Annotated in this window: 48 protein-coding genes (1 of these 48 running past the window's edge); 13 read left to right on the top strand and 35 right to left on the bottom strand. The window is 66.9% G+C overall.

The features are described 5' to 3' along the window. The 3 genes from X946_RS11820 to X946_RS11810 form a co-directional block, all read left to right on the top strand. Positions 1 to 804, top strand: partial view of a LysR family transcriptional regulator gene (locus tag X946_RS11820; RefSeq protein ID WP_038747514.1) — the 3' portion only. Its footprint begins 120 nt before the window's first position; the window shows 804 of its 924 coding nt (coding positions 121-924); its start codon lies off the left edge, out of view; the stop codon is at positions 802 to 804. Between the two features lie 143 nt (positions 805 to 947). After that, the gene (gene folE, locus X946_RS11815; RefSeq protein WP_081989521.1) at positions 948 to 1,679 is read left to right on the top strand and encodes a GTP cyclohydrolase I FolE; all 732 of its coding nucleotides are present in this window, start codon (positions 948 to 950) and stop codon (positions 1,677 to 1,679) included. Continuing rightward, on the top strand, positions 1,679 to 2,482 hold the full coding sequence (locus X946_RS11810; RefSeq protein ID WP_038747509.1) for an SDR family oxidoreductase: 804 nt from the start codon (positions 1,679 to 1,681) through the stop codon (positions 2,480 to 2,482). Before folE ends, X946_RS11810 begins: the two co-directional genes overlap by 1 nt. A 137-nt stretch (positions 2,483 to 2,619) precedes the next feature. On the opposite strand, the gene epsC is transcribed toward X946_RS11810, so the two are convergent. Both epsC and X946_RS11800 read right to left on the bottom strand, forming a co-directional pair. Next, complete coding sequence (gene epsC / locus X946_RS11805) at positions 2,620 to 3,543, bottom strand: serine O-acetyltransferase EpsC (RefSeq protein WP_038747507.1); 924 nt, start codon at positions 3,541 to 3,543, stop codon at positions 2,620 to 2,622. A gap of 124 nt (positions 3,544 to 3,667) precedes the next feature. Beyond that, on the bottom strand, positions 3,668 to 3,904 hold the full coding sequence (locus X946_RS11800) for an HlyU family transcriptional regulator (RefSeq protein ID WP_038747504.1): 237 nt from the start codon (positions 3,902 to 3,904) through the stop codon (positions 3,668 to 3,670). Between the two features lie 269 nt (positions 3,905 to 4,173). Here X946_RS11800 and X946_RS11795 point away from each other — a divergent pair, with 269 nt between their 5' ends. Next, positions 4,174 to 4,590 carry a DUF3005 domain-containing protein gene (locus tag X946_RS11795; protein ID WP_038747502.1) on the top strand — a complete coding sequence of 139 codons (417 nt, stop codon included), beginning with the start codon at positions 4,174 to 4,176 and terminating at the stop codon, positions 4,588 to 4,590. 752 nt (positions 4,591 to 5,342) lie between these two features. Here X946_RS11795 and X946_RS11790 read toward each other — a convergent pair. The 3 genes from X946_RS11790 to X946_RS11770 form a co-directional block, all read right to left on the bottom strand. Then, entirely contained in the window at positions 5,343 to 6,284 is a 942-nt protein-coding gene (locus X946_RS11790) for an SMP-30/gluconolactonase/LRE family protein (protein ID WP_038747578.1), read from the bottom strand. Between the two features lie 5 nt (positions 6,285 to 6,289). Beyond that, positions 6,290 to 7,870, bottom strand: a complete 1,581-nt coding sequence (locus X946_RS11785) for an aldehyde dehydrogenase (NADP(+)) (protein ID WP_038747499.1) — start codon at positions 7,868 to 7,870, stop codon at positions 6,290 to 6,292. A 660-nt stretch (positions 7,871 to 8,530) separates the two neighbouring features. Then, on the bottom strand, positions 8,531 to 8,761 hold the full coding sequence (locus tag X946_RS11770; protein WP_038747491.1) for a hypothetical protein: 231 nt from the start codon (positions 8,759 to 8,761) through the stop codon (positions 8,531 to 8,533). 457 nt (positions 8,762 to 9,218) lie between these two features. On the opposite strand from X946_RS11770, the gene X946_RS11765 reads away from it, so the two are divergent. Together X946_RS11765 and fnr are read left to right on the top strand one after the other, a co-directional pair. Further along, the gene (locus tag X946_RS11765; RefSeq protein WP_038747488.1) at positions 9,219 to 9,686 is read left to right on the top strand and encodes a universal stress protein; all 468 of its coding nucleotides are present in this window, start codon (positions 9,219 to 9,221) and stop codon (positions 9,684 to 9,686) included. A gap of 149 nt (positions 9,687 to 9,835) precedes the next feature. After that, entirely contained in the window at positions 9,836 to 10,591 is a 756-nt protein-coding gene (fnr, locus tag X946_RS11760) for a fumarate/nitrate reduction transcriptional regulator Fnr (protein WP_038747485.1), read from the top strand. Between the two features lie 36 nt (positions 10,592 to 10,627). Here fnr and X946_RS11755 read toward each other — a convergent pair whose 3' ends face one another. Then, the gene (locus tag X946_RS11755) at positions 10,628 to 11,521 is read right to left on the bottom strand and encodes a LysR family transcriptional regulator ArgP (RefSeq protein ID WP_038747484.1); all 894 of its coding nucleotides are present in this window, start codon (positions 11,519 to 11,521) and stop codon (positions 10,628 to 10,630) included. Positions 11,522 to 11,628: 107 nt separating this feature from the next. Here X946_RS11755 and X946_RS11750 point away from each other — a divergent pair, with 107 nt between their 5' ends. Next, the gene (locus X946_RS11750; RefSeq protein WP_038747481.1) at positions 11,629 to 12,249 is read left to right on the top strand and encodes a LysE/ArgO family amino acid transporter; all 621 of its coding nucleotides are present in this window, start codon (positions 11,629 to 11,631) and stop codon (positions 12,247 to 12,249) included. Positions 12,250 to 12,429: 180 nt separating this feature from the next. On the opposite strand, the gene X946_RS11745 is transcribed toward X946_RS11750, so the two are convergent. Next, entirely contained in the window at positions 12,430 to 12,996 is a 567-nt protein-coding gene (locus X946_RS11745; RefSeq protein ID WP_038747478.1) for a GNAT family N-acetyltransferase, read from the bottom strand. A gap of 13 nt (positions 12,997 to 13,009) precedes the next feature. On the opposite strand from X946_RS11745, the gene X946_RS11740 reads away from it, so the two are divergent. Then, a complete protein-coding gene (locus X946_RS11740) occupies positions 13,010 to 13,192 on the top strand; it encodes a hypothetical protein (protein ID WP_038747475.1) in 183 nt (60 codons plus the stop codon). A gap of 115 nt (positions 13,193 to 13,307) precedes the next feature. On the opposite strand, the gene X946_RS11735 is transcribed toward X946_RS11740, so the two are convergent. Continuing rightward, positions 13,308 to 14,528, bottom strand: coding sequence for an alpha-hydroxy acid oxidase (locus tag X946_RS11735; protein WP_038747473.1), 1,221 nt, complete (start codon positions 14,526 to 14,528; stop codon positions 13,308 to 13,310). Between the two features lie 100 nt (positions 14,529 to 14,628). Here X946_RS11735 and X946_RS11730 point away from each other — a divergent pair, with 100 nt between their 5' ends. Further along, the gene (locus tag X946_RS11730; RefSeq protein WP_038747470.1) at positions 14,629 to 15,516 is read left to right on the top strand and encodes a LysR family transcriptional regulator; all 888 of its coding nucleotides are present in this window, start codon (positions 14,629 to 14,631) and stop codon (positions 15,514 to 15,516) included. Between the two features lie 21 nt (positions 15,517 to 15,537). Here X946_RS11730 and X946_RS11725 read toward each other — a convergent pair whose 3' ends face one another. The 6 genes from X946_RS11725 to X946_RS11700 form a co-directional block, all read right to left on the bottom strand. Further along, positions 15,538 to 16,803, bottom strand: coding sequence for an MFS transporter (locus X946_RS11725; protein ID WP_052145060.1), 1,266 nt, complete (start codon positions 16,801 to 16,803; stop codon positions 15,538 to 15,540). Between the two features lie 149 nt (positions 16,804 to 16,952). Beyond that, positions 16,953 to 17,843: an amidohydrolase family protein gene (locus X946_RS11720; protein ID WP_038747467.1), complete on the bottom strand. Its 891-nt coding sequence runs from the start codon at positions 17,841 to 17,843 to the stop codon at positions 16,953 to 16,955. A gap of 242 nt (positions 17,844 to 18,085) precedes the next feature. Then, entirely contained in the window at positions 18,086 to 19,405 is a 1,320-nt protein-coding gene (locus X946_RS11715; protein ID WP_038747463.1) for an MFS transporter, read from the bottom strand. Between the two features lie 506 nt (positions 19,406 to 19,911). Next, complete coding sequence (locus X946_RS11710) at positions 19,912 to 20,955, bottom strand: Vgb family protein (protein ID WP_038747460.1); 1,044 nt, start codon at positions 20,953 to 20,955, stop codon at positions 19,912 to 19,914. An 87-nt stretch (positions 20,956 to 21,042) separates the two neighbouring features. Next, a complete protein-coding gene (locus X946_RS11705) occupies positions 21,043 to 21,819 on the bottom strand; it encodes a crotonase/enoyl-CoA hydratase family protein (RefSeq protein WP_038747457.1) in 777 nt (258 codons plus the stop codon). A gap of 41 nt (positions 21,820 to 21,860) precedes the next feature. Continuing rightward, positions 21,861 to 22,181 carry a hypothetical protein gene (locus tag X946_RS11700; RefSeq protein ID WP_152611691.1) on the bottom strand — a complete coding sequence of 107 codons (321 nt, stop codon included), beginning with the start codon at positions 22,179 to 22,181 and terminating at the stop codon, positions 21,861 to 21,863. Between the two features lie 749 nt (positions 22,182 to 22,930). Between X946_RS11700 and ald the strand changes: the two genes are divergently transcribed. From ald to X946_RS11680, 3 genes are all read left to right on the top strand, one after another. Then, the gene (ald, locus tag X946_RS11690; protein WP_038747572.1) at positions 22,931 to 24,046 is read left to right on the top strand and encodes an alanine dehydrogenase; all 1,116 of its coding nucleotides are present in this window, start codon (positions 22,931 to 22,933) and stop codon (positions 24,044 to 24,046) included. A gap of 447 nt (positions 24,047 to 24,493) precedes the next feature. Then, the gene (locus tag X946_RS11685; protein ID WP_038747449.1) at positions 24,494 to 24,841 is read left to right on the top strand and encodes a hypothetical protein; all 348 of its coding nucleotides are present in this window, start codon (positions 24,494 to 24,496) and stop codon (positions 24,839 to 24,841) included. Positions 24,842 to 25,433: 592 nt separating this feature from the next. After that, the gene (locus X946_RS11680) at positions 25,434 to 25,940 is read left to right on the top strand and encodes a lecithin retinol acyltransferase family protein (protein ID WP_038747446.1); all 507 of its coding nucleotides are present in this window, start codon (positions 25,434 to 25,436) and stop codon (positions 25,938 to 25,940) included. Between the two features lie 347 nt (positions 25,941 to 26,287). Here the strand turns inward: X946_RS11680 and X946_RS11675 are convergent, their stop codons facing one another. From X946_RS11675 to X946_RS33650, 16 genes are all read right to left on the bottom strand, one after another. After that, positions 26,288 to 26,599 (bottom strand): H-NS histone family protein, encoded by a 312-nt coding sequence (locus tag X946_RS11675; RefSeq protein WP_038747569.1) that lies wholly within the window; start codon positions 26,597 to 26,599, stop codon positions 26,288 to 26,290. 393 nt (positions 26,600 to 26,992) lie between these two features. Next, complete coding sequence (locus tag X946_RS33655; protein ID WP_152611690.1) at positions 26,993 to 27,310, bottom strand: hypothetical protein; 318 nt, start codon at positions 27,308 to 27,310, stop codon at positions 26,993 to 26,995. Positions 27,311 to 27,373: 63 nt separating this feature from the next. After that, entirely contained in the window at positions 27,374 to 29,068 is a 1,695-nt protein-coding gene (locus X946_RS11670; protein ID WP_235364015.1) for an alpha/beta hydrolase, read from the bottom strand. A gap of 479 nt (positions 29,069 to 29,547) precedes the next feature. Next, positions 29,548 to 30,633, bottom strand: coding sequence for a fimbrial protein (locus X946_RS11665; protein ID WP_081989519.1), 1,086 nt, complete (start codon positions 30,631 to 30,633; stop codon positions 29,548 to 29,550). A gap of 33 nt (positions 30,634 to 30,666) precedes the next feature. Next, positions 30,667 to 33,258 (bottom strand): fimbria/pilus outer membrane usher protein, encoded by a 2,592-nt coding sequence (locus X946_RS11660; RefSeq protein ID WP_235364017.1) that lies wholly within the window; start codon positions 33,256 to 33,258, stop codon positions 30,667 to 30,669. A gap of 179 nt (positions 33,259 to 33,437) precedes the next feature. Beyond that, a complete protein-coding gene (locus X946_RS11655; protein WP_052145059.1) occupies positions 33,438 to 34,211 on the bottom strand; it encodes a fimbrial biogenesis chaperone in 774 nt (257 codons plus the stop codon). 88 nt (positions 34,212 to 34,299) lie between these two features. Further along, positions 34,300 to 34,827, bottom strand: coding sequence for a fimbrial protein (locus X946_RS11650; protein WP_038747437.1), 528 nt, complete (start codon positions 34,825 to 34,827; stop codon positions 34,300 to 34,302). A gap of 215 nt (positions 34,828 to 35,042) precedes the next feature. Then, positions 35,043 to 35,300: a hypothetical protein gene (locus X946_RS11645; RefSeq protein WP_038747434.1), complete on the bottom strand. Its 258-nt coding sequence runs from the start codon at positions 35,298 to 35,300 to the stop codon at positions 35,043 to 35,045. A gap of 119 nt (positions 35,301 to 35,419) precedes the next feature. Then, a complete protein-coding gene (locus X946_RS11640) occupies positions 35,420 to 35,734 on the bottom strand; it encodes a hypothetical protein (RefSeq protein WP_038747431.1) in 315 nt (104 codons plus the stop codon). Positions 35,735 to 35,865: 131 nt separating this feature from the next. Next, complete coding sequence (locus X946_RS11635) at positions 35,866 to 38,001, bottom strand: peptidase domain-containing ABC transporter (RefSeq protein ID WP_038747428.1); 2,136 nt, start codon at positions 37,999 to 38,001, stop codon at positions 35,866 to 35,868. Between the two features lie 66 nt (positions 38,002 to 38,067). After that, a complete protein-coding gene (locus tag X946_RS11630; RefSeq protein ID WP_235364014.1) occupies positions 38,068 to 39,234 on the bottom strand; it encodes an HlyD family secretion protein in 1,167 nt (388 codons plus the stop codon). 128 nt (positions 39,235 to 39,362) lie between these two features. After that, positions 39,363 to 40,715: a TolC family outer membrane protein gene (locus X946_RS11625; RefSeq protein WP_226377262.1), complete on the bottom strand. Its 1,353-nt coding sequence runs from the start codon at positions 40,713 to 40,715 to the stop codon at positions 39,363 to 39,365. Positions 40,716 to 40,840: 125 nt separating this feature from the next. Continuing rightward, positions 40,841 to 41,482, bottom strand: a complete 642-nt coding sequence (locus tag X946_RS11620; RefSeq protein WP_038747424.1) for a response regulator transcription factor — start codon at positions 41,480 to 41,482, stop codon at positions 40,841 to 40,843. A gap of 783 nt (positions 41,483 to 42,265) precedes the next feature. After that, positions 42,266 to 45,967, bottom strand: coding sequence for an ATP-binding protein (locus tag X946_RS11610; protein ID WP_161788658.1), 3,702 nt, complete (start codon positions 45,965 to 45,967; stop codon positions 42,266 to 42,268). A 56-nt stretch (positions 45,968 to 46,023) separates the two neighbouring features. Continuing rightward, positions 46,024 to 46,650 carry a response regulator gene (locus tag X946_RS11605; protein WP_038747415.1) on the bottom strand — a complete coding sequence of 209 codons (627 nt, stop codon included), beginning with the start codon at positions 46,648 to 46,650 and terminating at the stop codon, positions 46,024 to 46,026. Between the two features lie 130 nt (positions 46,651 to 46,780). Next, a complete protein-coding gene (locus X946_RS33650; RefSeq protein WP_152611689.1) occupies positions 46,781 to 47,275 on the bottom strand; it encodes a hypothetical protein in 495 nt (164 codons plus the stop codon). 340 nt (positions 47,276 to 47,615) lie between these two features. Between X946_RS33650 and X946_RS33645 the strand changes: the two genes are divergently transcribed. Beyond that, positions 47,616 to 48,563 (top strand): hypothetical protein, encoded by a 948-nt coding sequence (locus tag X946_RS33645; protein ID WP_152611688.1) that lies wholly within the window; start codon positions 47,616 to 47,618, stop codon positions 48,561 to 48,563. Positions 48,564 to 48,761: 198 nt separating this feature from the next. Here the strand turns inward: X946_RS33645 and X946_RS11590 are convergent, their stop codons facing one another. The 5 genes from X946_RS11590 to X946_RS11565 form a co-directional block, all read right to left on the bottom strand. Further along, complete coding sequence (locus X946_RS11590; RefSeq protein ID WP_052145062.1) at positions 48,762 to 49,508, bottom strand: EAL domain-containing protein; 747 nt, start codon at positions 49,506 to 49,508, stop codon at positions 48,762 to 48,764. A gap of 374 nt (positions 49,509 to 49,882) precedes the next feature. Beyond that, the gene (locus tag X946_RS11585) at positions 49,883 to 53,131 is read right to left on the bottom strand and encodes a hybrid sensor histidine kinase/response regulator (protein ID WP_038747405.1); all 3,249 of its coding nucleotides are present in this window, start codon (positions 53,129 to 53,131) and stop codon (positions 49,883 to 49,885) included. Further along, positions 53,131 to 53,796, bottom strand: a complete 666-nt coding sequence (locus X946_RS11580) for a response regulator transcription factor (RefSeq protein WP_038747402.1) — start codon at positions 53,794 to 53,796, stop codon at positions 53,131 to 53,133. The genes X946_RS11585 and X946_RS11580 overlap by 1 nt, the downstream gene beginning before the upstream one ends. A gap of 198 nt (positions 53,797 to 53,994) precedes the next feature. After that, positions 53,995 to 54,408, bottom strand: a complete 414-nt coding sequence (locus X946_RS11575; protein WP_038747557.1) for a hypothetical protein — start codon at positions 54,406 to 54,408, stop codon at positions 53,995 to 53,997. Between the two features lie 2,099 nt (positions 54,409 to 56,507). Next, on the bottom strand, positions 56,508 to 57,671 hold a 1,164-nt coding region (locus X946_RS11565; protein WP_038747554.1), incomplete at its 5' end, for a YadA family autotransporter adhesin.

Here is a 57,671-nt window from a genome sequence, read left to right as displayed (position 1 = left end):
CGGTTGCGCGAGCACTTCGGCGATCCGCTCTTCGTGCGGACGTCGCGCGGCATGGAGCCTACGCCGCGCGCGCTCGCGCTGATCCCCGCCGCGCGCGACGCGCTCGCGAGCATCGAGCGCGGGCTCGTCGCGCCGCACGACTTCGATCCGGCGAAGAGCGCGCGCACGTTCGCGATCGCGTTGTCCGACGTCGGCGAGATCGTGTTCCTGCCGAGGCTGCTGCAAGCGCTGGCGGAACGCGCGCCGCAGGCGAACCTGCGTTCGGTTTCGCTGCCGCACGCGGAGGTCGGGCACGCGCTCGAGGACGGCCGCGTCGATCTCGCGATCGGCTACTTTCCGGATCTCGGCGGCACCAACTTCTTTCAGCAGCGGCTCTTCACGCACCGCTTCATCTGCCTGCTGCGGCGCGGCCATCCGCTTGCGGAGCGGCCGCTCACGCTCGAGCAGTTTCTCGCGTGCGGCCACGCGGTCGTGCACGCGGAGGGCCGCAGCCAGGAAGTGCTCGAGCGGCATCTGGCGAAGCGGCGGCTCGCGCGCCGGGCAGTGCTCGAAACGCCGCACTTCATGAGCCTGCCGTTCATCCTGAGCCGCACCGACCTGATCGCGACGGTCCCGCACGCGATCGGCTACGCGTACGCGACCGAGCACGCATCGATCACGCTCGTCGAGCCGCCGCTGCCGTTGCCGCGCTTCGACCTGAAGCAGCATTGGCATCGCAAGTTCCACAACGATCCGAGCATCGCGTGGCTGCGCGGCGTCGTCGCCGGGCTATTCAACGACGCGCTCGACGAATGGCCGAAATGACCGAAATGACCGCGCAGAGCCGCGCGTGCGGCAACACACGCCCGTCGTTCGCAAAAGCGAACCACAGCGCACGCACGCAGCGAAAGCATGAAACAATGATCGACCGGCCGCAGCATCGGCGGTCTTCACGGAGTTCAGAGGATATGGCTAAAGGAAAGACCGCGAGCAAGCGCGCGGCCCCGACCGTACGCAAGGCGGCGGCCAACAAGACGAACGAAACGGCGAGCAAGCAGACGGCCCGCAACGCGGCTCGCAAGCCCGCGACGCTTCCCCCGGCCACGCCCCGGCCGAGCCGCGACGAAGCCGAAGCGGCCGTTCGCGTGCTGCTTCGCTGGGCAGGCGACGATCCGGCGCGCGAGGGCCTCGCCGACACGCCGGCGCGCGTCGTGCGCGCGTACGAGGAATTTTTCTCCGGCTACGCGCTCGAACCGCGCGACATCCTCGCGCGCACGTTCAGCGAAGTCGACGGCTACGACGAGATGATCGTGCTGAAGGACATCCGCTTCGAAAGCTATTGCGAGCACCATATGGTGCCGATCATCGGCCGCGCGCATGTCGCGTATCTGCCGAACCATCGCGTCGTCGGCATCTCGAAGCTCGCGCGGCTCGTCGACGCATTCGCGAAACGCCTGCAGATCCAGGAAAAGATGACCGTGCAGATCGCCGACACGCTGTTCGACGTGCTGCAGCCGAAGGGCGTCGGCGTGATCCTCGAGGCCGCGCACCAGTGCATCTCGACGCGCGGCATCCACAAGCCCGGCGTCGAGATGGTGACGTCGCGCATGCTCGGCACGTTCCGCACCGATCCGACTACGCGCCGCGAATTCCTGTCGATCGTCGCGAATCCTTCCTCGGTCAACCTGACGAATACGTAATGCAGTCGAGCTTGAATCCAGCCGCCGCACCCGTCGTGCTCGTGACGGGCGCCGCTCGCCGCGCGGGCCGCGCCTTCGCGCTGCGCTTCGCCGCGCGCGGTTATCGCGTCGCCGTGCACTACGACCGCTCGGCCGATGCCGCGCAGGCCGTCGCGCGCGAAATCGAATCGTCGGGCGGCGAGGCCGTCGCGCTGCAGGCGGACCTCGCGCACGCGGATGCGATCGCGTGTCTCGTCGATGCGGTCTACGCGCGCTTTGGCCGTCTCGACGTGCTCGTGAACAACGCGTCGGTGTTCTGGCAGGACCATCTGCCGAGCTTCGATCTCGCTGCGTTCGACAACGCGTGGGCGATCAACTGCCGCGCGCCGATCCTGCTCACGCGCGCGTACTACGAGCGCGCGAAGGCGGCGGGCGCGCAGGGCGTCGTGATCAACGTCGTCGATCAGAAGATCAAGGAAAACTTCCATCGCGACCATTTCAGCTACACGGTCGCGAAAGCGGCGCTCGGCAATCTCACGCAGATGCTCGCGCTGTCGGCGAGCCCGGTGCTGCGCGTGAACGCCGTGTTCCCGGGATTGATGCTGCCGAGCGACGACCAGACGCAGGCCGACTTCGAGCACGCGAGCCGCGCATCGACGCCGCTCGCGCGGATCGCCGGGCCGGACGACGTCGCGGACGCGATCCTGCTGCTGACCGGGCCGGCCTACAACGGCGCCGATTTCGTCGTCGACGCGGGACAGAACCTGATCCGTGTCGATCAGGACGTGCTGTACAAGCATCGTTCGCCGGCCGGTGAGCATTGATCCGGCAAGGGCGACTGCGGCAACCGGTTGCCGACGAGCCGCAAGCCGCAAGCCGCAAGCCGCAAGCCGCAAGCCGCAAGCCGCAATCAGCGTGAGCGAGCGCGGCGGTGCCGTCAAGCGGCAACCGCGCCATCCGCTCAATCCTTCTCGATCTGCTCCTTGTCGCTCTCGCGGATCTTCCCTTGCGCGACGCTGCTGCCGGGCGGCACGCTGTGCGTGAGCCACACGTTGCCGCCGATCACCGAACCCTTGCCGATCGTCACGCGGCCGAGGATCGTCGCGCCCGCATAGATCACGACGTCGTCCTCGACGACCGGATGCCGCGCGTTGCCCTTGACGAGCACCCCGTCGCCGTCGGCGGGGAAGCTCTTCGCGCCGAGCGTGACCGCCTGATAGAGCCGCACCCGCTCGCCGATGATCGCTGTCTCGCCGATCACGACACCCGTGCCATGGTCGATGAAGAAGCTCGGGCCGATTTGCGCGCCCGGATGGATGTCGATGCCCGTCGCCGAATGCGCGATCTCGTTGATGAACCGCGCGAGCAGCGGCACGCCGAGCTGATACAGCGCGTGCGCGAGCCGGTGGTGCATCATCGCGAGCACGCCCGGATAGCAGAGCAGGATCTCGGTGATGTGCTGCGCGGCCGGATCGCCGGCGTACGCGGCCTGAATGTCGCTGACGAGCAGCGCGCGGATGCCGGGCAGTTGCGTGCCCAGCTCGCGCGCGATTCCGAACGCGCGTTCGGCGAGCGCGGCGGGCGGCGTGTCAGCGTGCTCGGGGAGGAACGGCAGCGCGCGGCGGATCTGCTCGGCGAGCAGGCGCAGCGTGCTTTCGAGCGTGTGGCCGACGTAGTAGTCGACGGTCTCGTCGGTCAGATCGGGCGCGCCGTAATGCGTCGGGAACATCGACGCGCGCAGGCCCGAGACGATCGTGCAGATCGCGTCGCGCGAAGGCAGTTCGCGAATGCCGCGCGGATGGCGCGTCCGGTGCAGCTTCTCGCGCGATTCGCGCAGCTCGGCGACGATGTGTTCGAGGTCCCAGTTTCGGGCGGATTTCGACATGGGCAAAAACGTACGGCCGCGCTTCGGCGCACGGCCGTCCAATAAAAGTGACGGGTTCCGCAAGATTACCGCGTTTTTGCCGCGTCAGCGGCGTGCACGCCGCCGCGCGCTTCGCCGCGCCGTCCTAAATCGTGAGACTGCTCGCGTCGATCCATCGGACGGCCCAATCGCGCGCATGCGCGATCGCCGCGTCTTCGTCGTTGAAATGCAGATCGGAGGGAAAGAAACGATTCGCGACCAGCTCGCCGTCGCTCGATCGGGAGATGACGACGTAAGGCTGAAACGAGCCGTCGCTTGAGCGCGCCGGCGCACAGTTCAGCAGGTACCCGCGATGCGTGAATGCCGTAGTCGTAGAGTGCATAAGTCCGCCCACCTTAAGTCCCCTTTACCTTCTTCTTCGCTACCCGTCCGTTAAGGATGCCGCGGCGCCCGATGCGGGCGAAAGCGGGTGCGCCAAATGTCGCGCACCGCTTTGTCGGAAAAGAATCATACTCTGTAGAAAACGCGTCTTCTAGCTGAAATAATTATTTGGAAAGCGTGACACGCGGCGCGACGGCGGCGCTCGCACGCGCGTCCTTTTCCGTCTTGCCCGGAACGGGTCTTGCAAGATCCGGGCGTCGCGCCGCGAGGATGATCGCGATGAATCCGTTCGAACGCAGGGCGCCCGCCGACGCCGGCCGCGCGCATCCGCGCAGCGTCGAGCTGTACAACGACGCGACGCACGACAGCACCGTCGACACCGACGGCAAGAACCGCGAGGCCGCCCGCATTGCAAGCGGCGGGCCGATTTCTCCTGACCAGATCACGACGAGCAACGCGTCGCTCGTCAATGCGATGCCCGAGACGCCCGACGGCTTCGCCGGCTTCGACAGCCGGCCCGCCGGCAATCATCCGCAGTTTGCGCTGCGCTCGGGCTATACCGTCGTCGACAAGGGGTTCGACGCCGCCGCGTCGCGCGATGCGCGCGCGGCCGACGAGTTTGCGCTGCCTTATCATCCGCCGCGCCGGCCGGGTCGCATCGTCGAGTTCGCGCCGATTCCGCGTTGATGTCGGTGTTGATGTCGGCGTGCATGTCGGCGTGCATGTCGGCGTTGTCGTTGCGTGCGTGCCGGCGCGCGCTGATGCGTGCCGCTGTTGCGTGCCGCCGATGCGGTGTCGGCTCGCAAGCCGGGCGATCGTCACCGCCGCAGGACGGGCGCGCCGTTCGGCCGCGTTCGCATTCGTATGCCGAGAGACTAGCTCGACTGCGCATTCAATCGGGCCGATCGTTTGATTCGGGCGTTTGAATGTGCGCGCAGGCGCGACGCATAGCGTTTTCGCCGGTCGGCGCATGCCGAATCTTTTCGAGATAAGCCGACGCGCACGCAACGGAGTTGCGCTCGCGCGACTTGCAATGCGTAACGAACGGTAAACGTCGCCGATCGCCGCTGCCGCATCGCTTCACCACGCTTCACGAAACGCACGTGCTTCATCGCGAAACGCACATGCGCGCCCTCAGTTGCCGCGCGCGTCGATGCGGCGTCATCGGTTTTCGCGGCATCGGCGAAATCGGTACCGGTACCAGCGTCGATATCGATGTGCGGTTGCCCCGGAAAGCGGTGATAGCGTCGATCCGGATTTCGACAACGGACGCCGCGCCGCCTGCTGCCGCGCTCGAGCCGACCTGCACGCGGTGCGCGTCGGCGCGGCGCAACCTACGGCGTTGCGACGCGACGCGACGCAACGCAACGCATGCGCAACGCCCGAACGCAGGAGGCCGAACCGCGACGCGAGCCACGCGCATCGCGACGCGCCCGCGCTCAACCGCCCGCCACCCCTTGCGCGTTCACGTACAGCGAATACAAGCCATGGCTCGCCGCCATGAACAGCCGGTTCCTGTGCCGTCCGCCGAAGCAGACGTTCGCGCAACGCTCGGGCAACGCGATGTGCCCGATCGCGTCGCCTTCCGGCGTGAACACGCGCACGCCGTCGAGCTCGTCGGCGCCCATCCCCCAGCCGCACCACAGGTTGCCGTGCGCGTCGACGCGAAAACCGTCGGGCGTCCCCTCTCCCGCATCGATCAGCACGCGTTCGTTGCGCACCGATTTGCCGTCGCTCGCAACATCGTAAGCGCGGATCGTGCGCGGCCGGCCCTTCGATTCGACGACGTAGAGTATCGATTCGTCCGGCGAAAATGCGAGGCCGTTCGGCCCCGGCACGCCGTCGACGACGGCTTCGAGCTCTCTCGTGTGCGGATCGATCCGATAAACGCGCTCGGGCAATTCCGGCTCCTGCTTCTCGCCTTCGTAAAAGCTCTGGATGCCGAAGTCCGGATCGCTGAACCAGATCGAGCCGTCGGACTTCACGATCACGTCGTTCGGCGAATTCAGGCGCCTGCCTTCGAAGCGTTCGGCGAGCACCGTGATCGAGCCGTCGTACTCGGTGCGCGTGACGCGGCGCGTCAGGTGCTCGCAGGTGACGAGCCGCCCCGCGCGATCGCGCGTGTTGCCGTTCGCGTTGTTCGACGGCTGGCGGAACACGCCGACCGCGCCGCTCTGCTCGTCCCAGCGCAGGAGCCGATTGTTCGGGATGTCGCTCCACAGCAAGTAACGCCCGTCGCCGAACCACACCGGCCCCTCGGCCCAGCGCGCGCCCTGAAACAGGCATTCGACGGACGCCGACCGGATGCGCAGCGCGTCGAAACGCGGATCGAGCACGCGCACGGCCGGATCGGGATAGCGCCTGGATTCGATTTCGCGCATCGCGTTCACTCCCTGCCGAGCTGGCCGTCGCGCAAGCGCCAGAGGCCGAGCGGATTCGCGTCGGCGAGCGCGGCCGGCAGCAGCGCCGCGGGCAAGTCCTGATAGCAGACGGGCCGCAGGAAGCGCTCGATCGCGAGCGCGCCGACCGACGTGCTGCGCGAATCCGAGGTCGCCGGGAACGGCCCGCCGTGCACCATCGCGTGCGCAACCTCGACGCCCGTCGGATACCCGTTCGCAACGATGCGGCCCGCCCTGCGCTCGAGCGTCGGCAACAGTTTGCGCGCCAGCTCGACATCGTCGTCTTCGAGATGCAGCGTCGCGCTCAACTGCCCTTCGATGTGCTCGGCGAGCGCGATCATCTCGCCGACGTCGCGACACACGACGACAAGCGACGTCGGCCCGAAGATCTCGGCTTCGAGCCGCGGGTCCTGGGCGAACTGCGTTTGCGTCGTCGTGAACAGCGCGGGCAGCGCGGCGTTGCGCGCGTCGCTGCGCACGCCCTGCGCGACTTCGCTCACGCCCGTCGCCGCACGGCGCGCGGCGACCGCGCTCTCGTACGACGACGCGATGCCCGAGGTCAGCATCGTCTGCGCGCCCTTTTGCGCGAGCGCCTGCGCGGCCGCGTCGACGAACGCCTTCAGGTCCGGCCCGTCGAGCGCGACGACGAGCCCGGGATTCGTGCAGAACTGTCCGACGCCGAGCGTCAGCGATTCGACGAAGCCTTGGGCGATCGTCGCGCCGCGCGCGCGCAACGCGCCGGGCAGCACGAAGAACGGATTGACGCTGCTCATTTCCGCGAAGACCGGAATCGGCTCGCGCCGCCGGGCGGCGACGCCCATCAGCGCGATGCCGCCTCCGCGCGAGCCGGTGAAGCCGACCGCCTTGATCGCCGGATGCGCGACGAGCGCCTCGCCGATCGCGTTGCCCGCGCCGACGACGAGCGAGAACACGCCGTCGTGCAGACCGCAATCGGCGACCGCCTGCCGGATCGCGCGCCCGACGAGCTCCGACGTGCCCAGATGCGCGGGATGCGCCTTCGCGACGACCGGGCAGCCGGCCGCGAACGCCGACGCGGTGTCGCCGCCCGCTACCGAGAACGCGAGCGGAAAATTGCTCGCGCCGAACACGGCGACGGGGCCGACCGGAATCTTCTGCAAGCGCAGATCGGCGCGCGGCAGCGGCTTGCGCTCGGGCTGCGCGGAATCGAGCGTCGCGCTCAGCCAGCGGCCTTCGCGCACCACCGACGCGAAGAGCCGCAACTGGCCGACCGTGCGCGCGCGCTCGCCTTCGAGGCGCGCGACGGGCAGCGCCGATTCCGCATGCGCGCGTTCGATCAACTGATCGCCGAGCCCGACGATGCGCTCGGCAACCGTTTCGAGAAAGCGCGCGCGCGTCTCGAGCGGCGCCTGGCGAAAGGAATCGAATGCGGCGCTCGCAAGGCGGCACGCGCGATCGACTTCGGCCGCGCCGCCCGCGCCGAACGCCGGCTCGAGCTCGACGTCGTGCGTCGGATCGAATGCGCGCATCGTGCCTTCGGTGCCGCGCACTGCGGTCGCGCCAATCAACATCTCCCCAGTGATCTGCATGCTTCCTCCGGATTGAAAAATCTGCCGAGGGCGGCGGGCGGCGCGATGCCGCGCGCGCCGCCCGCAGGCGAATCGGGTGAATCGGACGAGTCAGTGCGATCGGGCGGCTCGACGGGCCGCGCCGATCGGGTACACGCGAATCGCATTATCGTGCCAGACGGCGCGGCGCGCCGCTTCGCTCGAATCGGCGCGCGGACAGGCGGAGCGGGCTGGGCCGGCGGCGAACGAGTCGGCATGCGAACGCGGGATAGGCCGCGCGCAACGATAAGGCGCGGCACGCCGCCATCGCGGCGAACAAGCGATGCAGCAGGTTCCCGGGGCCGACGTGGCGCGACGGATACGATCCGTTCACATGACGCGAACGGCATCTGCCACGGCGAATCGCGGACATGAGCGCATGCCGCGGAATACACGCGCGTTTTCGGAAATCAACGCTTTCCGGGATTCTCGGCGAACGAGAAGCCGGCCCGAACGAACGCCGACGATCGACGCTCGTCCGCCAAGCGCCGGCGTGAATCGATTTGCGGATACGTCCTGCGCCGACGGCGCGCCGCCCATCGGCTGCGCGAGCGATAGGACGGCGACGGCGACGACACCCGCGCCGCCGCCGGCATCGCCCGCACCGGCCGGCGATCGGCCCGCTTCGCCGCGGCCGCCGCCCTACCAGCTCGGATTGTTCCTCCCGACTCTGCGCCCGGTACTCGGCCGCGCAAACTTGTAAGGCAGCTCCTGCCGATCGAGATATGCCTGAATCGTCGGCCACTGGGCGTCCGCGAGCAGCATCTCGCAGACATGCGGCACATCGGGCGAAGCGCCGCCCACGCCGATCAGGTCCGGCAGCGCGTACCGGTTGGCGTCTTCGGTCAACACCTCGAGCGCGACATACGGCATGTGTCCTCCTTTTCCGGTTGGACGAAACGGAACGAAACGGAACGAAACGGGCGGCGGACGGGCGCGACGGCCGCGCCCTTGCGCATGCGGCCTCGGCGCTCGCACGCGGCCTTCGTCGATCGTCGTAAGAAATGTCGGGAACGCTCTCGCCCGACGCGTTTCAAACCAGCATCGATTCGCGCCGCTCGGCGAACGTGCCCGGGGCTCGGCCAAGTCTATTACGGCGCCGCGACACGCGACGCGAACCGATCCGGCCGATACGCCGATCGCGCGCAAAAAATCCGCCGCGACCGACGGAATCCTGAAAAGTCCGGCGCCGCGTTTACTTCGCCGCGCCGGATCGCTGTGTATCGAGTTCGCTGCGCCCTGGTCAGTAATCGTTTACTTTGTAAAAAGACGTCGTCAAACCCAGCCGGCCGAACGGCCGATCTTTTCTCAACCGCACCACGGAGACATCATGTATCAGCGCATTCTTGTCGCAGTCGACGGCAGCGAAACGGCACGCCACGCATTCGACGCGGCGCTCGGCATCGCCAGGACGAGCGGCGCGGAGCTGCAGCCCTTCTACGTCGTGGAGAACGCCGCGATCTACTACAACGTGCCCGGCTACGATCCGTCGATCCTGCGCACGCAACTGCTTCAGCAGGGCAACGATCTGGCGAAGGAATTCGCGCAGAAGATGCACGAAGCCGGCGTGAAGGGCGCGCTGAAGATCGGCGAGGCGACGTCGCTCGCCGACGTGCCGTCGCTCATCGCCGAAGGCGCAAAAGCGTTCGGCGCGGACCTGCTCGTGCTCGGCACGCATGGCCGCCGCGGTTTCAAGCGGCTCGTGCTCGGCAGCGTCGCCGAACAGTGCGTGCGGCACTCGGCGCTGCCCGTGCTGCTGATCCCGGCCGCCGCGCATCCGGAAGATCGGGAACACTGATCGAACGCAACGGCTGCGATGTTTCGCCGCAACCACGCGTTGCGGCCGAACAAGGAAATCGCACGGGGAGTCGCGGCGTTTTGTCGCTAAACAGGCTTAGCCCGCGATGGGACAATGGCTTTACCGATTCAACCTCAGAGTCATTCATCATGCTTACGCCCGTCGCCCGACCCGCCGCCGCCGCGGCTCCCGTCCATGCCACCAGCACGTGGGCGCCGCGCCAGGCCGCACACTGCTCGACGTGCGCGATGCGTCACCTCTGCATGCCCCAGGGGCTCGCGCCCGAAGCGCTCGCGCGCCTCGAATCCGTGATCTGCAGCGCCCGCCCGGTTCGACGCGGCGAGACGCTGTTCCGCGAAGGCGACTCGTTCGACAACCTGTACGCGGTCCGCTCGGGATCGCTGAAAACCATCGCGACGCGCCATGACGGCCGCGAACAGGTCACCGGCCTGCACCTCGCGGGCGAAGCCCTCGGCCTCGACGGCATCTGCGACGACGCGCATCCGCGCACCGCGGTCGCGCTCGAGGACAGCTCGGTCTGCGTGATCCCGTACAGCGCGCTGAAGACGCTGTGCTCGGAAGCCGGCACGATGCAGCTGCGCATGCACAAGCTGATGAGCGAGCAGATCGTTCGCGAAACGTCGCAGACGATGGTGCTCGGCTCGCTGAACGCCGAGGAGCGCGTCGCGGCGTTCCTGCTCGACGTGTCGTCGCGCTACATGAAGCGCGGCTATTCGCCGAACGAATTCAACCTGCGGATGACGCGCGAGGACATCGGCAGCTATCTCGGCATGACGCTCGAGACGGTCAGCCGCACGCTGTCGAAGTTCCACAAGCGCGGCCTGATCGAGATGCAGGGCCGGACGGTGCGCATCGTCGATTTCGACGGCCTGCATCGCCTGTAATCCCGCGCCCGCCGTCGCGCCTTTCCTCGCGCCGAATCAATCCAGAAACTGCGCGGCGCTCGCCTTGAGCGCCGCGCTGAACTCGTCCAGCCAGCCGATCGACAATCGCCAGCTCTGCCAGTAGAGCTCGACGTCGATGCTTCTTCCCTCCGACAAATCGACGAGCTCGCCCGCGGCGATCTGACGCTCGACCATCCGCTCCGGACACATGCCCCAGCCGAGCCCCGCCTCGCACGCGCGCAGGTAGCCCGCGACGTGCGGAATCCAGTGCTGCGGCGGATCGAGATCCACGCGCGTCACGCGCCGGATGAAGCGCGCCTGCAGGCTGTCCTTCGGATTGAACATCACGCACGGCGCGTGCCGCAGCGCGTCGCGGTTGACGCCGTTGCCGAAATAGCGCGCGTGGAACGCGGGCGAGCACACCGCGTGATAGCGCATCCGGCCGAGGCGCGTCGAACGGCAGCCCTGGATCGGCTCGGCGAGCGCCGTCACCGCGCCCTGCACGCTGCCGTCGCGAATCCGCTCGGCGGTGTAGTCCTGATCGTCGATCACGAGATCGAGCAGCGTGCCGCTCTCCGCGCAAAACGGGCCGACCGCATCGACGAACCAGGTCGCGACGCTGTCGTCGTTGACGGCGACGCGCAGCGTCGGCCACGGCCCCGTTGCCGCGCCGGCGAATCCGGGCACGTGCGCCGACAATTCGGCTTCGAGCATGCGCACGCGCTCGGTGTGGCGGCACAGCAGCGCGCCCGACGTCGTCGCGACGCACGGCTGCCCGCGCTTGACGAGCACGCTGCCCACTCGCTCCTCCAGCAGCTTCACGCGCTGCGACACCGCGGAAGGCGACACATTGAGCGCTTTCGCCGCCCGCTCGAACGAGCCGTGGCGGATCACTTCGGCGAGCGCATCGAGCAACGCGTAGTCGAGCATCAGTTTTCCTTAATCCGCATTAGATGATTTAGCTTTTCTTACTCAGGCGATCACCGCAGACTAGCGCCTCTCGTTCCATTAGTCCATCGCCTGAATCAGCAACGAACATGAACTGGATCGCTTTTTCCCACGGCGCGATGCTGTGCGCATCGCTCATCGTCACCATCGGCGCGCAGAACGCGTTCATCCTCCGGCAAGGAATCATGCGCTCGCACGTCGGCAAGATCGTGCTGCTCTGCACGCTGTCGGACATGCTCCTGATCGGCGCGGGCGTCGGCGGCGCATCGGTGCTCGTCGAGCGTTATCCGACCTTCGTTCACGCGGTGCTGTACGTCGGCCTCGCGTATCTTGCGTGGTTCGGCCTGAGCGCGCTGCGCCGCGCGTTCAAGCCCGGGCACGGGACGCTCGACGCAACGGGCGCGGCCGTCGCGCCGCCCGCGCAGCGCGCATGGCCGATCGTGCTGATGACGCTCGCGTTCACGTGGCTCAATCCGCACGTCTATCTCGACACGTTCCTCTTGATCGGCACGGCGGGCGCGCGCGAACCGGAAGGCGCGCGCAGCGCGTTCGCGATCGGCGCGATGGCGGTCAGCGCGATCTGGTTCGTCGCGCTCGGCTACGGCGCGCGATTGCTCGCGCCGTGGTTCAAGCGGGCGCTCGCATGGCGCGTGCTCGACGGCGCGATCGGCGGCATGGTGCTGTTTCTCGCCGCGGTGCAATTGAGGTGACGGCGCGGCTGCGCGCGCCGGGTCGCGCAATGCGCAGCGAGCGGCGCTCGCGCGCGAACGAAGCCGTGCGTGCAGGATCGGCCGCGCACGCGCCTCGTATCGGCTGAATATCGGCTGAATATCGGCTGAATCGAGAAGTTCGACGCGCCAGGGCGTGACTTGCGCCGCGGCGCGCATCCGTCAGGCATGCGGTGTCTCGCGCCGAATGCAATACACGACATGCCGGCGCAGCGAATGTCCTTCGGGAAGCGCGGGATGGTCGAAATCGCGCGAGGCCGCGCGCTGCATGCCGATCCGGGTCATGACGCGTTGCGATCGAAGATTCGTGGTGGCTGTCCATGCGAATGCTTCGGCCAGCCGATGATCGCCGAACGCATCCGCGAGCGCCGCGCGGGCCGCCTCCGTCATGTATCCGCGCCCCCACGCAAGGCGCGCTTGCCGCCACGCGATTTCCACGCACGGCGCCATCGGATGCCCGCCCTCGAGCACGCGACGAAGCCCGCAAAGGCCGATCAACGCACCGTCGGCCCGCGTTTCGACGGCCCACGGGCCGAAGCCGTGCGCATCGAAATGCGCGTCGAAGCGGCCGATGTCGTCGCGCGCGTCGGCGAGCGTCATCGGCGCGCGCCGCCCGAGCCACGCGATGACTTCGGCGTCCGAATTCAACGCCGCCCACGCGCGCGCATCGTCATCGCGCCAACGGCGCAGAATCAGACGGTTCGTCTCGATATTCGCCGGTTGACTCATCCTTCGATCCGAATTGGGCGGCGGCCGCGCGATCGGCGGCGGCGCGGCACGCTCGATGAGCGATGCAGCCCGGCGCGTTCGCGACCGAAAGATCGCGACGTCGCAGGCCGAGCGGCGGCGCATGCGGCCGAATCGCATGCGACGCGGCATTGTGCCGAATTCCGACGATCGAATCGCGATCGCGGCGGCAGTGTGAGAATCGACACGGCACGGCACGCAGCGCCGCGAGCCGTCGCATTCCGCCATGCCGCACGCATCATGTGCGACGTAACGGCGGATGCGACCGTGCAGCCCGCCGTGCCCCGGCGCGCTCAGCGCTTGCGGATCAGCACGTCGGGCGTGAGCTCGCCGCAGCCGTTCACCCCCAGCATCGCCATGTTGCGGTCCACTTCCTCGCGCAGCAGGCGGATCGCATGCGCGACGCCGGCCTCGCCCGCCACGGCCGCCGCATAGTTGAACGGCCGCCCGACGAACACCATGCGCGCGCCCAGCGCCAGCGCCTTCAGCACGTCCGATCCCCGGCGAAAGCCGCTGTCGATCATCACCGGGTAATCGTCGCCGACGGCCTGCACGACGTCGCGCAAGATCCGCAGCGGCGACGCTGCGCCATCGAGCTGCCGGCCGCCATGGTTCGACAGGATCACGCCGTCGGCGCCCGCGTCGCGCGCGATCAGCGCATCCTCGACGCTGAGAATGCCCTTGATCACCAGGTCGCCCTGCCATTGCTCGCGGATTTGCCGCACGTGCGCCCAGCTGAGGTGATCGCGCGCGGAGAAATCGCGCAGCACGTTGGCGGAAAGGATCGGCGCGCCGCGCGTCGCAAAGGAATTCTCGAAGTGCGGCATTCCGTGCGCGAGCAGCGTGCGCGCGAACGTGCGCAGCAGCCAGCGCGGCCGCGTCAGCCCGTCCCAGAGCAGGCGCGCGCCGGGGCGCAGCGGCGTCGAAAAGCCCGTGCGCACGTTGTTTTCGCGATTCGCGGACACGGGAATGTCGACGGTGACCACGAGCGTTCGGTAGCCTGCGCGCGCCACGCGTTCGAGCAGTGCGCGAATGCGCTCGGCATCTCCCGGAAGGTACGCCTGGAACCACGTACCCGGCGCGGCGGCGGCCACATCCTCCAGCGGAATCAGCGACGAGCCGCTCATGATCGACGCAATCCCCGCGCGCTGCGCGGCGCGCGCCAGCACGACGTCGCCGCGATAGGCCGACAGCGCGCAGATGCCCATCGGCGCAATGCCGAACGGCGACGCATAGCGCCGCCCGAACAATTCCACCGCCTGCTGCCGCCGGGAAACGTCGCACAGCACGCGCGTGACGAAACCGTATTCGTCGAACACGTCGCGGTTGTCGTCGCGGGTGCGGTTGTCTTCCGCCGCGCCGCTGACGTAGCCGAAGATCGGGCGCGGCAGCGCGCGGCGCGCCTTGGCCTCGAAGTCTTGCAGGCTCAGCACGTCGTGCAGGACGCGCGGCGGCTTGCCGGTGCTGGCCGCAGGCCGGCCGTCTTCCGCGATGGGAGAGGTAAGGGTGCTCATCTATGGGCTTTCCTGATGCGACGCTGCCATTCTATGCAGCCGATGTATCGATAAAAAGCGATAATCTTCAAACGAAATCGTTCGATAAAAGCGAAGAACCATGGCAACTCCGACGCTCAAGCAACTGGACGCCTTCTATTGGGCGGCGACCTGCGCCAATTTCTCGACGGCGGCGCAGCGGCTTCACCTGTCGATCTCTTCGTTGTCCAAGCGGATCAACGAACTGGAGCAGGCCGTGGGACGCACGCTGTTCGACCGCAGCGGCCACCGCGCCGTGCTGACCGAGGACGGCGAAACGCTGCTGCCGGCCGCCGTTCGCGTTCTGGAAGCCGTCGCGGCGTTGCAGGACGCGTTCGCGGAAGACAAGGGATTGACGGGCCGCCTGCGCTTCGGCGTCGGCGAGCTGTCGGCGCTGACCTGGCTGCCTCGCTTCGTCGCGGCCGTTCAGAAACTGCATCCGCAGTTGATCCTCGAGCCGTATGTCGACGTCGGCGCGGCGCTCGAAGAGAAAGTGGATGCGGGAGAACTCGATTTCGCGGTGGTCGCGGGCCGTTCGTCGCGCGGCAGCATCCTGTCGCAGCCGGTGGCGGAAGCGCGGTTCGCGTGGATGGCCGCGGAGAAATTGGTCGACGGCGAACGCACGTTGACGCCCGAGCTGATCGCGCGCCATGCGCTCGTCATTCTGCCTTCCGGCTCGGGCGTCACGCGCATCCTCGACGAATGGCTGCTCGCCTGCGGCATCGACCATCCGCGACGCATCACCTGCAACAACTGGAGCGCGGTGGCGGGCATGCTGCGCGAAGGCGTCGGCATCGGCTTCCTGCCCGCCGATTGGGCCGATGCGCGAACGGGCGGCGGCCTCGTGCAATTGACGAGCGAGCCGCCGCTGTCGCCGCTCAACTATGCGTTCCAGTGGCGGCGCGGCGACATGCGCGGGCTGATTCCGTCGATGCTGGCGCTGGTGCGGCGGCATGCGGATTTTCGCTGAGCGGGCGCACGGCGGCTCGCGTCAGGAAATCTCGCGCCCTTTCGTCTCGGGCAGCAGCAGCGCCGCCATCAGCACGATCACATAGGCCCCGCCCGCGAACATGCCGATGGCCGTGCCGAGGCCGCCCGTTTTCGCGAGATAGCCGACCAGGCTCGGAAACAGCGCGCCGATGCCGCGTCCGAAGTTGTACGCGAACCCTTGCCCGTTCGCGCGCACCGCGGACGGGAAAAGCTCGGTCAGATACGCGCCCATGCCGCTGAAGATCCCCGACGCCGAGAAGCCGAGCGGAAATCCGAGGAGCAGCATTTGCTGGTTCGACAGGTGAAGCTGCGTATAGACGAACACGCACGCGCCCGACAGCACGGAGAACACGAGAAGATTCGCGCGGCGGCCGAGACGGTCGGTCAGATGGGCGCCCGTCAGGTATCCGGCGAACGAGCCCGCGATGATGACGAGCAGATAGCCGCCGGTGCCGATCACCGACAGGTGGCGCTCCGTCTTCAGGAACGTCGGCAGCCATGTCGTGACCGCGTAGTAGCCGCCCTGGACGCCCGTGCAGAGCAGCGCGCTCAGGGCCGTCGTCCGGACGAGAGCGGGAGAAAAGATCGCCCAGGCCGGCATCGGATTCGCGCTTGCCGCTTCGCGCTTGCGCGTGCGCTGGAACAGCTCCGGCTCCGGCACCTTCCTGCGGATGAACACGACGAGCAGCGCCGGCGCGACGCCCGCCCAGAACAGCGCGCGCCACGCGTAATTTTCCGGCAGCATGGAAAACGACAGCGTGTACAGGATCGCCGCGACCGCCCAGCCGATCGCCCAGCCGCTTTGCACCGTGCCGACCGCGCGACCGCGATATTCGGTGCGCACGATCTCGCCCATCAGCACCGAGCCGACCGCCCATTCGCCGCCGAAGCCGAGCCCCTGAAGCGCCCGCAACACAACAATCTGCTCGAAGTTTTGTGCAAAGCCGATCAGCACCGTGCACGCGGAAAACCACAGGATCGTGAACTGCAGAATGCGGACGCGGCCGAAGCGGTCGGCGAGGATGCCGGCCAGCCAGCCGCCGATCGCCGAGAACAGCAGCGTGATCGTCGCCAGCATGCCGGCCTGGGCCTTGTCGATGTGAAATACGTCGATCAACGTCGCGATGACGAACGTGAACACCATGAAATCGAGCGCATCGAGCGCCCAGCCGCCGAACGCGGCGACGAACGTCCGCTTCTCGACCACCGTCATCCGTGCGAACCAGCGTTCTTCGCCGGCCGCCGACACCTGGCTGTTGCCGTTCATGTGTTGTCTCCTCCTCATTGGCGATTGGCGCATGAAAAGCGCCCGGTGGCCTCACGGCCCCATTGCCTCAGTGAATCATTGGCCCGTCGGCCCACTGCCCCATTTGCTCCATGGCTCCATTGGCTCCATGCCCCCGTTATCGGGCGCTCTTACGCGAAGCCGTACAGACGGGCCGGATTGCTCACCAGGATCTTGTGGCGAGCGGTCTCGTCGGGCGCCCAATCGGCAACGAGATTGAGCAGACCGCCGGTGTTCGGCATGCGCTGCGGCGCGAGCGACACATGCGGCCAGTCGCTGCCCCACACCATGCGCTCGGGCGCATCGTCGATCAGCGTTCGCGCGAAAGGCGCCGCGTCGTCGAAGGCCGGGAATCGCTCGCTGATGCGATACGCGCCGGAGAGCTTGACCCAGTAACCGTGCTCGGTCACCAGATGGCGCAACGCGACGAAGCCCGGCGCCGACAGACCGTCGGCCACGGGCGTATGGCCCATGTGATCGATGACGCCCGTCACCGGCAGCTTCATCATGCGCGGCATGAGTTCGGGCAGCGCCTTGACGTCCATGAGGAATTGCAGATGCCAGCCGAGATCCTTCACGCGATGCGCGAGCGTCTCCATCGCCGCGAAGCCGATGCCGCCGCCGAACAGCACGTTGATGCGCAGGCCGCGCACGCCGGCCGCATGCATCGCCTCCAGTTCGCGGTCGGACACGCCGGGCGCGACCACCGCGACGCCGCGCAATCGCCGCGGATGCCGGCCGAGCACCTCGAGCATGTAGCGGTTGTCGGTGCCGTACACGCTGATCTGCACCAGCACCCCGTACGTCATCCCGGTTGCGTCGAGCATCGCGAGATACTTCTCTTCCGGCGCGGGCGGCGGCGTGTAGCTGCGATCGTCGACCATCCGGTAGGCGGGGTCGGCCGAGACGACATGCGCATGCGTGTCGACCGCGCCGCGCGGCATTGCAAAGCGCGGCGGCTCGATATCCGGCAGCGGCGCCGCGCACGCAGATGCGGTGGAAAAGCGGGAAAGTCCGGTCATCGCTACGTCCTCGTTGCGTGAGAAGAACCCTGCGCAAGCTGGGCGGAACCCGTCGCGCGTGCGCGTCGGCTGGCCGAGTCGCCGGGCGCGCCCGTTGCCCGCCGCGCCGCTTCACGGTCGCTGACTCGGGTGAGTCCGCCGCGATCGCCCTCGCGGCGCATCGAAACCGCGTGATGCGCGAGCGGCGAAATCCGGTGCGGACATTCGTCGCGCTCGCGCCATCACATGCGCCGCGGCCCGACTCAGTCCTGATCGATGCGCGACACCTGCTTGGGATCGGGCATCCACAGATAACACAGCAGCGACACCAGCACGCACGCGGACACATACCAGAAGAACCAGGTTTCGTGCCCGATGCTCTTGGTCCACAGCGCGATGTATTCGGCGGTCCCGCCGAACAGCGACACCGTGATCGCGTAAGGCAAGCCCACGCCCAGCGCGCGAATCCCGACCGGAAAAAGCTCGGCCTTGGCGACCGCGCTGACGGACGAATACAGGCTGACGATGAAGAGCGCGGCCGAGATCAGCATGAGCGCGCCGCCCATGGTCGAGACCGTCGTCAGCGCGTTGAAGATCGGCACCGTGCACACCGAGCCGAGCACGCCGAAGGCGATCAGCAGCGGACGGCGGCCGACCCGATCCGACAGGCTGCCGAACACCGGTTGCATCAGCACGAACGCGATCAGGCTGATGACGGACACCATCGACGCGTCCGCCTTGCTCATCCCCGCGCTGTTGACCAGGAATTTCTGCATGTACGTGGTGTACGCGTAGAACGCGACCGTGCCGCCGAGCGTCAGGCCCGCGACGATCAGGCATTCGCGCTTGTGCCTGAACAGCTCCGCGACCGGCGTGCGGCTGCGCTTGCCCAGCCGATGCTGTTCGAACGATTCCGTTTCTTCCATGTTGCGGCGCAGGAAGATCGCGACGCCCGCCGCCAGAGATCCGATCAGGAACGGAATGCGCCAGCCCCAGCTTTCCAGTTGCGCGGCGCTCAGAAAAAACTGCTGCAGCGCGACGAGCACCGCCATCGCAAGCAGCTGGCCGAGCGACAGCGTCGCGAACAGGAAGCTCGAATAGAAGCCGCGGTTCGTCTTGTCGGCCATTTCGCTCAGGTAAGTGGCCGAGCTCGCGTATTCGCCGCCGAGGCTCAACCCCTGCAGCAGCCGCGCGAGAACCAGCAGAACCGGGGCCGCGATGCCGATAGTGGCATAGCCGGGCGTCAAGCCGATGATCAGCGAACCCACGCACATCGCGAGCACCGAGATCAGCAGCGCGGCCTTGCGCCCCTTGCGATCCGCGTACAGGCCGACCAGCCAGCCGCCGATCGGCCGCATGACGAAACCGACCGCGAAGATGGCCGCCGTGTTGAGGAGCTGCACGGTCTGGCTGCCCGCCGGAAAGAAGACCTTGGCGAAGTACAGCGAAAACGCCGAATACACGTACCAGTCGTAGTACTCGATCAGGTTGCCGACCGAGCCGCTGAAGATGGAGCGAAGGCGGGCGAAGGTCCCGGCCGGCCGGGCATAGGGGGCAGTTGCAAGGGGGCGGGCTTGCGACACGTGATGTCTCCGGTTTCGATTGTCATCTCGATTGCGCGTGCGAATGCCGGCGGCGGGCGACGGCGCGCAATCGGGTACGGCAAGGGTAAGAGGAGCAAGCCGACGCAGAAAGCGAAATAATCGGAACAAGTTTGTTCGCTTTTGTGGAAAGTCTTGTGCGAGGCGGAGGCCGGTGCGCGTGGCCGGCTTCGCGCTGCGCGTTCTCGACGGGGCGGGTCGAGATCGGCGCGGGTTCATCGCGCCGCCAGCGTTTGGCCGTCTCGCGCTCCGCGAGCCGCCGGCTCTTCATGCAGCGCCGGGAGAATCGTCGATGCGCGATCCGCGATGCGACGCATCCATGCTCATGCTCATGCGAAGCCGCGCGTCGCCCCGAGCGATGCGCGGCGCGCGGCAACGTCGGCACATGGCGCGGCCGGGGAGCGGCCGGGTTGCCGTCGAGCATCGCAAAAGCCCGGACAGGGCCCCCGCGACTCGATCGAGCGCCGTTCCGGCGGCGGCGCACGCCGTCAGTCGCTTCCGTCGCCCGCCGCGCGAGACCGGTAGCGCAGCAGATGATCGGTGCCGGATTCGGACAACCAGACCTCTCCCCGACGGCCCATCATCTGGCGCACGTTCGCGTGCGGCCGCGGCAACGTCAACACGTCGAAACGCTCGGCGCGCGGGTCGAAGCGCACCAGCGCGTTCGCGCGCCATTCGCTGAGCCAGACGATGTCGCGGTCGTCGACGAATATCGCGTACGCATGCGGATGCTCACCGGGCAGCCGCCATTCCCGCCATCGGTGCGTCGCGGGATCGAACACGCCCACTTTTCCGGCGTTCCACTCGCTGATCCACACGCGCCCCGTCGAATCGGCCCACGCGCGGCGCGCGCCCTGATTCGGCGTGGGCGGCTCGATCACCTGCGCCGCGCCGCTCGCGGGATCGATGCGGCTGAGATAGTTGCCGGCCAGCGACGCGAAATACACGCTGCCGTCAGGCGTCGCGCAGATGCCGTACGGCCCGGCCCCGCGCGGCGCATCGAACACGCGCATGCGGGCGCTCGCCGGATCGAGCTCGCCGTAGATGCCGCTTTGCCCGGTAAACCACAGATGCCCGCGCGTGTCGAAGACGGCCGTGTTCAGATTGGCGTTCGCCCGCTCCTTCGGCAACGGAAAGCGCGTGACGGCAAGCGTCTTCGAGTCGACGCGGACGATCGCGTTCAGGCCGCCGTCCGTGATCCATGCCGCCCGATCCGGGCCGACGATCACGCCGTGCGGCGCGGCTCCCTCGCCGAGCGGAACCCAGTCGGACTTGCCGCCGCGCGGATCGAGGCGGCCCACCGCGCCGCGCGCCTGCGCGGTGTACCACACGGCGCCGTCGGGCGCGGGCGCGACATCGTGCGGCGCGCTGCCGGCCGGGACGGCGTACGAATCGAACGACGGCGGCTGCGCCCGCGCCGCCCCCACGGCGAGCATCGCGCTCGCCAGGCACGCCGCGAGCGACGCGGCCGGCCCGCTGCCGAGCACCCTGCGCGCCGCCGCGACGAAACGCTCTCTCGCAATCCTCGGCATGTTCGCCTCCCTGCCCGATGAACGGGTATCAAAGCGCGCCGGCGGTTCGGTCGCCGCCCCTTTATCGACGCTGGACGGCGACGCGCCTCAGTCGGAAAACGCGCCGTGCCGCCCCTGCCCGGCGCCGAAGCGCGCGGCGCCGGCCACGCCTTCCGCCAGCACGACCGGGACGCCCCTCGCCCCTTCCCGGCGCAGCGCTTGCGCGAGCGGCAAATCCCACTGCTCGTAGGCGGAACGCCGGTCCGCCAACATGCATTGCCGGGGAAATTGCGCGATCTGCCGGGCAAGGCGCGTCGCGTGAGCCAGCCCTTCGCCGTTCGGCACGACATAGTTGGCGAGCCCCATCTCCCTGGCTTCCGACGCATCGACGGGACGTCCGGTCAGAATCATGTCCATCGCACGCCCCATGCCGACGACGCGAGGCAATCTGACCGTGCCGCCGTCGATCAACGGGATACCCCAACGCCGGCAAAAAACGCCGAAGACGGCGCCCTCCTCCGCGACGCGAATGTCGGCCAGCAGCGCGAGCTCCAGCCCGCCCGCGACCGCGTAGCCGGACACCGCCGCGACGAGCGGCTTCGACAGCGCCATGCGGCTCGGCCCCATCGGCCCCGGCCCGCCGCCCGTTGCGTCGAGCGCGTTGCGCCGCGCGGGATCGCCGGCGGCCTTCAGGTCGGCGCCCGCGCAGAAGTTGCCGCCCGCGCCAGTCAGAACGGCCACCGCAAGTGCGGCGTCGGCCTCGAACCGGGCGAACGCGTCGCTCAGCTGCGAAGCGGTCGGGCCGTCGACGGCGTTGCGGCGCTCCGGCCGGTTGAGGGTGATCGTGCACACCGCGCCATCCGTTGCGAAAAGGACTTCGTCCATCGTCTCCCTCCCGGAGAGCAGACACCACCATTCGTTATACGTCAGATGGCGTCGAGCGAAACGAATTCGGCGCGAGCGTCGCGAAGGGGCGTCGATATCGGAGGGCGGCCGGGGCGGCGCGAATGGGCGTGACGTCGATCGGACTCGACGCCGATGCCGGCGCCTACGCCGCCACCAGCGCCAATGTCGATATCGACATCGACGAAACGGTCGAAGCCGGGCGTCGCGGCGCTGCCGGCGTCCGGGCCGACGCGCCGCGCATCGAACGCAGGCCGGCGTCCATCGATCGTCGCGCGCGACGGATGATCGACATCGATGTCGACGAACGACGGCAACCATGGCCGTTCACCGGCGATCGGCAACGTCGTCGGCGCGAGTCCGCCCGACGCGGCGGCCGCCGATGCGGGGCACGCGCATCGTTCCGTCGCCGATCGGACCGATCGGACCGATCTGACCGATCGGCCGCCCGCGCCGTCCAACGCCCATCACGCGAAATCGCGTGCGCGTTCCGGACGGCGCTCCCTCGCGATGCCTGAAAGCGAAGCCGGCCTGACGCAGCGCCATCCGTGCCGGCGACGAGCCGCCGTCGAAACGCGAAACAGGCGCGCCGAGAAGCAAAGCAAGCGGTCGGGCCGAGCATCGAGGTTCGATGCGGCAGCGGCAAGGTTTCCGTCCGTTTCGACCTAGAATCCGTTATTGATGCGTTGACGATTCATGTGCGCAATCCGGCGTCGAATCGGCCGGCGGCGTGCGGCATCCGTCGCGGCGCGAACGCGCGGGCGGCGCGCCTCACGTCAGGCCGCACCGAACGCCAGTTGGACATAGGCGGCCAAGCCGACCCTCGGCGGCATTTCGTCGGGAATGCAGATAAATCGCGCGGCGGCGGCAACGAAACATTCGTTGCCTCGGCCCGCGCATTCGAGCGATGTCCGCGGCAATCCCGCCGCCGCGCTTCGCGGCGACGAACGGCCGGCGACGGCGGCCACGCAGGCCGTTGCGGCCTGCGCGCAACGGCACGGCGATCCGCGAGAAATCGACGCAGCGACACGGACAAGACGATCGTAACGAGCTCAGCGGCTCGACGCCGGGCGATCACCCGAGGAGACGAATCATGCTGATTGGCGTGCCGAAGGAAATCAAGGTCTACGAATATCGCGTCGGCCTCACGCCGGCGGGCGCGCGCGAGCTTGCGCTGCACGGCCATCAGGTGCTTGTGCAGCGCAGCGCGGGCGCGGCGATCGGCCTGCGGGACGAGGATTACGCGGCGGCCGGCGCGATGCTCGCCGACGACGCGGCCGACGTCTATGCGCGCGCCGACATGATCGTCAAGGTCAAGGAGCCGCAGCCGGCCGAATGCGCGATGCTGCGGCGCGGGCAAATCCTGTACGCCTACCTGCATCTCGCGCCCGATCCCGCGCAGGCCGCCGCGCTCGTGAAGTCGCGCGCGGTCTGCATCGCGTACGAAACCGTCACCGCGCCCGGCGGCGGCCTGCCGCTGCTCGCGCCGATGAGCGAGGTGGCCGGACGCATGTCGATTCAGGTCGCCGCAGCGCACCTCGAAAGCCCCGGCGGCGGGATGGGCCTGCTGATGGCGGGCGTGCCCGGCGTGCCGGCCGCGCACGTCGTCGTGCTCGGCGCGGGCGTCGCCGGCACTTGCGCGCTGCAGATGGCGGTCGGGCTCGGCGCGCGCGTGACCGTGCTCGACACCAGCGTCGATCGCCTGCGCCAGCTCGACCTGATCTTCGGCAACCGAATCGCGACGCTCCATTCGAACGCGCATGCGATCGACGATGCGGTGCGCAACGCGGACGTCGTGATCGGCGCGGTGCTGGTGCCCGGTGCGTCCGCGCCGCGGCTCGTCACGCGCGAGATGGTCTCGAAGATGCGCGCCGGCGCGGTCGTCGTCGACATCGCGATCGATCAGGGCGGCTGCTTCGAAACGTCCCGCGCGACGACGCACGCGCAGCCCACCTACGTCGTCGACGGCGTCGTTCATTACTGCGTCGCGAACATGCCCGGCGCGGTCGCGCGCACGTCGACGTTCGCGCTCGGCAACGCGACGATTCGCCATGCGATCGCGATCGCGAACAAAGGCTGGAAGCGCGCGCTCGCCGATGATCCGTATCTGCGCGCCGGACTGAACGTCTGCGACGGCCACGTCACGCACGAAGCGGTCGCCCGCGCGCTCGGCCGCGCCTATATGCATGCGGACGAAATGCTCGACTGACTCGTCGCGCAGCGGTCCGAACGAATGAGATGCCCGACGACGGCCGCCGCCGCCGTTCGCGCGGCCTTGCACTCGGCTCGACCGCCGATTCGGCGCGCCGCCCGAGCACGCACACGACGCGCATCGCACGGTCCCGGCCGATGCCCTGCCCCGAGGCAAGCGCCTTGCTCGCGAACGCCGCGTTCGGGCGGGCATCGCCCGCCCGCCGCTCTTCGCGCGCATTCGTCCCGCGTCGCAAGCGTTGCGGCGCACGGCAGGCCGCACGACGCGGATTGCGACCGACGATGCAAGCCCGTCTGCGGGCAACGCGCCGAACCCACCCGATGCGCGCACGCGCGGCCGTGGCGGCCGATTGACGCACGTCAATCGGCGCTTTGTCGGAATGCATACGCTGAAACCGTGAGCAGCATCGCGGGATGCGCGCGCATTCACGGATCGGAGGCCATCATGCGGACCGGACATCATTTCTTTCCCGAACTCCGGCATGCGACGGTGCCGACCTATTTCGTCTCCTATCTGTTCCCGCTGCTTCTCGCGGGCTACGAAGCGTACCGCGTCGCATACTGGGTCAGCCGGCACGGCTGGCATTTCAGCGAGCTGTCGCAGGCGGGCTACGAATTCACGCTGATGCTGATCGTGTTCGCGCTGCAAGTCGTCCTCGACGGGCTGTTCTTCATCATCGCGTGGATCGGCCGGCATCCGGACGTCGAGCATCGGCTGTCGAATCTCACGCTCGGCATCATCTGCTCGGCGCTCGTGCTCGCGTTCGACGTCGTGCTGCAGGTTGCGTTCTGAATCGCCGGCGCGTGGCGCACGCGCCGCGCTTGCCGTATCGCCACCGATCGGGTGCGCAGAACTTGCGCGCTTGATCGGCTCGCCGCATGGCGCCGTGCCGGCGCAATCGACGATCGCCGTGACGAATCTCGGCGGCGGGGTCGGCACGGAAGCGCCCGGCGTCGTCCGTCGCTCGTCGCGCGCACGCGCGGGACCCGGGCGCATCGTCACGACGCGAAGCATATCGATCGGGCTCGATTCGCTTGCCTGCCTCCATCCGCCGGGTCGGTCGGGCAAGTGCAAGCACGCCGGCCGCCTCCGGCGAAACCGTGCGCGGCCGAACCCATGCAATGCAATTCGCCGATTCTCGCCGCGCATGTCCGACACGTGTTCGAGTGTCGGCGAATCCTCTCGCCGATGTCGGATATTTCCGACATCTCGCGCACTCATCGGACAACGATCTCCGACCAGGATGATTGAGACGCGCCGCCGCGCCGCCAATACTGAAACCGTGACAGCAAGCGAAGCGTTCGGCGCTCACGCGGCGTCGGGCTGACGTTCCGGCCGCCGCGTCGGCCGCGACGAACGGCTTCGCGATCGTCAGGAGCGCGCGATGAGCCAGCACATTCGACCGAAATCCGCAGGCGGCGCGGCCGAACTCGGTCTTCCGAGCGGCGCGCATCTGGTGACGAAACGCGTCGGCTATGCGCACCACGGCATCTATATCGGAAACGGCGACGTGGTTCACTACGCCGGCCTTTCCGGCAAACTCCGCGGCGGCCCCGTCGAGATCGTGTCGATCGAGCAATTCGCGGCGGGCTTCGGCGTCGAAGTCGTATCGCATCCATCGGCGGCCTATGCCGGCCCGGATGTCGTCGATCGTGCGACGTCGCGCCTCGGGGAGCGCGATTACCGGCTGCTCTCCAACAATTGCGAGCACTTCTGTTTGTGGTGCGTGTTCGGGCAAGGCCGAAGCGAACAGGTCGACGCGTGCATTCGCAATCCCGCGCGCGCGCTGGCCGTGCTCTTCCTGATGATCGCTTGCCGGCTCGCACATGGATGGCGCGCCGCCGCGGACGGCCTCGCCGCCGAAGCCCGCGTGGCCGCGGCGCACGCTTGACGAAGAACGGCGAAGGCGGCCTCGACGGCGTGCGCCGCGCATCGACATCATTCGCCGTCGACTTCCGGTGAAAGTCGCCTCAAGTCCGGATCGCCGTCGCGTGTCGCGCACATCGCGTGTACAGGAAGGCAGGAACCAACTGCCGCATCGGTCGCTTGACGCGCGAGTCGCGCGCCGATTTCGCTGCTCTTTCGGCATGCGCGGAATGCGCCGGCCATGCGCTCCTGCAACTGCGTCGTCACGCCGCCAGCGGCGGCATCACCCCTATCGGGCGGCGTGATTCAACGTGTTCGCCGGCGGCGGCTCCGAGATCTGCATCGTGCATCAGGCCGCGTGTACGCGCAGATTCAAGACGCGTCTTGCCCATCGGTACCGCTGCACCGCAATTCAAATTGCGTTCGATCCTTGCCGCGAATCCACGTTGGCTCACGCCCTGCTCCCGACCATGTCGCTCCACTGACGGGGTCATAATATCTGGCCCGAATCTTTCGCCTGCCACGTTGCCCGTCAGCGGAAAATATGTCGTCCGGGGAAAAACCAAACTCGCCGACACAAGACCTTATCTCCGCGAGAACAGCCTCTCTAGCCGCCGCTCGCTCCTCGGCCAAACGTGCCTCGAGCTCGATTTTCAGCTCTTTAAATCGTTGATACGCGTTCATTTCGTCACACTCTGATTTTTCAAACTCCGCCTTGTTTTCCATAACCCGATGACAATCCATCTCCCACGAGATTTCATCTCGGCGGCAAGATAATTGGTTCGCGTCATACGGTGGCGAAATGTCGCATGTCGTCAAACGCAGCGCCAAACTCGCACCACTTGCCCGGCGGTGCGCTCGCATGCCGCGCCTTCCCGGTTCGAAGCAAGATGGATGGTCGAGATGAAGCCCGGAAGAGTTTTGCCGATTGCGGTCGTACGGCGCGTAGCCGCCGCCTGACGATCGCGACCTGGACGACGTGAACCCAGCCTAGGTTATTCAAATGTAAGAAATTCGAGAATCGAAGTATTTCGAAAAAGTCGGTTCGCTTGCCCGAAGATTGACGGTATGCGTTCCTCATGACGAAGGCTCCGCGCGACCGGGCTGCACGCCCCAAGGAACGCTCAAAAAAGGTACGCAGCAACTGTCAACTTCGTTCGCTCGCTGCGCCCGACGCATCGTGATTCGGCACGTTGGGGGGGCCGCGCCGTGTGGCGCGGCGAGCTCCATGCGAAACGGTAGCGCGGCGATCGAGAAAAGCGCGACGGCACCAACCCTCGGCTTGCCGAGCGCGAACATCACCATCGCGACGCAGGTCGATAGCGACAGGGCGTCAATCGCCTCGGCATGCGCGGAAATGACGCTCGGATTCATCGCGCCGAGTCTCTTGTGCATTCAGGTGGCGGAAGCGCCGGGCGGCTCGCCCGTGCAGGACGGCCGCCGCATGACCGCGCGCGATCAGGGAATGGTCGCGGGTTCCAGTTCGAGGTCGACCACCCGTCGCTGCATGTCCTCGAATTCCGGGTCCGGGTCCGGGTCCGGCTCCGTCGATGCGATCGCGTTCGGAGCTTTCGCGCGCCGTGTCGCGTCGGGCCGAACGCCGATCACGCGCGCCGGTGTGGCAATCGCATCGTCGATGCGGGCAAGCAGATAGGAAAAGAACGGATTCGACGAAATCCTGAACATGGAATCGAGGCTGATCGTCAACACGCCCCGCTCGCCGCGCGGCACGAGCGCACCGAGCGAAACGCCGTATCGCGGGTTGTCCGCATTCGCCGGTTGCGAGCCGTAAAGCGCGTCATCGGGCGGAAACGGCAGCGCCACGTGCGACAGCGAGAAAATCTGCGGCGGATAGGGGAGCCCCAGATCACGGAAGTGCGTGCCCGCATCTCCTGCATCTCCTGCATCTCCTGCATCTCCCGCATCTCCTGCATCTCCCGCATCTCCTGCATCTCCCGCATCTCCCATATCGCCCGGCTCGACGGTGCGCTCGACCACGCCCCCATGCGCCGCCTCCGGTTTGTCCGCGGCGTTGCCGATCGTCGTGAGCCGGTAGTTCACCGGCAACGTCGGCAGTATCCTGGACAGTTCCCGTGTCGATGCCGGATCGATCAGCGCGCCGAATTTCGCGCGCCGATTGACGTCGAACACCACCAGTTCGCTGCCGTTGTCGGGAAGCATCGCATAGAGCCGCCTGACAATCGCCCGGGTGCTGACCGTGAAATCAAGCACCGACTGGAAAGTCAGTACGGGAGGAAGTCCGTCCAGCCTGCCCGCGCGCGCGAGGCGCGCGATCTGTTGCTGCAGCGCGCTGGTGAGGCGATGCGACTGGCGCGCCCCGTTGACCGGAAACGAGTTGTACTTGAACGGATTGAACTCCGGCACGATGCCGAGCCACGCGGCCCTCTCAAATGGCGGCAGCAGCGCGGGAAGCGCCGCGAGACCGGCAAACCTCGCATAGCGAGTGATGCCGATCATCGGCGAAACCAGGATGATGCGCGCGGGACGGGCAAGACGACTGTCCTCGAGGCTGTCGAGCGCATATTTCATCGCCAGCGCGCCGCCATTGGAAAAGCCGACGAGATGAATCGGGTTGCCGGGGCCGGCGCGGCGCTGCGCCTCGCGCACGGCAAGCCGAGTCGCCGCCATCCACGTTTCCCAATCGACGTTCGACAGGCCCGCGGGAACCGTGCCGTGCCCCGGAAGCCGGATGCCCACCGCCACGAAACCGCGCTCGACATAATGCCGCGCGATGTGGCGCAGGCTGTATGGCGAATCCGTCAGGCCGTGCAGCAACACGACCGCGCCGACGGGCTTGCCGGCCGGCAGCATTTCGTAAGAACGGTTCCAATCGTGCTCGAAGTGCGGCGGATAGATCGGACTGCCTTCGAAATAACGATTCGAAGGCACGCGCGCCTCCGGCGGCAAGCGCTCGCTCACTTGCGTTTTGACTTGTTCGAACAGAGCGTCCTCGCGACGCAAATAGCCGTCCCAGCCGCTCCGGTCGAGTTGCTCGACGTCGAGTTCGTCCGGCACGAAGGTATGCCAGGGTTCGAGCGCAGGCCCGTTGCGAACATCGTAGGCGCGCAGCGCGAGGAGCAGGGCGGCCAGCAGGGCGAGAGCAAGCAGCACGAAGCGCGCGGCTCGAGCCATTCGGAATCGACGCATCATGTTCGATGAATGGGACATAGGCTTCGCAGAGCGAATTGATGCATGAATCACGGTCCAATTACGGAATCGGACCGTGCGCGCACCCGGCGCTTCGCACCCGGACAATGCGAAAGCCGAGTTGGAGTCGGTCCCAAATTGTAATGTTCGGTACAGGCGAATACAAATCCGATCCTCCCTGGCGGACCTTGCCGTCAAGCCTGCCGCTCATTGCACGGCCGTACCGCTTCGCGCTCGAATGGGCGGATGGGCGGATGGGCGGATGCCATGCGTTCTCGTCTTGTCCGGCATGACGGGGAAACGAGGGATGACCGGTTCTTCTCCGAAAGCAGCCCAAATGCGAAAGAAGCTCACGCGGCGGCGATGTGATTACGCGCGCTCCGTCGCGTCGAAAACGCGGCCTGGCTATCGCCGCCGCGGCTATCCGACCACGTCGCCGGATAGCGCGGTGAAGGGCGTGGAGGCTACATGTAGCTGATGGTGTAAGTCGCCGTGGCGTTGGCGGGGCCGGGCGTGATGGTGTCGGCGGTTTGGTAATAGCGTGCCGAAAACGGAAGCTGGATTCGTCCGTCCGATTGCCATCGCGAGGTGACGTCCCAGGCAGAACCGAACTGCACGGCCGTCTGAGAGCCGGAATCGCCTTTCAGCACCTGCACGCCGACGCCGGTCGCCGCGCCCGCCTGCGCCGACAGCGCCAGCACGCCGGCGCTGTCATAGCCTGATGCGGTCTGGCCGTCCAACGTCAGCGCGACCGAAAACGCGCCGGTATTGCCCTGCTTGCAGTCGAGCTCCAGCATGAAATCCCGCGACGGCGATGTCGAACCGATGCCGGAGCCGAGGCCCGAGCGGCCATTGGCCGCGAACGTGCCGAGATTGACGACGGGATTGGCGTCTCCGACAACCGAGCACGTGCTCTTGGTAAACACCACGACATCTTGCAGTCCTCTGATGAAGTACATCGCGTTGCCGCCCTGGGCCAGCAAGTTCTGGTTCGGGTCCGCCACGCTGAGCACGTGCACGTAGTTGCTCGGCAGCTTGGTGTCGGAGCTCGTGGGCGTCTCCCCGATCTTCACGAGTTCGATGTCCACCGTGAACGGCACCGAAACGCTCTTGACCGCCGAGTCGACCAGCACGTCGGTCTTCCAGTTGGCCGCGGAATTGCCGCGGTCGCCGTTGTAGGTCACATAGATCGCGAGGCCGCTGCCGATCCTATTGCTGGTGGTCAGATCGGGACGACGCACGTACGCGTACTCGCTCGTCAACGGATACGTGACGTTCAGCATGCATTGAGCCGTACGGCTGACGCCGTGGGCGCTCATCAGCACGGTGCCGATCGGCGCGTCTTCCGGCACCAGGATTTTCTGGGTCAAATCGAGCAGCACGACGCTTTCGCCGCTGCCTACCGAACAGTTCTGCGTCGCGTGCGCCGCGCCGGCGCAGAGCAGGCTCAGCGCCACCCACGGCAGCAGGCGCCGCATCGACGTGCGCCCAAGCTTCAGTGTGTATTCCTTGATCACAATCGTCCTTTCATCATCGTGAGAAAACGCCATGCGCGCGGCAATCTCCGCCGCGGGAGCGCACGGTCAACCCGATGTCCGCGTCGCCGCGCGCGGGTGCATCGATGCGGCCTGATCGGCGTCCGTCGAGAACGGCTGACACACCGCGTCGAAACGCTGCAGATGTTTCAGCGGACCGGTCTTGCCGTCGGGCGCGTCGGGCGCCTGCTCGGGCAATGCAAGCGTGCAGGCATTGCGGTCTCGCTCGCCCCATCTGACGACGAGCTTCTCGAGCCCGTCGGCGAGGCGCGCGTACAACCGCCCGCTCTGACCGACGGTGCCGACCACGTTGCCGTCCGGATCGGCCACGGACGCGCCGAACGGCAGCACGCTGCCGCCAGGCAGCGTTCCCCGGATCAGGACCGGCCGGCCGACCACGGTGCCGTAGCGAACCTTGACGATCGCGCCGTTCCGGGGCGCAACCTGCTGCCGCGTCGTGAGCAGTTCGACGTCGTCGGGCAGCCCATTGGGATCGATGGACACTTCGTTGAGCCGGTACGGATTCAGGTACGGCACCACCGCATGGCCGTTGCGATCGAGCACGATGGCCGAATACCCGAGCACGCGCGCGCCGGCCGCCGCGGGCGCTTCCACGATCGCGATCGACTGCGCGTTGTACGGCGAGGCCGTGACGCCGCCGCCATCGGCAACGAGCATGCCGCTCGCGCCGGCGGACATCGCGCGGTAGCGATCGGCCACATCGAAGCTGCCCTGCAATGCGCTGTAGTGCGAGCGGTACAGCACCGACCCGTTGGCGCCGACGTCGCGGCTCGAATTGCGCGTCACGCCGACGCTGTAATCGAGCGAGCTGTCTTTCAGCGCGGTGCCGTTGACGGTGGAACGCACGCTGGTGCCGTCCGATCCGTTGGTCACCGCCATGTTGAGCGTCGGCGCGCGCGACTTGCCGCCGAGCGGCACCGACAGCGACAGCATGTAGAGGTTTTCCATCCGCCCAAGCGACGTGCGGCTGCGGCTGATCGAAGCCGTATAGCCGAGCGCGCGAAAATTGTTGCTGTAGCCGATCTGGAACTGCGTATCGCTGCCCGAACGGTCCCAGAAGTTCTGGCTGTAGCCGCTGACGTAGAGATTGCCGGCACGCGAGCCGAAGCCCTGGCTTGCCGTGACCGACAGGCGATTGCGCGGCCTGCTCGTCACCCACGAGGTATCGCTCAGCGTGCCGCGCCGCGCCTGATCGCTGTATTGCAGCGCGTTTTGCAGGTCCATGTAGCCCGACGACGAGAAGCGGTACGCCGCCACCGACAAATTGCTGTTGGTGGCGGTGATCAGCTTGCTGTACGTCGCACGCACGCTGGTGCCGTTGCGCCTGAAGCCGGCGGCCGACGCCCACGACTTGGTCACGTCGAGCGCGAAGGCGCCCAAGGGCGTGCTGAACGCGCCGCCCGCGAGCACGGCCCCATAGTCGTTCGTGACCTGGGCTCCCGCATACGCGGTGAAGCTGTTGGACAAGCCTCGCTGCACGGTTGCCTGAATCACCCTCGGCAGATAGCTCAACCCGCCGTACCGCACCATACCGGCGACCACGCTGTAGCGCGTCCTGCCGGGGCGCAGCAGTTGCGCGACCGACGCGTAAGGCACCTTGAACTGCTGCACGCGGCCGTCCGCCTCCGTCACCGTGACGTCGAGGTTGCCGCCATAGCCGGTGGGGTACAGATCGTCGATCACGAATTCGCCCGGCGCAACCGAGGTCTCGTACAGCACCGCGTCGCCCTGGCGCACCGTCACGCGCGCGTTGGTTTGCGCGATGCCGCGCACGACCGGCGCGTATCCGCGCATCGACTCCGGCCACATCTGATCGTCGGTGGCGAGCTGCACGCCGCGGAACGCGAAGGTGTCGAAGATTTCGCCGCTGGTATTGGATTCGCCCAACGTCACGCGCGCCTTCAGCGGCGTGATGTCGCGCTGCACGTAGGTCCGGATCGAGCTGTAGCGTGAAGGTTCGCGTTCGCGCCACTGGTAGGAGCCGCTATGGCGAAACATCCAGCCGCCGACGTTGAAGCCGGCATTGATGCCGACGTAAGCCGACTGCTGCGTCAGGTTGCCGGATTCGCTGCGGTAAAAGGTGGCGTTGTAGCCCAGCATGCCCGCCGTGACGCCCGAATCCCACAGCGCCGGATCGACGTAGCCTCGCGCATGGCGGCGTATCAACGCCTGCGGCAGGCTGACGTCGAGACGCAGCTCCGCTGTGTCGAGGCTGGCGCGCGCATCGTCGGACAGCGCCTCGATGCTGATGCAGCCGGCCGCGTCGGCCAGCCGCGCGAGCGTGTCCGCGGGCACCTGTGCGGGGTCGATGGCCAGGCGGTCGAACAGCGTGCGCGACACGCAGACGCGCGCGGCGCCGCCGTCGGAGCCGTCGCCCTGCTTGACGGTAACGGTTTCTCGGCCGATGAAGCGATCCGCCACGTAGACGTCCACGCGGTACTCGCCGGGCAGCAGCGGATTACCGTTGGCGAACCGGGACAAATCGACGGTCTCGCCCGAACCGGAGCGCAGGAAATTCTGATCGAAGCTCGCGCTGGCGAGCGTCGCCGTCGGCTCGCGCCGCGGCGCGGAAGCGGATGCGCCATCGCTCGCGGCCGACGCGCACTGCGCCACGCTCATGCTGGCCAGCAACGCCGCTGCGGGAAGTGGTTTGAGAACCGGCAGGCGCGCGCGAGCGCGCCCCGCCCTCGCACGGGCCGAGTGATTGATATCCATGGTGACTGAAGGTTGAAGTGCGTCGCGCCGGGCGCCGCCGCCGGCTGTGGGGCAAGGCGCGGCGCGGAGCGAAACCGGGGGTGTCAGGGCGTGCCGAGGGTGCTTTCGCCGCGCGCAATGCCGCCGTAGTCGGTGATATAGCCGAACGCCACGCGCGCCTTCTCGAGCTGTGCCGGAAGCGACGAGGCGAAACGGAACAAATGGGTCGCGCCCGGCGCGATCATCGCCCCCTCGCCGGCAATGACGGATTTGCCTTCGGGGCCGATCTCGACCGTCGCGATATTGACGTAGTAAGCGCTGGGATTGCTCGCCAAGACGCCTTGAACGCGCCCGTTGCCGTCGCGCTGCACCTGCCATCGCACCTGTTGCGCGGCGGCCATCGCCCCTTCGTCGGTCAACGCCGCGGGCCGCAGGAATATCTTGACGCGCGAACGGATGGCGAGCTGCATCAGGTTTTCACCTTCGACGGCCTTCGGCCTGGGCGGAATGTCGAGCACGTTCAGCCAGTAGAGCGATTCCTTGTCCTCGGGCACGTCGTCGCCGAGAAAGGAGAGCCGCAACGTCTGCCCCTTGCCGGGTTCGACGCGGGAAATCGGCGGCGTGATGACGAACGGCGCGTCCGCCTTGTCGGGCGTCGCCGTCGTGTCGCCGCGATCGACCCATGCCTGAACCAGTGCGGGCTGATCGCCCCGATTGTTCATGCGCACGGACACTTCGCGCCGCCCCTCGGGATAGATCACGCGCGTGCCGAACAGAACGATGTTGGCTGCCGCCTCGGTGCTGACGACAAGGGCAAGGGAAAGGACGAAGAGATGCAACCGCGAGCGGCCGCGCTTCGGCGTTCTGAATGAGAGCATAGTGAATTCCAGCCTACGAAGGAGGGCTGGAATAGCCCCCCTTGCCGTAAAAGGCTCCATGCAGACGACGGAGCCTCGCCGACGGTGCTTACAGATAGTCGATCGAGTAGGTCACCGAAGTTTGAACGTCACCCGCGGTGGCGGCGCCGGTCGCGTAGTACTGAGCGCCGTAGACCAGCGTCGCCGCGCCGTCCGTCAGAGCGGAAGCGGCATTGCTGCGCTGCGACTCGTCGCCCGCTTGCAGCACGACGCCGTCCGCGTTCAGCAGTTGAACCTGCACTTGCGTGGCGGAACCGTTGTTGTTCAGGTTGCCGCTCGTGGCGTCGACGTTCGGGCCCGCCTCGAAGAAGGCGCGGACTTGCGTGGCGTCGCCGGAGCACTCGCTCAGCGCGATCGTGAAGTTGGTCGCGCCCGCCGTGCTGCCCTTCGTGCTCAGCGTGCTTGCCGACACCGTCGGAAGCTGAACGGTGGCGTCCTGGTTACCGCCGTTCACGCTGATCGTGCAGGTCTGCGCCTCGATTGCGCCATTGAACGTGATGGTGCCGTCCGATGCGTGAGCGGCCATGGGCAGTGCGAGAGCGGCGGAAAGAATGCCGAAGGCGATTTTCTGGTTCATTCGATTTACGTTTTCCGTTTGATTGAACAGGGTTTGATCGTTGTCGCGCCATGCGTGGCATTGCGGACAACGATTCATTCTGTTCCATTATTCGGAGTCCTTAAATCGCAAAACGTCCAAATGCGCAACGCAGAAGACAGCGGCGGCGACAGCGTCATGCCCCCTCGCGCTCGCGTGCCGCGGCGCGAGGGGGACGATGCGGACAGGCCGTCGGATCAGCGACGTGCGAGCGACAGCAAGCCCGCGCCGATGCCGCCGGCGAGCAGTACGCCGCCGACGAGCAGCGCCGCGGCAACCTTGCCGAAGGTGTCGCCCAATCCGGCCGCGCCGCCCGTCAACTCCGGCGGCTCCCTCACGGTGAGCTCGGCGTTCGACGCCGGACGAAACATCGCCATGATCGAGCTCGTCGTGATATCCGACCAGCTCCACGCGCCTGCGACGTTCGCCGTTTCCATGTAGTTGAGTTCGCGCATTTTCAGCTCCTTCGTTAGCGTCGGATCGTCTGGACTCCGACGTTGTGACACGGAGCCGTCTCGTCCCCGGCACTTGGCGTGCAGCGGTCGCGCCGCGCGGGACAAGACGGCCGCCGGATTTACTTCAGTGCCGGATAGGTCGGATCGAGCAGGCTGTTCATGTTCTCGTTGAACCACGACGCCGTCGGGGCCCAGTCGTTCATGAGGCCGTAAATGGCGCCGCCCACGAGGCCGACGATCGCACCGGCGATTGCACCGACGCCGGCCGAAATGATGCCCGCGCCCACGATGCCGCCCGTGCTGCCGCCCGTCACGCCGCCCTTGAAGAAGCCCGTGCCGAAGCCCGTGAGCGCGCCGAGAACGCTGGCACCCAGACTCGACCAGAAGCCTGCGCCGGCGACATGCTCCAGTTCCATCACGGTCAGTTCACGCATTGAAATACTCCTTTTGAAATAGTGGATTGGCGAACAAAGAAAGGCCGGTTCGCCGGCGGCTCGAATCGTCAGCGGGCTCGTCGGTCGCGCGCCGATGCGCACCGATGCGCGACGCGCGTCCGACGCGCGCCTCACCGCGTCGCGACGGGCAACGGTACGAACGCGGCGCGCCCGTTTTCCAGCAGTAAGGCCCGCTGCGCGCTGCGGATGGTTTCGGGGCGATGGGCGATCAGGATGCGCGTGATCGGCATCGCGCTGACGGCCTCGTTGATCGCGAGTTCGCGTGCGACGTCGAGATGGCTCGTGGCCTCGTCCAGCACCAGAATGTCCGGACGCCGATACAGCGCGCGCGCCAGCAGCACACGCTGACACTGCCCGCCCGACAGGGACGATCCCATGTCCCCCACCAGGCTCTGATAGCCCATGGGCATCGCGGCGATGTCGTCGTGGATCTGCGCGAGCCGCGCCGCGTCCTCGATCCGCGCCAGATCCGGTTCGAGATCGAAGAAGCCGATGTTGTCCGCGATCGAGCCCGCGAAGAGAATGTCGTCCTGCATCACGCAACCGATGCGGTCGCGGTAGTGCTGCAAGCCGATGTGGCGAATGTCGACGCCATCCACCGCGATCGTGCCCTCCTGAGGTTCGAGCAGCCCCAGCAGCAGCTTGGCCAGCGTGGTCTTCCCCTGCCCCGAGGGGCCGACGATGGCCACCGATTCGCCGGCGGCGATATCGAACGAGCAGCCGTCGAGCACCCACGGTTCGCCTTCCGCGTAGCGATAGCGCAAATTGCGAACGGAGATCGCGGGCGGCGCATCCCGTTGCGTGCTCGGCATGTGCGCGACGCTCCCTTCCATGTCGGCCTCGACATCCGTCAGCACGATATCGGCGAGGCGCTCGCCGTACAGCCGCAGCATGCGGAAATCGATCAGCGCGTCGATCAGGCCGGAGCCTCGTCCGATGAACTGATCCGCAAAGCTGATGTAGGCCACCAGCATGCCGGCGGAGAAGCTGCCGTCGATGACCTGCTGCGCGGCCAGCCACACGAGCGCGACCCGGCCCATACCGGAAACCAGTCCGTGAACGGCGGAGAAACCGATGGACAAGCGCTGGATCGCGATTCCCTTGTTCGCGGTCTCGACCATCGCATTGGCGTAGATCGCCACGCGCTCGTCCTGCTTGTTGGCGAGCTTGATGGCTTGAACGCCGCGGATCGATTCCAGCAATTGAGTCTCGGTCCGCGCCGCGTAGACGATCTGGTCTTCATTGGCCTGCCGGAACGGACGGTACGCGACGGCGCGCAGCAGCGCGTATGCGGCGAACAGCGCGATCACGAGCCAGGTCAGCGTGCGGTTGTAGACGAACAGCATGCCCAGCGTGACGACGGCCATCACGCCGTCGAGCAAGGTGCCGACGAAACGCGAGGTCAGCGTGCTCTGGATCGTGCCCACCGCACCGAAGCGCGACACCACGTCGCCGATATGGCGCTGCTCGAAATACGTCATCGGCAACCGCAGCAGATGCGCGCAGACATTGGCGCTCCATTGCACGCTGAGCAGGCTCGAGAACCATGTCACGACCCACGAGCGCAGCGCCGTGATGGCGGTCTGGAACAGCGCCACCATCGCGAAGCCGATGCCGAGCAGCGTCAGGAGATCGCGATCGGACGAAACCAGCACGTGATCCATCACCCACTGCATGTAGAACGGCGTCAGGATGCCGAACAACTCCAGCGCGACGGACAAGGTCAGCACCTGGACGAATGCCGAGCGCACGCCGAGCACGCTGCCGATCAGCCGCAGCATCGAAATCGATTCGCGCTCGCGCTTGCGTTCGAACGCGGCGGTCGGCAGCAATTCCAGCGCGACGCCGGTGAAGCAGCGCGAGACTTCGTCCATCGGCACCTTGCGCGCGCCGCGCGCGGGATCATGGATGACGATGTGATCGCGCTCGACGCGCTTGAGCACCACGAAATGGCTCATCTCCCAATGCAGGATGCAGGGCCGCCGCAGTTGGCCGAGCTCGCCCAGCTCGAGCCGCAGCGCGCGCGACGCCAGCCCGAGGCGCTGGGCTATGCGCATCACGTCGCCGAGCGTGGCGCCCTTGAGCGACGTGGTGAAGCGCTGACGCAGATGCATCATGTCGATATCGTGGCCGAAGAATCCCGCCACCATTCCCACGCAGGCAAGCCCGCATTCGGCCGCCTGCGTTTGCAGGATCACTGGCAGCCGGCGTCCCCAGCCAAAGCGCAAGGCATTCAGAATACTCATCGTTCGGATTTCAGTGCCGGCATGCGCGCCGCGAGCGGCAAGCCGGTGGTTCGTGACAGTTCGGTTTCAGGCGCTCGCGCGACGGCCGAGCGCGTAGATCGGCTCCAGCACCCATTCGATCAGCGTGCGACGGTCGAGCAGGAGATCGGCATCGAGCGCCATGCCGGGACGCAGGCGCTCCGTGCGGTCGTAGACCGCGATGTCCTGACGATCCAGCGCGACGGTCAGCCGGTAGTGCTGCTCCTGCACGTTCGGTTGGCCCGTCAACGCCGCGACTTCCTGCGGCGACAGCGCGCTGCGCGACACGCCCGACACCCGGCCGAATTGCTGGCCGAATTTCTGGTAGGGATAAGCCTCGTAGCGCAGCACCACGGTCTGCCCCGGATGAATGAAGCCGATGGCGCGGCTCGGCACCATCAGTTGCGCTTCGAGCTTGCCGTCGGCGGGCAGCACCGACACCGCGGTCTGTCCGGCGCTGACGATCTGGCCGACCTTGAACAGCATCGCCCCCACCACGCCGTCGGCCGGTGCGCGCAGCACGACGGAGCGGCGCGCTTCGTTCTCGACGATGGCCTGTTCGGTTTCCGCCAGCTTGCGTCCGGTTTCGTTGCGCCGTTGCCGTGCATTCAGCGGCTGCTCGCGCAACTGCTGTCGCACCTGGATCAACTGGCCCTGCACGTCGAGCCGCGCGCGCACGGAATCCTGCAGGCGAGCCTCCGCGTCGAGCACGCTGGCTTCCTGCTGATCGACCTGCGAATTCGACGCATAGCCTTGAGTTCGCATCATCGCCAGCTTCTCGAGCTGGCTGCGGGCGAGCTCCACCTGGCGCACGCGGTGCGCGTGCTGCAGTTGAAGTTCGCGCAGTTGGCCCTCCAATGTCGCCGCGCGATCCTTCAGCCCGCGAATCGCTTCGTCGGCCAGCACCGTCTGGCCGCTCAGATCGCTCCGGAGCCGCTCGCGCTGCGTCTCGAGCTGGGTGCGAACCATCTCGCGGGCGTCGCCCAACGAAGTCGTCACCTCAGCCGACACCGTGACTAGCGGCTCGCCTGCGCGCACGCGCTGGCCTTCGCGGGCCTCGATCTTTTCCACCGTGCCGGTGACGGGCGGGCTGACATTGAGCACGCCGGCGGTGGGCACGATCTGCCCCATCACGCGTTCGCGCTTCGTATACGTGCCGAGCGCCATGAACGCCGCGACGGAAACGGCGATGACCGCCACGATGGCGATGAGCAACCAGCGGTAAGGCGGCGAGTACAGCGCAACCGTGCCGATCAGCTTGCCCTTGCCGGCTTCGAGCGCCTCGGGGCGAAACAGTGAGTCAGACATGACAATCCATCAATGAAACCTCGGGCCGCATGCGCCTAGCCGACGGTCAAACATCCAAATTCGTTCAGGTCGTCCTGAGCGATCGTGCCCAGCACGGCCGACAATTTCAGCCGCGCGGTGATATAGCGAAAGCGCGCATCGGCAAGATCCCGCGCCGCCTCGAAATACTTCTGCTGCGCCGTCAGCTCGTCGACATTGGTGCGCAGCCCGACTTCGCGGCCGTAATGCGTCGACTCGACGCGGCTGCGCGCGGATTCCACCGCGCGCTGCTGCGCCCTGAGCTTGGCCGCGCCGTTGACGATGCCGAGGAACGCGGCGCGCGCATCCTGGCGCGCGCGCCGGCGCGCATCCTCGAACTGATCGCGGCGCTGCGCGCGGCGGCTGTACGCTTCGCGCGACGTGGCCACCGCCGCGCCGCCGGCGAACAGCGGGATCGTCACCGTGATGCCGATCATCGACGTTCGCGTTTTCGACGTCGTGCCGAACAGCTCGTCGAGCGCGTTGCCGTTCTGCGCGCGGCTCCAGTTGCCGCCGTAGCTGCCCTGAAGGTTCACCACCGGCAAATGGCTCGCGCGCGCCGTCGTCACGTCGGCCTGCGCCTCGTCGAGCTGGAACGCGGCCGCGCGGACTTCGAGGTTGTCCTCTTCCGCACGCGCGAGCATCGGCTCCAGTTCGGCCATCGAAGGCGGCGAGCGACATACGCCGGCAAGCGGATCGACGTCGGCCGCACGCAGGCCGGTCAGCCGCTCGTATGCGCCGCCGGCGGTTTCGAGATCGTTGAGCGCACCGATCTCGCGCGCCTGCGCGTCGTCGTAATTGGCCTGAGCCTCGTCGACGTCGGTCCGGGTGCCCTCACCGATGTTCAGCGCGAGGCGCGCACGCTCGAGCTGTTGACCGAAGGTCTCCTTGGCCGCGCGCGTGGCCTGCAGCACCTCGCGCTGATACAGGATCTCGAAGAACGCATCGGAAACGTTGCTCACGAGCTGCTGCTGCGCGCTGGCGAGTTCCACCTCCGCTCCGCTCGCCTGCGCGGCGCCGCGCTGGTAGTCGGCATAGCGGCCGAGGTCGAACAGCGGCTGCGTCAGCGTGATCGCGTAGTAATGGCGCCGCACGCCGGCTGCGTACGACGCGCTCGGCTGATCCTGGCGCGTATACGCGCCCTCGAGCTGCACCTTCGGCAGCAGCCCGGCGAGCCCTTCCCAACGCTTCTGCGCGCCGGCCCGCTCGCCGTGACGCGCGGCCGAGATCGCCGCATCGAACGTGCGCGCGGCCGCCACGGCCTGCGGCAGCGTCGTCGCATGCGCGCTCGGCGCCGGTGCGGCGAACGCGAACCACAGCAGCGCCCAGCGCCCGCGCGGCAAGAAACGCGAAACGGCGGCGGCGCTCATGCCTGCGTCGGCATCGCTCGAAGCACGCAGTCTGAACGTCGCTGCGCGCGGTGAAAATCGCAATTCGTCCATTTTTTCGGATGCCGATGTGCCGCGTCGCGCCGCCGCGGCGTTCGGAGTCGCTTTCATGTCAATCCGTTTTCAGTGGCGTAGCGGATCAGGTCCGCCGTGGAATGGATGCCGAGCTTGCGCATCGCGGTGGATTTCTGCGATGCGACGGTGCTGACCGATCGCCGGTACTGCAGCGCGATCTCCGACAACGAAAGCCCGGTCGCCGTCAGACGCACGACGTCGAGCTCCTTTTGCGTCAGGTTGCAATTGCGCATGTGCGCGGACTGGCCGTCTTCGACGTTCCTGCGCATGACCGGCGACAAATGGCGCGTTGCTCCCGCGTGGACGTGCATGCAGGCGCGGATGATTTCGTGCGCCGGGTCGGCCTTGCCGACCAGCGCCCGCGCGCCGAGCTGCATCGCCTTCGTCAATATCGCGGCGTTGCTCTGCGCGGTCAGGACGATCACTCTGCTGCGCGGCGCCGCCGCGCGCACCGCGCGCAGCAGTGCCAGGCCGTCGTATGAGCCGCCTTGCGCGGGCATGGTGAGATCGGTCAGCACCAGATGAGTCGGTTCGCGAGTCAACGCGGAAAGGAGTTCGCGCCCGCTGCTGCACACGTGCCGCAATTGCAGCAACGGCTGCGGTTCGACGAGCAGCTTGATCGAGTGCAGGACGATCGGATGATCGTCGGCGATCGATAGCGTGATGCCTGCCATGTGAGATCCCGGATGAAGGAACGTGTGAGTCGTGCCGCCGGCCAATTCGGGGCCGGCGTGAAATGAGCGGTTGTCCCACATGCCCGTCGATGTCGGCGCAGGTGCTGAATGGCTCGGACGTTATTCTTTTCTTCAGGCCCGTCGCACGCGATAGGCCGCGTCGGAAGACGCGATGACGCTTTTCCGAGAACGGCATCGGAATTTTCCGGGGCGTCGCCGGGCTCGGGTCAAGGCCGTCCTGCCCGCACGGCTCGATGGAATCTGTTCGGATCTGCCCGGCTGGCGGGCCGCCGTGCGGCGGCGTTCAATGGAGAAATCGATTGTCGTCACGCGGAGCGGCCAGCCGGACCACGCCCGGAAATCCGGATGGAGCGACAACGCTCCAGGCTGCAGGCTCGCGATATGCGCGGCGAGGCCGCGCGCGAGGCCGGCACGTTGCCGATTGCGTCGGGCGCAGGCGCGTTCGTCGCCGAACTTCGCAGCGCCGGCCGAATCGCATCGAACGTGGTTTCGTCACGCGACGCGCGGCGGCGCGCCGCGACGATCTTGCGCAAACGCGATTGCTGCACGCGATCGCCGCGACCGGTTCGCGCATTCGGGTATGAAGGATCGTGTGGCGATTCGATGCGATTCGATGCAATACGCGGCGAACACGACGTGCCGCTCGCCGCCGACTCATGATTGCAGCGCGACGAACGAAGCGAGCGACGCGGCGCGCTGCATTGCGCCTTCGGTCGATGCAGCCGCGGCGTCAGATCGGCGTCCTGCCCTGCGCAGGCCCTTTCATGCGATCGCGCGCTGCCGCAATGCGCGCAGATGCGCATGCAAGACGGCGCACAGCGCGACGACGCGCGCGGCGTGCGCCCTCGATGCCGCCGTGTCGCCCTCTCGCAGACGCTGCTCCAGTTGGACGCAGCCATGCTCGAGTTCCGCCGCGCCCACGATCTGCGAACTGCCCTTGATGCGATGCGCGGTCCGGATCGCGGTTTCGACGTCGCCGTTGTCCATCGCCTGCTGCAAGGCCCGGATATCGGCGTCGTTGCTCCGCACGAGCGTGTCGATCAACGCGTTGCGCGCGTCGATGTCGTTGCCGGCGATCGCATACAGCGCGTGGCGCGCGGCAAGCGCCATCGCATCGGATGTCGGGTCCGCGGCCGCTTCCGCGGCGCGGGGGGCGACGAGCACCGCACCGCGAAGATGTGCATCGAATGCATGCGCCAGATCCAGCAGGCCGACCGGCTTGGCCAGGAACGCGGTCATGCCCGCGGACAACGCCTGCTCATGCGCTTCGGCGCGCGCGTCGGCGCTGCATCCGAAGATCGGCAAATCACGCCATCGCTCGTCCGCTCGCACCGCGGCGGTGAAGGCATAGCCGCTCATGCGCGACATCGAGCAATCGGTGAGGATCACGTCCACCGTTTCCCGTTCCAGCAGTTCGAGCGCCTGCTCGCCGTCGCCGGCCTCGAACGTTTCCTCGAAGCCTAGCGCGTGCAGCTGGCGCACCAGCAGCATGCGGTTCGGCGCGTGGTCGTCGACCACGAGCGCGCGCAGCTTGCACGCCCAGTCTCGCGGTGTCGGCAGCGCCGGCGGCATTGCATCGTCCGACGACGCTCGCATCAGCGGAATCGAAACGCGCACCTGCGTGCCTTCGCCGAACTCGCTCTCCAGCGCGATCCGGCCGCGCATCTGAGCCACCAGCGTACCGCAGATCCAGAGCCCGAGGCCGGAGCCGTCGAGGCCGGCCCCGGCGCCCGTCACCTGCTCAAAAGGCTGAAATAGCCGGGCCTGGTCTTCCGCGCGTATTCCCACGCCGGTGTCGCGCACGACGATCTCGAGCGTCCCGCGGGAATCGTCGCGAGATTGCCATCGCAGGCTCAGGCTGATGCCGCCGCGGTCAGTGAACTTCAGTGCGTTGCCCAGCAGATTGCCGATCACCTGACGCACCCGCAAGCCATCCATTTGCAGCGTCTGCGGCACGCCGGGATCGATTTCGGCGTTCAGCGCCAGGCCTTTTTCCGCGCAGAGCCGCCGATACATCAACAACAGCCGCTCGACGCAGCTCACGACGCAGGTCGGCCGGGGATCGAGCTGAAGCTGCCCCGACTCGGCCCTGGACGTGTCGAGCAAATCGTTGATGAGGCGCAGCAGCGACTGCGCGGTTTCGCGCACCGTCCAGATCGTGTCCCGGTTCGGCGCGCCTGGAAGGCCGAGCTCCAGTTCGAGCAAGCCGAGAATCGCGTTCATCGGCGTACGGATTTCGTGGCTGATTGTCGCGAGAAACGCGCTCTTGGCCCGGTTCGCGGTCTCCGCTTCGAGCGTCGCCTGCTTCAGCGCGCGCTCGGTCTGCTTGCGAAGCGTGATGTCGATCCAGCCGCCGAGCACGGCGCCGGCGCCCGAGCTCGAACACCCGAGCGGAACCGTCCAGACGAACAGATCCGAATCGCCGCCGTTGTCCGCCAAGGTTCTGTCGACGAATTGCGCCCGGCGCTCCGTCAGCGTGGCCTGAAACAGTTCATCGAGCATCGCGTTCAATGCCTGTTGCCGGATGGTCGACGCAGGCAGCGCGTCGGCGTCGCCGAGCGCATCCCGCGGCAACCCGTAGGCCTCGGCGAAGGATGCATTGCAGCTGACCACGCGCCCGTCCGCCTGGCGCAGGTAGACCGCGAAGGGCAAAGCGTTGATCAGCGCATCCTGCAATGCGATCCTCTCGCGCAGCTCGCGCGCGCGGCGTCGCTGGCCGTAGCGAATCGCGCCGAGCGCGGCCGCGCTCAAGCTCAGCACGACGGACAGCGCCGTGAGCGCCTTGACGACCCGCTGCCGCTGCATGGTGGACCAACCGGCGATCACGTTGGTCGGGCGGTAGCGCATCCGGTCGCGCCGCAAGGCGTCGAGATCCTCCGGCGGCGTTGCCTGAAACACCTTGTCGAGAATGCCGAGCAACAGCTCGTTGTCGCGCCGCACCGCCATCGCAATGCTGGTGACCGACTCGTTGACCGTCGTCACCGCCTTCACCAGCCTCGCGAGCTCGTACTGCGCGATGAAATAGTTGGCGGTGGTGCCCGGCAGGGAAATCGCATCGACTCTGCCGTCGAGAAGCATGCTGAACAGCGTCGGGATATCGCGCGCCTCGACGAGCTGCGGCTCGCCGATGAGCGGTTCCGGATTGAACCGCTGGAACCCGCGCGTCTCGGGCATGATGCCGATACGCTTGCCGCCAAGATGCGCGGTGCTGGTGATAGCGCCATCGCCCGCGCGCACGAGGATGACCCAGAGCGTCTGCGCATACGGTGCGGTCGATGTCATCCAGTTCTCGCGTGCGTCGCCGATCGCGACGTTCGGCAGCAAATCGACCCTGCCGTCCGCGAGCGCCGCGAGGCATTCCCGCTGAGTGCCGAAGGACACGGGCTGGAAACTCAGCCCGGTGCGCTCGCCGATCAAGTCCATGACGTCGACGCCCAGGCCCGTGATTTTTCCGCGGCCGCTCTCGACGAACATATAGGGCGGCAGATCGATCGCGCTCGCATAGCGAATGGTGCGATGCGTCCTCACGTACTCGCGCTCCTCCTCCGTCAGCACGAGGTCTCGACGGATCTTGAAATGATTCGCCGAACCGAACCAGCGTCGCTGGATTTCGCCGGCCGTGCGAATCGGAATGGCTCGCAGCGCCGCGTTGATATGGTTGATCAGGTCCGTGTCCGCGGCGCGGGCGGCGAACACGAACGGCGGCGCGTCCACGTCGGCGAAATTGGTGATCGACAGCGGCAACTGCAATTGGTCGATCAGGTAGTTCGCTTCGGTGGCCTGGCCGATGAATGCGTCGGCCGTGCGATAGGCCACCGCTTGCAGCGCGCCGAGCGCCGTCGGATAGGCCGTGATCTTTTCGTGCCGGTAGCGGGCGCGAAAAGCCGCGTTGCCGAAATCGTCCGCCGTCACGGCATAGCTTTCCGGCGGCGCCGACGCGGAATCCATCCGGCCTTTTTCTCCGAGCACACGCACTTCGACCCGCCGGTCCGTGAAGTACGGGCGCGACCGAAGCAGGTGCCGATCGGCGTCCAGCCGAACGCCGCCGACGAGATCGACCGAGCCGCTCATCAGCGCGGCTCGAGCCTGCGCGCGCGTATCGAACATCCAGATCTCGAAGCGAAGCGCGCCGGCATGCTGGATGACGTGGAGATAATCCGCGGTCACGCCTTCGTACAGGTCGCGATCGCGATACAGGTTGTACGGGACGCCACCGTCGCGCGCGACCGCCACCCGCACCGTCCTCGGCAAATGCGGTCGGCTCCGATCACCGGGCTCCGCGGACAAGTGCCGATTGGCGTCCTCGATGCTGTGCAACTGCAGTTTGCGCGGCGGATATTCCGGGTTCGCCGTGCCCGCATGAGCGCCAACCGACGCGAAACACAAGATGGCCGACAGCCGGACGGCATTGCGGCGCCCGGCGCGGCCGATCTTCGACCAAATGCAGGATGACATCGTATTCATGTCGACGAGGCTCGCCTGCGCCATTGATCGGCGGTGCGGCTTGCCGCGAATCGTTCTCAGATCAGACCGTTCTTTTTCGCGTAATCGGCCAAGCCCACGACCGACGACACCCCGAGCTTCTCGAATATGTTGGATTTGTACGTGCTGACCGTCTTGTTGCTGATGCACAGATCCTCGCTGATCTGCCTGTTCGACGATCCGCGCGCGAGCCCGCGCAGCACCGTCAGCTCGCGATTCGTCAACCCGCCGATCCTGTTCGCGGCTTCCTGCGCTCGATCGTGGTAGAGCGCCGAAACGGCCTCGGCGGGGAAGAACAGATAGCCGGACAGGATGGTCTTCACGGCGTTGAGGATCTGGGCCATGTCGTTTCGCTTGCTCAGGAAGCCGTTGGCTCCGGCCTGGCTCGCCCGCACCGAATAGATCTTTTCGTCCATCGCGGAAAAAATCAAAACCCGGGTTTTCAGCCCTTCCGCACGAATCCGCTTCAACAAACGGAAACCGTCGCCGCCCGGGATCTCGATGTCGAGAATGGCCAACTCGATGGGGTGCTCGCGCAGGAGCGTCATCGCATCGACTGCGTTGGCCGCTTCGCGGATCGGCCCGAACTCCTGCCTTCCGGACAGCACGGTACGGATCGCCAAACCGATGGCGGGATGATCATCGACAATCAGAATGCCGGGCATCGCGGTTCCTCGGTGCGTATGCGACCACTACTGACGGCATGTGCCCTCCTGCGTGTCGGTCGAGACCGACGAGATGTCGTGAATGAAAAAAACGCGTGCCGAAGGCGCGGCCCGCCACGGCGGCCCCGAGTCATGCGGATGTTCGCGAGAGCACGAACGAAGCGGCGACAAGGGGGCGTGCCGGCGGGTATCGAGCCGCGGCACACTCGCCCTGCGTCTCGTCGTGTGGGCGGACCGGAGCGCCAAAACTGCAGCAACCGGCCGAAAGCCACGCCGCCGCTGCCGCGATCACGTGCCGGTATTGGGCCAGGGCCTTTTCACGCTGATAACGGGCTTGCGAACGTGCCGTGCCGGAAGCGTCGGCACGGCGCGTATCGCGCGGCTCCATGGCGAACGCCGATGAATGATGGCGCGGGAAATCAGTTGCCGCGTAATGCACGGGAAGCTGCCGAACGCGACGGCCCGCAACCCGCAACGCGCGCCCATCTGCGCTCATGCGCTCGCGGACGAATCGCGCGGCATCCGCGCGTTTCCCGTCGATGGCGCCCAAGCACGCACGAAACGCAACGCGCCCGACACGCCGCGCCGTCGCGGCAATCGGCGAAATCGCGTAACGCACCCGCATCGCCTATCCGGATTCATTCGACTGTACCGATCGCGAATCGACCGTTGAATCAGAGTTCTTAGAAATTTCGGCCCCACGGGCACGACGCGCGCGGCCGACGAGTCCGACGACAGTCAACGCGGCAGCCAACGACGAAATCGCGAACGCGCGGCGACATGGAGGCCGCGTCTCTAACAATTGCGATTTCCGCGGTAAGAAAAGAAAGGCAATGTCTGTTCATGGGTTCGCGCTCGGCACGGCCGCGTTCGTCGAGCGGCGTCGAGCGCGTGCGCGTCGGGCAACGCGCCGCGTCGCCGGCGAGCGGCCGGGCAACGCATCCGCCTCTCCGAGCTGCGCCGGCGTGGGGTCGGGCGGCCGACGCGCGGGGCAGCCGGTCGCCACTCCGCTTTCGTCGACACCGGACGAGCCGGCTCGTGCCGATTGCAAACGGCACGCCGTCGCACCACGCACCGCCGAGGACATCGGCGCGAACGCAAGCCCGGCCTTCGGCGGAAACGTCCGACATCGGCGGGAGCGAATCCGCCGTTCAACCGTATGGAGTAAGGACAGGAAAATGAGCACGGACCTCATCGAACGTTCGCCGGTCGCGCCATTGCGCCCATCCATCGCATGCGAACTCGCAGGCAGGCTCGACGGCATTCGAGCGGCCGGGAGGCCCCGCGTTGGGTCAGCCCCGGCCCCGTATCGCCTTGTCAGCGACATCGCGCCGCGCGCGGGCCGCTTCGATCACGCCACGCCGCACTTCCTGCAAGCGCGGGAACACGCGCCGGTGCCGGATGCGCCGTTGCCGAGCGGCCGGATCTTCGAAGCTCGGATGCGGCGAGCGACCGCGCGGCGCGCCTTGTCGTACGATGCGCACGCGGCGTGCTCGTGCGCGCTTTCGTCGCGGCCCGCATGCGTTGCATTGCGCGCGCCGAGCGGCGTATTCGGCGGCGATCCGGCGCGAGCCGACCACGACGCGGCCCTCGACGCGCCGCCCAGGGCCGCCGCGATGTCCGTGTCCGGTCCCGAAGGACCGCTCGCGCGGCAACGGCGACGATGTCGCGCGGCGGCGCTGACGCGGCATCCGGATTCCACGCGGCTCGCCGCGCGCGACCAGGCGCGCGACAAAGTCGAATCGCCCGGCCTTTGCGCTCGCCGTGCGCGAGACGCGGCATTCGGGCTCGCATGCGGGGCGCTGCCGGCAAAGCGGCTGCCCGCGCCGTCCAGCCCGAAGAACGTCCGCGCGCGTCACGCGCGCATTGCCGAGCCGACCGAGGCGCTCTCGGGCCGCGCGAGGACGGCATGAGCGCCGTTCGCCGCGACCCGCGCAGACATCGGCGCGCCGGAGTGCGGCGCGAATCGCGCCGGCCGCGTCTGACGGCAGCCCTTGCGTCGGCGCTCGCGCAGCGGATTCGGAACCTGGCCCGCAACGGTGGCCGGCCTGTCTGCCGGCGCGCCCGATCGCGATCGGCGCGATGAAACGCAAACGGCCTCGCTCGCCGCGTCAGAACGGCGGCTCGCGCAGATTCAGTTGCGACAGCGCTCTCGGATTCACGCGCTCGTGCCAGTCTTGCGCGCGCATCGGCTTGAACAGATAGGCGCCCTGCAGCTCGATATCGCGATATCGACGCAGTAGCTCCAACTGGCGCCCGTTTGCGACGCCGGACACCGTCAACGAGAAACCCAGATCGTGCGCGAGCCGCGAGACGCTTGACAATATCGCCTCCGCGGTCGGCGAACCAGGCAGACGCTCGGTGAACGATGCGCCGAACTTGACGCCTGTGACGGGCAGCACCATCAACGTCGACATCGCCGTGTGATGCGCCCCGAAATCGCTGAGCACGATGCCGTATCCTTTCTGCCTCAACCGCTTCAGACGATCGAGAAGACTCAGCGATTCCTCCGGCGCCGACATTTCCGGCACTTCGAGCGTCAACTGGCTGCTCGAGATGTCGAATTCCGCAATCGATTGCGCGAGCCGCTCGAACACGCTTTCGGCGCACAACTGAGCGCCCGAGAACCGCATCGACAGCGCCGACACGCCGCCGCCCTCGTGCTTCCAGCGCGCGAGTTGCCGGCAGGCCTCGCCCACGGCGTGGCCGGCGATCCGGGGCGCTGCGCCCAGCCGGTCCGCGACGGCGTACACGACGCGCTGAGGCAGCGCCCCCCAATCCGGATGATCCCATCGTATCGTCGCTTCGGCGCCGGTCACGGCCCCCGAACGGACGGAAACGATCGGCTGATAATCCATGACGAGCTCTCCGGCCTCGAGCGCTCGCTCGAGATCGGCCTCATCCAACGGAAGTCCCTTTTCGTGTTCCCGGGCAAAGAATGCACCCCTACGACGCGTGATGCCCGTTTCCATATCATTCTCCCAAAGACGCCGCCGTCGCGGCGGCGTCCGTCGCGGCTTCGCGCCCGCCGGAAGGCGGCCTCGCAGCACGACGCCGACGCCCGCCGGTCCGATCGCCCTCAAATCTTCAGGAAACGTTAAATCATGTCGAGCGTGAAGAGAATCACAAATCTTCGAATCCGAGCCTGAACCCGCAGCAAAGCGCGAAACTCGGCGCGGAGCCTTCCCGCGGGGGAGCGCCCCCCGATCCGGCAGGCCCCGGCGTTCGACGATCATTCGTTCGTCAGCGCCGCGACCATCCGCTCGAGCGCATCCCGAATGGCCAACGCCTGCAGCTCGATCTCGCGATTCCACTCGCCGGCTTCGCGCACGTAGCTCCGAAGCTCCTGGCATTGCTCATGCAGCGCGGAAGGCCCGAGAACGGCGATGCCGCCCGACACGCCGTGAAGCCATCGTCTCAGTTTCGGCAGCGCGCGTTCGTGCAGGATCGCGTCGAATTCCGCGATTTCTCCACCGGTCTGCGCGACGAACACCCGCGCATACGCGGCCGGCACGTTGGGGACGTCGGGCAGATCGTCCTGCGCGCCGTCTTGCGCGCGCTCGCCTGTCTGCGCGCTGCAACACGCGCGAACGACCGTCTCGAGCCCTTCCAGCGGAACCGGCTTCGCGAGGTAGTCGGTAAAGCCGCGCGCCCGGCCGTCCGCGACGTCTTCAGGACGCGCGCTCGCGCTCACCGCGTACACCGGCATCGTCATGCCGAGCTTCCTCATCTCGGCGAGCAACTGGAAGCCGTCCATCACCGGCATGTCGATGTCGGTCATCACGGCGTCCACCGGCTCCTTCGACAGCAGCGCGAGCGCCTCCTCGCCGTTCTTCGCCTCGATGACCCGCACGCCGAGCGTCGTGAGCTGATCGAACAGAAGGCTGCGATTGAGAAGATTGTCTTCGACGATCAGCACCGTGATTCCCGCCTCCGCCCCTCGAGGCGCTTGCCCGGCATCGACGAGCGCCGTGCGGCCGGCGGCGAGCATCTGCGCCGCGGATTTCACCCCCGCAAGGCTATATATGCTGATTTCCACGCCGCCGCCGTCGCGCCGTCTCGGCACGAGCGGCCCCGTCTGCCCGACCCACACGATCGAATCCGGCCTTTTCCACCACGCCCGCACTTCGGCCGGCGCGAATTCGTCGGTGGCCATCAGGAAGTCGTGCGCATGCTCGTCGATCGGATCGGCGGGATTCGCGAAGGCAGTCACGGCCGTGACGCCCGGGTCGAACAGATTGGTCAGCCATTCGAGGTTTTCCTGTGCACGGCCGAGCACGGCGACGCGGCGATACGGAAGCGTCCAGTACGCGTTGCTCGAATCGCCCTCCGATGCGTCGAGCGGCAGGGACACCGCGATGCGGGTTCCCACGCCGACCGTGCTTTCCAGATCGATGCGCCCCTTCATCAGCTCGCAAAGGCGCGCGCAGATCGACAAGCCGAGGCCGGTGCCGCGCGCCTGCCTCAGCCGGTTGCTGTCTCCCTGCGTAAAGGGCAGGAAGAGCCGGTGCTTCAGGTCATCCGGAATGCCGATGCCGGAGTCCGTCACGCTGATTTCGAGCTCGCCGGCATGCCAGCCGGCGCGCAGCACGATCTTGCCCGACGGGGTGAACTTCAGCGCATTGCTCAGCAGATTGTTCACGATCTGCGATACCCGGACGGGATCGAAGTAAAGCCGCGCGGGCAGGCTTCGCTCGAACACCACGTAGAACTTCAACCCCTGCTGCGTCGCGAGCGGCGCATGCGAGAGCGCCAACCGGTCGAGCAGATCGGCGATGTTCGACCACTCCTCCATGAGGCTCAGCTCGCCGACGTCGATCTTCGAGAAATCGAGGACGTCGTTGACGATCTGCATCAAACCGCGAGCCGACGTCTCCATCGCCTTCACGCGCGCCTGCTGCTCCGGCGCGAGCGGCCCGCGCGCGATCAGCTCGATGTTGCCCACGAGCGACGACAGGGGCGTGCGGATTTCGTGGCTCATCGACGCGAAGAACGCCACCTTCGCCTTGGCCGCCGCGTCGCTCGTCAGCTTCGCCTCGCGCAGCAGGATTTCCGCCTGGTGGTGCGCCGTCATGTCCGTGATCGCGCAAAAGAACACCTCCCGCGCGTTCAGCGTCGCGGGTGCGTACGTGATTTCGATGTGGACGGCGGAATGCCCGGCGCGCGACAGCGTGAACGGGAACTGGAAAATGCGCGCGTCGTCCGATTGGGTGTCCTGCGTAGCCAGCGACGATTCGAATGCGTTCTGCAGCTCCTGCGGCAAATGCCGGTCCGAGAGCCGCAAGCCGAGCATCGTGCGCGCGATCGGATTGGCGACGACGATTTCCAGCGTCGTGCGCTGCACGATGCACAACCCGACCGGTGTCGCATGAACCAGCAGATGGTTGAGCATTTCGCTTTCGAGCGCTCGCGACGCCTCCTCGTAGATGCGCGTCAGAAACCGGTAGTTCCAGTATCGGAACGCGACGAGCAGCAACACGATCAGAACGAGCGTCGCGCCGCCGACGAGACCCAGTTCGTACTGCATCGACTGCAGTTGCAGATCGAGCGGAAGCAGATACATCATGTGCCCGAAACCGGAGAACGGCGCCGGGCGGCGAAGCGCCCATCCGAAGCCCGGAATCCAGTGGTACAGGCCGTCCTGTCTTGCGGCGAGCCGCTCGTCGACCTTGCGGACCATTTCCGAGTCGTCCGCGTTCACGAGCGGCACGCCGTCCGCGTCCACGATGACCGGCTGCTGAACGCGGCCGGCGCGCTCGATCGGAGAAGCGAGGCTGTGCAGGTCCACGCTGGTCAGGACGAGCGCGTAAAGCCTGTCGTCCTTTAACACGACGGACGCGCCGATCATGTGCAACTCCTCGCCGCTCGCCCCGCTTCCGATCGCGAACCAGAGAATCTGCTTCTTGCGCGCGGCGTCGAGCGGATCAAGGCCGCGCTTTCTGTACCGCTCGAGCACGGCCGAAACGAGCTCGGACGGGGTGCTGGCGCGAAGTGCGCTCAAGTCGCCCGCGGGAAACAGATATCCGTAGCCGACCGAACTGTCGGCCGTCACCATTTCGACGCTCGGCGTCTGCCCCGAGTTGGCCAGCAACTGCACCGTGTAATCGCAGCTCTCGCGCAGGATCGTGTCGTCGCGGGCGCTGTGGGCCATCGGCGTGCACGCGTTCGGCGCCGGCGCGCTCAGCGCCGAAGGCGCGCCGTTCATTCGAAGCTGCAGCACGAGGCTCGCCGTCGTCAACATCATGCGGCGCTGCAGGAAAGCGTCGACCACTTCCTTTTCGTGGATGCGCGCGGATTGCTCCTCCTGCCGGAAAGCCGTCTGAAACAATCCGGTGACGGTCATGGCCGCGATACTGATGGCCGCCGAGACGAGCAGCACGATGACGGTCGCGAAGACCCGGCGCTCGCGCTTCAAATTGGACTCGAGCGAATGGAACTTTCTCAGCGGCGATCCCTCGAGTTCTTGCATGAGTCTTTGCATCAGAGCAGTCCTTGCTCTCGGGCGCAGTTGATGAGATCGACGTTGGTGTCCACATGGAGCTTGCGCATCGCCGAACGCTTCTGCGTCGAGACCGTCCCCAGCGAGCGATTCAGCGTCCGGGCGATGTCCGTCAGCGACATGCCGCCCGTGAACAGCCGCACGACCTCGAGCTCCTTCGGCGTCAATGCATTGAACGCCGCTTCGCCGGGCCTGATGCTGCCGGCGACGGCGAGGCGGTGCGCCATGCCGGGAGACAACGACTGGCCGGCGCCGCGCGCGACGTTGAGGCACACGCGCCCGAGCTCGGTGATCTCCTCCTCCTTGCCGACGAGCCCCGCCACGCCCATGCGGCACAGCTGGCTGATCACGCCGCTATTGGTCAACATCGTGAAAACGATGATGGGCGTGCGCTCGTACGCCCTCATCAGGTGAGAGATCAGGCGCAAGCCGTCCTTGTCGTCATCCGCCTGATGCATCGCGAAATCGGTGACGACGAGATTGACCTCCTGCTCCCGCATCGCGGACAGCAGCGCGTCGCCCGACGAGACCGACGCCACCACCCGAAAGCCCGGCAGCGAGTTGACGTAGTCCGTCACCGCGCGGAGAACGATCGGATGATCGTCAGCCACGACGACACTTCTTGTATGCAGGGCAACGTTGGACATGGCGGCTCCGAAAAAAGCGGAAAGCGCGGAAGCGGCGCGCGAATGATGTCCGGCGCGCCGTCATGCGCATTCCATGCAACACGATATCGAATGCCTGCTTTCCTGCCTATGCTTCGCGAGCACGATTCGCCCGAACGCCGCACATCGACTTCGAGTCACGAACGCGTCCGTTCGGTATTCGAGTTTCCATTGCGCCTTTCATTTTTCATACAGCAGCGCTTCGTGCGAATACGCTCGTTCCGTCCGCCGGGGCAGCCGTTCGGCTTCGTCCGCTTCGCGCATGAGCGGGCAATTCGTGTTGTAACAGCTTACCCGAAACGCGCCGACCCGCCCTGACTTAAACATGCAATGAACCGTCTTCACGCCGTCGAATCCCACCGGAATCGGCGAATCCTCGTCCGCCTGCTGATCCGCGCAGCACGGGGCCGTCTTCGCATCGTGTTCGTGCCGCTGCCAACGCGATATCCGCACCGTCACGAAAACGAAAAACCCGATGCCGATCAACATGGCTTCAATGAGCAACGCAAAAGCCACGATCAACCATCCGGTCAAGATATCGACGTACCAAAGCGACAGCAGGAGTACGCAAAACGCGACGAAAACGACCGGCACCAGAAAAAGAATCCATTGCGAAATCTGATCCCACGAGTCCTCGGATCGCGCATGCGAGCGAGTCGTCCATCCAATCGACGTCGTCTGCTCCATCAAGTAAATCTCCCATTGACCTCGCCGCGAAAGCCGAGCGGCGCAATTGCCCAATACGATCCTGACCCAGAGAAAAAAGCATCCGCTCGTTGAATCGAACGGGAATTAACATGATTTGAAAATTCACGGATCTTCACGTCGGGATTTCGCGAAGATAGACACGCATCCGGGCCGAAAAAAAATAGCGTTCCGAAAAAAGCGCCGCGAGCGGCGATCGATGCGCGCCGGGCCGAACGCTTCCGCGGGAAGCGGCCGATTCGCGCATCGCAAGAAGACGCGCTCCCCGGAGCGCGCCAATTCTGGAGTCCGAACGCCGCGCGATTCGCGATCGAACTTTCGAATGAGCGTGCGTGCGACAGAATGGCGTCCGCCCCGAAAACGGTCGTGCCGGCGCCGACATCTCGTTGTCGTTCGACGGCCGCATCCGGATCAACGTATCGCTATTCTCTTGATCGGATGCGTCGCATGCGTCTCATGCGGCCGCCTTGCTGCGGCCGATATCCATTTTTATGCAAACGAGCATTCGACGAACATCAAAAAAGTTAGAATTTCTGCCCGGACGACCCAGGCGCGAACCGGCCGACTTGTATACGGCATGGCGGCACATCCCATGCTTTGCATCCCTGACGTTCCGTCAACTGGCCGCTCCGGCTGCGCATGTTCGCCCTGTTGTATCGCCGCGCGCGTGCGACGCGCATGATCGATGCCGCGGAATTCGCCGACGACCCCGCCAATTCCGCCGAAACCGGCGCAAACAGAGCGCGCGCCGCTCGGCTCGTCCGTTCAAGGACCTTCGTATAACGAAACGATTGCGCCGGGATAAGCGCACGCGTTGTCTTGGCGGCCCGATGCGAGGGGCTGCCCGGGAAACGGCGTGCGATTCGACGATCGTGTCCGAGCCGAGCGCCGTGAAGCGCGCAAGTGCGCCGTAGCGCCGCCTTTGCAATCGAAGTTGCGACGTCGGCATCCGCGGTTCCCGATCAGGTGCGAGATCAGGTGCGGATCGTGCGACAGCAGGCAATCACCGGGGAACGCGTCGAAATCGACATCGCTCTGTGCGCTTTCCCATTGGCGGGCGACGATCGAATCGACGCGGGACGCGACGGCACGGCGTGCCGGATGAGTTCCTCCGAACGACGCGAGGCCGTGGCTTGGCTTGGCGACATCGAGCGAGCATGCGAAAGTCCGCGAATTCAGGATGAAGCGCGTTGCAGACGTTGACCGCTTCCAGCATGTTCGGATACGCGTGATGTGCGCGCTCGCAGCCGCGCATCGAAGCGAAGCGCGCCTTGCCTGCGCCCATGCCGTGCATCGAAGATGCCGGCGCACCAACGCCGGCGTTGACGCGCCGATCCCTATGAACCGAGTTGTTCCGGCGAAACGGATCGACAGCGGCAAGGATCGTGCGGCGGCGCGTTCGGAGTCGCCGGCGAATCGCACGGGGCGCACGATCGCTCGGCCGACGAGCCGGCAGGCTTGCTTGATGCCACTGTCGGGATAGCGGTAATCGGCCGATCTTGTCCGCTCGGCGTTGCGAATCGGCGAATAGCCGCTGCACAGCAGGCCGAGCGCCGCGCGGTTGAGCGCACCGCATCTTTCGGCATCGATCGTCGCAACGAAAGGAAGGCACGGGCGGACGCTGCGAGAAAGCCCGCGTTCCGGCGCAGGCCATCCTGCCGGATACCCGCATGTCCGTGTCGACCGAGATACTGAAGCGCGGCTGCTGCATTTCGCAGCATGCGCCGTTTATTGATCCACGCACCCGCAAGCACGGCGGCGGCGCATCCCGGCAGGCCCGCACATTCGAAGAGCAGCGCCATCCGACACGTGTCGGCTCGGGCGGCTTGCTCTGCCCGAACGAAGCCGATTACGCGCACGGCTTCGCACGAAGCGAGCAACGACGAACGTCGTAAAAAAAATGGGCCGCCGCATGCGTGCATGCGACGGCCCGAACCACGCCCCGCGGGCCGGGCGTCGAGCGCCGGCGCGCGGGGAGCCCTACGCGATTACCACTGATACGACATGCCGGCGCCCCACACGTAGTTGCTGCCGCTGTAGCTCACGCCCGTCTTCACCTTGATGTTCTGGGTGATACGAGCGGTCGCGCCGAGCGCGGACGCCTGATAGCCCTTGAAGTTGGCCGTGCCTACGCCCACGGCCAGCGTCTTGCCCGGGTCCACGTCCGGAATCATCGTCAACGCGGTGGCGGCCGCGATGCCGGAATAGGCGTCGCGCGAGAGCGTATCGATCTGGCTTTGCATGCCGGTCATCTGATTCTGGATGCCCGACACGGCGCTGTTCAACTGGCCGACGTTGACGGCGTCCGTCGCATTGACGCCGGCCGCGACGTTGGTGATCCTGCGCTCGTTGCCCGCGGAACCGACCGACACCGTATTGGCCTCCGACGCAACGGAACCCGTGCCAAGCGCGACCGAATTCGATCCCGACGCCATCGCGCCCTGACCGACGGCGACACTGTCCGTACCCGTCGCGCTCGAGTTCGTGCCGTACGCCGAGCTGTTCGCGCCCGACGCCGTCGCACCGGCGCCCGTCGCGACGCTGTTGTCGCCCGACGCAACCGCGTTTCCGCCCAGCGCCGTGCTCGAATCGCCGGTGGCGGAAGCATTCGCGCCGGCAGCGGTGCTCGTCGTACCGGAAGCAACCGTGTTGACGCCGAGGGCCGTGCTGCTGTCGCCGGCTGCCGCCGCGTTCTCACCGAACGCCGAGCTGCTGTTGCCGGATGCGGTCGAGTTCGCGCCGTTGGCGGTGCTGTTATCGCCCGACGCGGTTGCGTTTGCGCCATTGGCCGTGCTGCTCGTGCCCGACGCCGACGCGTTGTTGCCCGTCGCCGTCGCGCTGTCGCCGGTAGCCGCGGCGTTTTCGCCCGTTGCCGTCGCGCCCGCGCCGGATGCGGTCGAGTTCGCGCCGTTGGCGGTGCTGTTTTCACCCGTCGCCGACGCGTTCGTGCCGTTGGCCGTGCTGTTGTCGCCCGACGCGGTCGAGTTCGCACCGTTGGCCGTGCTGTTGCTGCCCGACGCGGTCGAGTTCGCACCGTTGGCCGTGCTGTTGCTGCCCGACGCGGTCGAATCCGTGCCGGTTGCCGTGCTGTTATCGCCCGTCGCCGACGCATTCGTGCCGCTCGCCGTGCTGTTGTCGCCCGACGCGGTCGA

Origin of the sequence: Burkholderia sp. ABCPW 111 (assembly GCF_000773065.1) — a bacterium.
Taxonomy (GTDB): Bacteria; Pseudomonadota; Gammaproteobacteria; order Burkholderiales; family Burkholderiaceae; genus Burkholderia; species Burkholderia savannae.
This window is presented reverse-complemented; position numbering and strand designations above follow the sequence as displayed.

Bases quoted from the DNA above. Each gene is read 5' to 3' on its own strand.
- X946_RS11640 (WP_038747431.1), bottom strand. From the start codon at position 35,734: ATGCGTGAACTGACCGTGATGGAACTGGAGCATGTCGCCGGCGCAGGC.
- X946_RS11675 (WP_038747569.1), bottom strand. From the start codon at position 26,599: ATGAACGCGTATCAACGATTTAAAGAGCTGAAAATCGAGCTCGAGGCA.
- X946_RS11605 (WP_038747415.1), bottom strand. From the start codon at position 46,650: ATGCCCGGCATTCTGATTGTCGATGATCATCCCGCCATCGGTTTGGCG.
- X946_RS11680 (WP_038747446.1), top strand. From the start codon at position 25,434: ATGAGCCAGCACATTCGACCGAAATCCGCAGGCGGCGCGGCCGAACTC.
- X946_RS11610 (WP_161788658.1), bottom strand. From the start codon at position 45,967: ATGAATACGATGTCATCCTGCATTTGGTCGAAGATCGGCCGCGCCGGG.
- X946_RS11745 (WP_038747478.1), bottom strand. From the start codon at position 12,996: ATGAGTCAACCGGCGAATATCGAGACGAACCGTCTGATTCTGCGCCGT.
- folE (WP_081989521.1), top strand. From the start codon at position 948: ATGGCTAAAGGAAAGACCGCGAGCAAGCGCGCGGCCCCGACCGTACGC.
- X946_RS11730 (WP_038747470.1), top strand. From the start codon at position 14,629: ATGGCAACTCCGACGCTCAAGCAACTGGACGCCTTCTATTGGGCGGCG.
- X946_RS11660 (WP_235364017.1), bottom strand. From the start codon at position 33,258: ATGAGCGTGGCGCAGTGCGCGTCGGCCGCGAGCGATGGCGCATCCGCT.
- X946_RS11735 (WP_038747473.1), bottom strand. From the start codon at position 14,528: ATGAGCACCCTTACCTCTCCCATCGCGGAAGACGGCCGGCCTGCGGCC.
- X946_RS33655 (WP_152611690.1), bottom strand. From the start codon at position 27,310: ATGCACAAGAGACTCGGCGCGATGAATCCGAGCGTCATTTCCGCGCAT.
- ald (WP_038747572.1), top strand. From the start codon at position 22,931: ATGCTGATTGGCGTGCCGAAGGAAATCAAGGTCTACGAATATCGCGTC.
- X946_RS11580 (WP_038747402.1), bottom strand. From the start codon at position 53,796: ATGTCCAACGTTGCCCTGCATACAAGAAGTGTCGTCGTGGCTGACGAT.
- X946_RS11590 (WP_052145062.1), bottom strand. From the start codon at position 49,508: ATGGATTATCAGCCGATCGTTTCCGTCCGTTCGGGGGCCGTGACCGGC.
- X946_RS11810 (WP_038747509.1), top strand. From the start codon at position 1,679: ATGCAGTCGAGCTTGAATCCAGCCGCCGCACCCGTCGTGCTCGTGACG.
- X946_RS11765 (WP_038747488.1), top strand. From the start codon at position 9,219: ATGTATCAGCGCATTCTTGTCGCAGTCGACGGCAGCGAAACGGCACGC.
- X946_RS11755 (WP_038747484.1), bottom strand. From the start codon at position 11,521: ATGCTCGACTACGCGTTGCTCGATGCGCTCGCCGAAGTGATCCGCCAC.
- X946_RS11685 (WP_038747449.1), top strand. From the start codon at position 24,494: ATGCGGACCGGACATCATTTCTTTCCCGAACTCCGGCATGCGACGGTG.
- X946_RS11645 (WP_038747434.1), bottom strand. From the start codon at position 35,300: ATGCGCGAACTCAACTACATGGAAACGGCGAACGTCGCAGGCGCGTGG.
- X946_RS11800 (WP_038747504.1), bottom strand. From the start codon at position 3,904: ATGCACTCTACGACTACGGCATTCACGCATCGCGGGTACCTGCTGAAC.
- X946_RS11785 (WP_038747499.1), bottom strand. From the start codon at position 7,870: ATGCAGATCACTGGGGAGATGTTGATTGGCGCGACCGCAGTGCGCGGC.
- epsC (WP_038747507.1), bottom strand. From the start codon at position 3,543: ATGTCGAAATCCGCCCGAAACTGGGACCTCGAACACATCGTCGCCGAG.
- fnr (WP_038747485.1), top strand. From the start codon at position 9,836: ATGCTTACGCCCGTCGCCCGACCCGCCGCCGCCGCGGCTCCCGTCCAT.
- X946_RS11705 (WP_038747457.1), bottom strand. From the start codon at position 21,819: ATGGACGAAGTCCTTTTCGCAACGGATGGCGCGGTGTGCACGATCACC.
- X946_RS11725 (WP_052145060.1), bottom strand. From the start codon at position 16,803: ATGAACGGCAACAGCCAGGTGTCGGCGGCCGGCGAAGAACGCTGGTTC.
- X946_RS11750 (WP_038747481.1), top strand. From the start codon at position 11,629: ATGAACTGGATCGCTTTTTCCCACGGCGCGATGCTGTGCGCATCGCTC.
- X946_RS11720 (WP_038747467.1), bottom strand. From the start codon at position 17,843: ATGACCGGACTTTCCCGCTTTTCCACCGCATCTGCGTGCGCGGCGCCG.
- X946_RS11665 (WP_081989519.1), bottom strand. From the start codon at position 30,633: ATGGCGTTTTCTCACGATGATGAAAGGACGATTGTGATCAAGGAATAC.
- X946_RS11585 (WP_038747405.1), bottom strand. From the start codon at position 53,131: ATGCAAAGACTCATGCAAGAACTCGAGGGATCGCCGCTGAGAAAGTTC.
- X946_RS11655 (WP_052145059.1), bottom strand. From the start codon at position 34,211: ATGCTCTCATTCAGAACGCCGAAGCGCGGCCGCTCGCGGTTGCATCTC.
- X946_RS11650 (WP_038747437.1), bottom strand. From the start codon at position 34,827: ATGAACCAGAAAATCGCCTTCGGCATTCTTTCCGCCGCTCTCGCACTG.
- X946_RS11670 (WP_235364015.1), bottom strand. From the start codon at position 29,068: ATGGCTCGAGCCGCGCGCTTCGTGCTGCTTGCTCTCGCCCTGCTGGCC.
- X946_RS11710 (WP_038747460.1), bottom strand. From the start codon at position 20,955: ATGCCGAGGATTGCGAGAGAGCGTTTCGTCGCGGCGGCGCGCAGGGTG.
- X946_RS11790 (WP_038747578.1), bottom strand. From the start codon at position 6,284: ATGCGCGAAATCGAATCCAGGCGCTATCCCGATCCGGCCGTGCGCGTG.
- X946_RS11620 (WP_038747424.1), bottom strand. From the start codon at position 41,482: ATGGCAGGCATCACGCTATCGATCGCCGACGATCATCCGATCGTCCTG.
- X946_RS11635 (WP_038747428.1), bottom strand. From the start codon at position 38,001: ATGAGTATTCTGAATGCCTTGCGCTTTGGCTGGGGACGCCGGCTGCCA.
- X946_RS11770 (WP_038747491.1), bottom strand. From the start codon at position 8,761: ATGCCGTATGTCGCGCTCGAGGTGTTGACCGAAGACGCCAACCGGTAC.
- X946_RS11625 (WP_226377262.1), bottom strand. From the start codon at position 40,715: ATGAGCGCCGCCGCCGTTTCGCGTTTCTTGCCGCGCGGGCGCTGGGCG.
- X946_RS11795 (WP_038747502.1), top strand. From the start codon at position 4,174: ATGATCGCGATGAATCCGTTCGAACGCAGGGCGCCCGCCGACGCCGGC.
- X946_RS33650 (WP_152611689.1), bottom strand. From the start codon at position 47,275: ATGCGGGTGCGTTACGCGATTTCGCCGATTGCCGCGACGGCGCGGCGT.